Source organism: Pseudoclavibacter sp. RFBA6 (assembly GCF_002931575.1).
Classification (GTDB): Bacteria; Actinomycetota; Actinomycetes; order Actinomycetales; family Microbacteriaceae; genus Pseudoclavibacter; species Pseudoclavibacter terrae.
Window position 1 is genome coordinate 336894 of sequence record NZ_PSUA01000015.1, and the last position, 56093, is coordinate 392986.

Annotated in this window: 54 protein-coding genes, 3 tRNA genes and 1 pseudogene (2 of these 58 cut by a window edge); 33 read left to right on the forward strand and 25 right to left on the reverse strand. The window is 67.8% G+C overall.

Annotation, left to right across the window (positions count from 1 at the left end):
• The 5 genes from gyrB to C5C17_RS16315 all read left to right on the forward strand — a co-directional run.
• Window positions 1-1085 carry the end of a DNA topoisomerase (ATP-hydrolyzing) subunit B gene (gyrB, locus tag C5C17_RS16295; protein WP_104254432.1) on the forward strand. The gene continues 1120 nt to the left of window position 1, outside the view, so only the last 1085 of its 2205 coding nucleotides appear in the window; the start codon falls outside the window, past its left edge; it ends in the stop codon at window positions 1083-1085.
• 17 nt (window positions 1086-1102) lie between these two features.
• On the forward strand, window positions 1103-3769 hold the full coding sequence (gyrA, locus tag C5C17_RS16300) for a DNA gyrase subunit A (RefSeq protein WP_104254433.1): 2667 nt from the start codon (window positions 1103-1105) through the stop codon (window positions 3767-3769).
• Between the two features lie 11 nt (window positions 3770-3780).
• Window positions 3781-4188: a DUF3566 domain-containing protein gene (locus C5C17_RS16305; RefSeq protein ID WP_104254434.1), complete on the forward strand. Its 408-nt coding sequence runs from the start codon at window positions 3781-3783 to the stop codon at window positions 4186-4188.
• A gap of 54 nt (window positions 4189-4242) precedes the next feature.
• Window positions 4243-4316, forward strand: a tRNA-Ile gene (locus C5C17_RS16310).
• Window positions 4317-4357: 41 nt separating this feature from the next.
• A tRNA-Ala gene (locus C5C17_RS16315) sits at window positions 4358-4430 on the forward strand.
• A gap of 191 nt (window positions 4431-4621) precedes the next feature.
• On the opposite strand, the gene C5C17_RS16320 is transcribed toward C5C17_RS16315, so the two are convergent.
• From C5C17_RS16320 to C5C17_RS16335, 4 genes are all read right to left on the reverse strand, one after another.
• Complete coding sequence (locus tag C5C17_RS16320; protein WP_104254435.1) at window positions 4622-4975, reverse strand: UBP-type zinc finger domain-containing protein; 354 nt, start codon at window positions 4973-4975, stop codon at window positions 4622-4624.
• 117 nt (window positions 4976-5092) lie between these two features.
• A complete protein-coding gene (locus C5C17_RS16325; protein WP_258066256.1) occupies window positions 5093-5938 on the reverse strand; it encodes an NAD(P)-dependent oxidoreductase in 846 nt (281 codons plus the stop codon).
• Between the two features lie 174 nt (window positions 5939-6112).
• A complete protein-coding gene (locus C5C17_RS16330) occupies window positions 6113-7744 on the reverse strand; it encodes a cation acetate symporter (protein WP_104254436.1) in 1632 nt (543 codons plus the stop codon).
• Complete coding sequence (locus C5C17_RS16335; RefSeq protein WP_104254437.1) at window positions 7741-8085, reverse strand: DUF485 domain-containing protein; 345 nt, start codon at window positions 8083-8085, stop codon at window positions 7741-7743. The genes C5C17_RS16330 and C5C17_RS16335 overlap by 4 nt, the downstream gene beginning before the upstream one ends.
• A 182-nt stretch (window positions 8086-8267) precedes the next feature.
• Here C5C17_RS16335 and C5C17_RS16340 point away from each other — a divergent pair, with 182 nt between their 5' ends.
• The 5 genes from C5C17_RS16340 (at window position 8268) to C5C17_RS16360 (ending at window position 12683) form a co-directional block, all read left to right on the forward strand.
• Complete coding sequence (locus C5C17_RS16340; RefSeq protein ID WP_146079213.1) at window positions 8268-9161, forward strand: LuxR C-terminal-related transcriptional regulator; 894 nt, start codon at window positions 8268-8270, stop codon at window positions 9159-9161.
• A gap of 176 nt (window positions 9162-9337) precedes the next feature.
• Window positions 9338-10213: a MetQ/NlpA family ABC transporter substrate-binding protein gene (locus C5C17_RS16345; RefSeq protein WP_104254439.1), complete on the forward strand. Its 876-nt coding sequence runs from the start codon at window positions 9338-9340 to the stop codon at window positions 10211-10213.
• A gap of 149 nt (window positions 10214-10362) precedes the next feature.
• A complete protein-coding gene (locus C5C17_RS16350; protein ID WP_104254620.1) occupies window positions 10363-11415 on the forward strand; it encodes a methionine ABC transporter ATP-binding protein in 1053 nt (350 codons plus the stop codon).
• Window positions 11412-12071 (forward strand): methionine ABC transporter permease, encoded by a 660-nt coding sequence (locus tag C5C17_RS16355; RefSeq protein ID WP_104254440.1) that lies wholly within the window; start codon window positions 11412-11414, stop codon window positions 12069-12071. The genes C5C17_RS16350 and C5C17_RS16355 overlap by 4 nt, the downstream gene beginning before the upstream one ends.
• Before the next feature lie 153 nt (window positions 12072-12224).
• Entirely contained in the window at window positions 12225-12683 is a 459-nt protein-coding gene (locus tag C5C17_RS16360) for an NUDIX hydrolase (RefSeq protein WP_104254621.1), read from the forward strand.
• Here C5C17_RS16360 and C5C17_RS16365 read toward each other — a convergent pair.
• Entirely contained in the window at window positions 12677-13597 is a 921-nt protein-coding gene (locus C5C17_RS16365) for a DMT family transporter (RefSeq protein WP_104254441.1), read from the reverse strand. The two genes, C5C17_RS16360 and C5C17_RS16365, sit on opposite strands and share 7 nt — an antisense overlap.
• 68 nt (window positions 13598-13665) lie before the next feature.
• Between C5C17_RS16365 and C5C17_RS16370 the strand changes: the two genes are divergently transcribed.
• Entirely contained in the window at window positions 13666-14535 is an 870-nt protein-coding gene (locus tag C5C17_RS16370; protein ID WP_104254442.1) for a LysR family transcriptional regulator, read from the forward strand.
• A 33-nt stretch (window positions 14536-14568) separates the two neighbouring features.
• Here C5C17_RS16370 and C5C17_RS16375 read toward each other — a convergent pair whose 3' ends face one another.
• The gene (locus C5C17_RS16375; RefSeq protein WP_104254443.1) at window positions 14569-15174 is read right to left on the reverse strand and encodes a hypothetical protein; all 606 of its coding nucleotides are present in this window, start codon (window positions 15172-15174) and stop codon (window positions 14569-14571) included.
• Window positions 15175-15305: 131 nt separating this feature from the next.
• Between C5C17_RS16375 and C5C17_RS16380 the strand changes: the two genes are divergently transcribed.
• Both C5C17_RS16380 and C5C17_RS16385 read left to right on the forward strand, forming a co-directional pair.
• Window positions 15306-15845: a peptidylprolyl isomerase gene (locus C5C17_RS16380; RefSeq protein ID WP_104254622.1), complete on the forward strand. Its 540-nt coding sequence runs from the start codon at window positions 15306-15308 to the stop codon at window positions 15843-15845.
• Window positions 15846-15998: 153 nt separating this feature from the next.
• Window positions 15999-16742 carry a rhomboid family intramembrane serine protease gene (locus C5C17_RS16385; protein ID WP_258066257.1) on the forward strand — a complete coding sequence of 248 codons (744 nt, stop codon included), beginning with the start codon at window positions 15999-16001 and terminating at the stop codon, window positions 16740-16742.
• 164 nt (window positions 16743-16906) lie between these two features.
• On the opposite strand, the pseudogene C5C17_RS16390 reads toward C5C17_RS16385, so the two are convergent.
• A pseudogene (locus tag C5C17_RS16390) lies at window positions 16907-17140 on the reverse strand (cell division protein CrgA); the annotation flags it as partial.
• Window positions 17141-17291: 151 nt separating this feature from the next.
• On the opposite strand from C5C17_RS16390, the gene C5C17_RS16395 reads away from it, so the two are divergent.
• Window positions 17292-18188 carry a class E sortase gene (locus tag C5C17_RS16395; RefSeq protein ID WP_181028647.1) on the forward strand — a complete coding sequence of 299 codons (897 nt, stop codon included), beginning with the start codon at window positions 17292-17294 and terminating at the stop codon, window positions 18186-18188.
• Entirely contained in the window at window positions 18188-18379 is a 192-nt protein-coding gene (locus C5C17_RS16400; protein WP_104254447.1) for a hypothetical protein, read from the forward strand. Before C5C17_RS16395 ends, C5C17_RS16400 begins: the two co-directional genes overlap by 1 nt.
• Window positions 18380-18444: 65 nt before the next feature.
• Here the strand turns inward: C5C17_RS16400 and pknB are convergent, their stop codons facing one another.
• The 7 genes from pknB to C5C17_RS16435 form a co-directional block, all read right to left on the reverse strand.
• Window positions 18445-20217: a Stk1 family PASTA domain-containing Ser/Thr kinase gene (gene pknB / locus C5C17_RS16405; RefSeq protein WP_104254623.1), complete on the reverse strand. Its 1773-nt coding sequence runs from the start codon at window positions 20215-20217 to the stop codon at window positions 18445-18447.
• Window positions 20218-20400: 183 nt separating this feature from the next.
• Window positions 20401-22194, reverse strand: a complete 1794-nt coding sequence (locus C5C17_RS16410; RefSeq protein WP_104254448.1) for a protein kinase — start codon at window positions 22192-22194, stop codon at window positions 20401-20403.
• Window positions 22191-23651 carry a penicillin-binding protein 2 gene (locus tag C5C17_RS16415; RefSeq protein ID WP_104254449.1) on the reverse strand — a complete coding sequence of 487 codons (1461 nt, stop codon included), beginning with the start codon at window positions 23649-23651 and terminating at the stop codon, window positions 22191-22193. The genes C5C17_RS16410 and C5C17_RS16415 overlap by 4 nt, the downstream gene beginning before the upstream one ends.
• A complete protein-coding gene (locus tag C5C17_RS16420) occupies window positions 23648-24961 on the reverse strand; it encodes an FtsW/RodA/SpoVE family cell cycle protein (RefSeq protein ID WP_374953927.1) in 1314 nt (437 codons plus the stop codon). Before C5C17_RS16420 ends, C5C17_RS16415 begins: the two co-directional genes overlap by 4 nt.
• 79 nt (window positions 24962-25040) lie before the next feature.
• Window positions 25041-26291, reverse strand: a complete 1251-nt coding sequence (locus tag C5C17_RS16425; protein WP_179555463.1) for a Stp1/IreP family PP2C-type Ser/Thr phosphatase — start codon at window positions 26289-26291, stop codon at window positions 25041-25043.
• A 2-nt stretch (window positions 26292-26293) separates the two neighbouring features.
• On the reverse strand, window positions 26294-26872 hold the full coding sequence (locus C5C17_RS16430; RefSeq protein WP_104254451.1) for an FHA domain-containing protein: 579 nt from the start codon (window positions 26870-26872) through the stop codon (window positions 26294-26296).
• Window positions 26869-27579 (reverse strand): DUF3662 and FHA domain-containing protein, encoded by a 711-nt coding sequence (locus C5C17_RS16435; protein WP_104254452.1) that lies wholly within the window; start codon window positions 27577-27579, stop codon window positions 26869-26871. The genes C5C17_RS16430 and C5C17_RS16435 overlap by 4 nt, the downstream gene beginning before the upstream one ends.
• Before the next feature lie 234 nt (window positions 27580-27813).
• Between C5C17_RS16435 and C5C17_RS16440 the strand changes: the two genes are divergently transcribed.
• Window positions 27814-27898 (forward strand) — tRNA-Leu (locus C5C17_RS16440).
• Between the two features lie 231 nt (window positions 27899-28129).
• Entirely contained in the window at window positions 28130-29611 is a 1482-nt protein-coding gene (locus C5C17_RS16445) for an MFS transporter (protein WP_258066258.1), read from the forward strand.
• 174 nt (window positions 29612-29785) lie between these two features.
• On the opposite strand, the gene C5C17_RS16450 is transcribed toward C5C17_RS16445, so the two are convergent.
• Window positions 29786-31060 (reverse strand): alpha-amylase family glycosyl hydrolase, encoded by a 1275-nt coding sequence (locus tag C5C17_RS16450; protein ID WP_104254454.1) that lies wholly within the window; start codon window positions 31058-31060, stop codon window positions 29786-29788.
• Between the two features lie 99 nt (window positions 31061-31159).
• On the opposite strand from C5C17_RS16450, the gene C5C17_RS16455 reads away from it, so the two are divergent.
• Window positions 31160-32080: an aldose 1-epimerase family protein gene (locus tag C5C17_RS16455; protein WP_104254455.1), complete on the forward strand. Its 921-nt coding sequence runs from the start codon at window positions 31160-31162 to the stop codon at window positions 32078-32080.
• A 30-nt stretch (window positions 32081-32110) separates the two neighbouring features.
• On the opposite strand, the gene C5C17_RS16460 is transcribed toward C5C17_RS16455, so the two are convergent.
• Entirely contained in the window at window positions 32111-33040 is a 930-nt protein-coding gene (locus C5C17_RS16460; protein WP_104254456.1) for an N-acetylglucosamine kinase, read from the reverse strand.
• Window positions 33041-33134: 94 nt separating this feature from the next.
• Between C5C17_RS16460 and C5C17_RS16465 the strand changes: the two genes are divergently transcribed.
• The 4 genes from C5C17_RS16465 (at window position 33135) to C5C17_RS16480 (ending at window position 36201) form a co-directional block, all read left to right on the forward strand.
• Window positions 33135-33779 (forward strand): hypothetical protein, encoded by a 645-nt coding sequence (locus tag C5C17_RS16465; RefSeq protein WP_104254457.1) that lies wholly within the window; start codon window positions 33135-33137, stop codon window positions 33777-33779.
• Window positions 33780-33849: 70 nt separating this feature from the next.
• Window positions 33850-34788 (forward strand): CoA ester lyase, encoded by a 939-nt coding sequence (locus C5C17_RS16470; RefSeq protein WP_244296191.1) that lies wholly within the window; start codon window positions 33850-33852, stop codon window positions 34786-34788.
• 148 nt (window positions 34789-34936) lie between these two features.
• A complete protein-coding gene (locus tag C5C17_RS16475; RefSeq protein ID WP_181028648.1) occupies window positions 34937-35401 on the forward strand; it encodes a peroxiredoxin in 465 nt (154 codons plus the stop codon).
• A gap of 101 nt (window positions 35402-35502) precedes the next feature.
• Window positions 35503-36201: a GNAT family N-acetyltransferase gene (locus tag C5C17_RS16480; protein WP_104254459.1), complete on the forward strand. Its 699-nt coding sequence runs from the start codon at window positions 35503-35505 to the stop codon at window positions 36199-36201.
• Window positions 36202-36230: 29 nt separating this feature from the next.
• Here the strand turns inward: C5C17_RS16480 and C5C17_RS16485 are convergent, their stop codons facing one another.
• From C5C17_RS16485 to nucS, 4 genes are all read right to left on the reverse strand, one after another.
• The gene (locus C5C17_RS16485; protein WP_208851850.1) at window positions 36231-37427 is read right to left on the reverse strand and encodes an ATP-binding protein; all 1197 of its coding nucleotides are present in this window, start codon (window positions 37425-37427) and stop codon (window positions 36231-36233) included.
• Window positions 37428-37444: 17 nt separating this feature from the next.
• Window positions 37445-37927, reverse strand: a complete 483-nt coding sequence (locus C5C17_RS16490) for a DUF3224 domain-containing protein (protein WP_104254460.1) — start codon at window positions 37925-37927, stop codon at window positions 37445-37447.
• 49 nt (window positions 37928-37976) lie between these two features.
• A complete protein-coding gene (locus C5C17_RS16495; protein ID WP_258066259.1) occupies window positions 37977-38744 on the reverse strand; it encodes an HAD hydrolase-like protein in 768 nt (255 codons plus the stop codon).
• 69 nt (window positions 38745-38813) lie between these two features.
• A complete protein-coding gene (gene nucS, locus C5C17_RS16500) occupies window positions 38814-39509 on the reverse strand; it encodes an endonuclease NucS (protein WP_104254462.1) in 696 nt (231 codons plus the stop codon).
• A gap of 190 nt (window positions 39510-39699) precedes the next feature.
• Here nucS and C5C17_RS16505 point away from each other — a divergent pair, with 190 nt between their 5' ends.
• Complete coding sequence (locus tag C5C17_RS16505; protein WP_146079214.1) at window positions 39700-40758, forward strand: ECF transporter S component; 1059 nt, start codon at window positions 39700-39702, stop codon at window positions 40756-40758.
• Here the strand turns inward: C5C17_RS16505 and C5C17_RS16510 are convergent.
• The 3 genes from C5C17_RS16510 to C5C17_RS16520 all read right to left on the reverse strand — a co-directional run bounded on the left by C5C17_RS16510 (window position 40755) and on the right by C5C17_RS16520 (window position 44148).
• Window positions 40755-41387, reverse strand: a complete 633-nt coding sequence (locus C5C17_RS16510; protein WP_104254464.1) for a LysE family translocator — start codon at window positions 41385-41387, stop codon at window positions 40755-40757. The two genes, C5C17_RS16505 and C5C17_RS16510, sit on opposite strands and share 4 nt — an antisense overlap.
• Window positions 41388-41494: 107 nt before the next feature.
• Window positions 41495-42613 (reverse strand): hypothetical protein, encoded by a 1119-nt coding sequence (locus C5C17_RS16515; protein WP_104254465.1) that lies wholly within the window; start codon window positions 42611-42613, stop codon window positions 41495-41497.
• Window positions 42614-42786: 173 nt separating this feature from the next.
• Window positions 42787-44148, reverse strand: a complete 1362-nt coding sequence (locus C5C17_RS16520) for an MATE family efflux transporter (protein WP_258066260.1) — start codon at window positions 44146-44148, stop codon at window positions 42787-42789.
• 100 nt (window positions 44149-44248) lie between these two features.
• Between C5C17_RS16520 and C5C17_RS16525 the strand changes: the two genes are divergently transcribed.
• Complete coding sequence (locus C5C17_RS16525; protein ID WP_104254467.1) at window positions 44249-46261, forward strand: M13 family metallopeptidase; 2013 nt, start codon at window positions 44249-44251, stop codon at window positions 46259-46261.
• A gap of 182 nt (window positions 46262-46443) precedes the next feature.
• Here C5C17_RS16525 and C5C17_RS16530 read toward each other — a convergent pair whose 3' ends face one another.
• Together C5C17_RS16530 and C5C17_RS16535 are read right to left on the reverse strand one after the other, a co-directional pair.
• Window positions 46444-46944, reverse strand: a complete 501-nt coding sequence (locus tag C5C17_RS16530; RefSeq protein WP_104254468.1) for a hypothetical protein — start codon at window positions 46942-46944, stop codon at window positions 46444-46446.
• Between the two features lie 308 nt (window positions 46945-47252).
• The gene (locus C5C17_RS16535) at window positions 47253-48590 is read right to left on the reverse strand and encodes a glutamyl-tRNA reductase (protein ID WP_104254469.1); all 1338 of its coding nucleotides are present in this window, start codon (window positions 48588-48590) and stop codon (window positions 47253-47255) included.
• 164 nt (window positions 48591-48754) lie between these two features.
• On the opposite strand from C5C17_RS16535, the gene hemE reads away from it, so the two are divergent.
• From hemE to C5C17_RS16580, 9 genes are all read left to right on the forward strand, one after another.
• On the forward strand, window positions 48755-49864 hold the full coding sequence (hemE, locus tag C5C17_RS16540) for a uroporphyrinogen decarboxylase (RefSeq protein ID WP_104254627.1): 1110 nt from the start codon (window positions 48755-48757) through the stop codon (window positions 49862-49864).
• A complete protein-coding gene (locus C5C17_RS16545) occupies window positions 49861-51291 on the forward strand; it encodes an NAD(P)/FAD-dependent oxidoreductase (RefSeq protein ID WP_104254470.1) in 1431 nt (476 codons plus the stop codon). Before hemE ends, C5C17_RS16545 begins: the two co-directional genes overlap by 4 nt.
• A gap of 97 nt (window positions 51292-51388) precedes the next feature.
• Window positions 51389-51712: a hypothetical protein gene (locus C5C17_RS16550; protein ID WP_104254471.1), complete on the forward strand. Its 324-nt coding sequence runs from the start codon at window positions 51389-51391 to the stop codon at window positions 51710-51712.
• 30 nt (window positions 51713-51742) lie between these two features.
• Complete coding sequence (locus tag C5C17_RS16555) at window positions 51743-52204, forward strand: phage holin family protein (protein WP_104254472.1); 462 nt, start codon at window positions 51743-51745, stop codon at window positions 52202-52204.
• On the forward strand, window positions 52197-52493 hold the full coding sequence (locus C5C17_RS16560) for a DUF3618 domain-containing protein (protein ID WP_104254473.1): 297 nt from the start codon (window positions 52197-52199) through the stop codon (window positions 52491-52493). Before C5C17_RS16555 ends, C5C17_RS16560 begins: the two co-directional genes overlap by 8 nt.
• A gap of 62 nt (window positions 52494-52555) precedes the next feature.
• Window positions 52556-53359 carry a hydrogen peroxide-dependent heme synthase gene (gene hemQ, locus C5C17_RS16565; protein ID WP_258066262.1) on the forward strand — a complete coding sequence of 268 codons (804 nt, stop codon included), beginning with the start codon at window positions 52556-52558 and terminating at the stop codon, window positions 53357-53359.
• Entirely contained in the window at window positions 53356-54642 is a 1287-nt protein-coding gene (locus tag C5C17_RS16570) for a ferrochelatase (RefSeq protein ID WP_104254474.1), read from the forward strand. Before hemQ ends, C5C17_RS16570 begins: the two co-directional genes overlap by 4 nt.
• Complete coding sequence (gene hemC / locus C5C17_RS16575; RefSeq protein ID WP_258066263.1) at window positions 54639-55562, forward strand: hydroxymethylbilane synthase; 924 nt, start codon at window positions 54639-54641, stop codon at window positions 55560-55562. The genes C5C17_RS16570 and hemC overlap by 4 nt, the downstream gene beginning before the upstream one ends.
• Window positions 55563-55576: 14 nt before the next feature.
• On the forward strand, window positions 55577-56093 hold the 5' portion of the coding sequence (locus C5C17_RS16580; RefSeq protein WP_104254475.1) for a uroporphyrinogen-III synthase. Its footprint extends 395 nt past the window's final position; only the first 517 of its 912 coding nucleotides appear in the window; the start codon lies at window positions 55577-55579; its stop codon lies beyond the right edge, outside the window.

Here is a 56093-nt window from a genome sequence, read left to right on the forward strand (position 1 = left end):
CGCACCTCGAGGGGTTCCGGGCCGCCCTCACGACTGTTGTCAACCGATACGCGCGCGAGAAGAACCTCATCAAGGAGAAGGACGAGAACTTCTCAGGTGAGGATGTCCGCGAAGGACTTGCCGCCGTCATCTCCATCAAGCTCGGCGAACCGCAGTTCGAGGGTCAGACGAAGACGAAGCTTGGCAACACCGAGGCCAAGTCGTACGTGCAGCGCATCGTCGGCCAGGCGCTCCAGGACTGGTTCGACCGCAACCCCTCGCAGGCCAGGGACATCATCCGCAAGGCCGGCCAGGCATCCGCTGCCCGCCTCGCGGCACGTCGCGCACGCGAGCAGACCCGACGCAAGGGCCTCCTCGAGACCGGCGGCATGCCGGGCAAGCTGAAGGACTGCCAGTCGAAGGACCCGACACGCTCCGAGGTCTTCATCGTCGAGGGCGACTCGGCCGGTGGCTCGGCAGTTCAGGGGCGCGACCCTGAGACGCAGGCGATCCTCCCGCTGCGCGGGAAGATCCTGAACGTCGAGAAGGCACGCCTCGACCGCGCCCTGCAGAACAACGAAGTGCAGTCGATGATCACCGCGTTCGGCGCCGGCCTCGGCGACGACTTCGACCCTGACAAGGTCAGGTACCACAAGATCATCCTCATGGCAGACGCCGACGTCGACGGCCAGCACATCACGACGCTGCTGCTGACACTCCTGTTCCGCTACATGCGTCCCCTCGTCGAGCTGGGCTACGTGTTCCTCGCGCAGCCCCCGCTCTACCGCATCAAGTGGTCCAACGCGGCGCACGACTTCGCCTACTCGGACCGTGAGCGTGACGCGATGCTCGCGGACGGCAAGGCGGCCGGCCGCCGCATCCCGAAGGACAACGCCATCCAGCGCTACAAGGGGCTCGGCGAGATGAGCTACCAGGAGCTCTGGGAGACGACGATGGACCCCGCCGTGCGCACGCTCCTGCAGGTCAAGGTGAGCGACGCAGAAGCGGCTGACGCCGTGTTCAGCACGCTCATGGGCGAGGACGTCGAATCGCGCCGGACCTTCATTCAGCAGAACGCGCACGACGTGCGCTTCCTCGACATCTAAGGCACACAGGCACATCTATGGCTGAAGAACGCGTCACAACCACCAACGCCGACGGCGAAGACCGCATCGGGCAGGTCGACCTGCAGCTCGAGATGCAGCGCTCGTACCTCGACTACGCGATGAGCGTCATCGTCGGTCGAGCGCTCCCTGAGGTCCGGGACGGGCTGAAGCCCGTGCACCGCCGTGTCATCTACGCGATGTACGACGGCGGCTACCGCCCGGACAAGGCGTTCTCGAAGTGCGCCCGCGTCGTCGGAGACGTCATGGGGCAGTTCCACCCGCACGGCGACTCGGCGATCTACGACGCGCTCGTCCGCCTCGTCCAGCCGTGGTCGCTGCGGTACCCGCTGGCCCTCGGCCAGGGGAACTTCGGCTCCGCCGGCAACGACGGTGCCGCAGCGCCCCGATACACCGAGACCAAGATGGCGCCGCTCGCGCTCGAGATGGTCAGGGACATCGACGAGGACACCGTCGACTTCCAGGACAACTACGACGGCCGCACGCGTGAGCCAGCCGTGCTGCCCGCCCGCTTCCCGAACCTCCTGGTCAACGGCTCCGTGGGCATCGCCGTAGGTATGGCCACGAACATCCCGCCGCACAACCTCCGCGAGGTCGCGGCTGGTGCGCTGTGGCATCTCGAGCACCCGGATGCGACCCGCGAGGAGCTCATGGACGCGCTCATGGAGCGCATCCACGGCCCTGACTTCCCCACCGGCGCCCAGATCCTCGGCACCAAGGGAATCCAGGAGGCGTACCGCACCGGTCGCGGCTCCATCACGATGCGCGCTGTCGTCGCGATCGAGGAGATCCACGGCCGCACGTGCCTCGTCATCACGGAGCTGCCCTACCAGGTCAACCCGGACAATCTCGCGCTGAAGGTCGCCGAGCTCGTCAAGGACCAGCGCCTCACCGGCATCGCCGACATCCGCGACGAGTCCTCCGGTCGAACCGGTCAGCGCCTCGTCATCGTGCTCAAGCGCGACGCCGTCGCCAAGGTCGTGCTCAACAACCTCTACAAGCACACGCAGCTGCAGGAGAACTTCGGCGCGAACATGCTCGCGATCGTCGACGGCGTGCCCCGCACGCTCGCGATCGACGGCTTCATCACGGCGTGGGTGCAGCACCAGGTCGAGGTCATCGTGCGCCGCACGAAGTTCCGCCTCAAGAAGGCGGAAGACGAGGTTCACATCCTCCGCGGCTACCTCAAAGCGCTCGACATGCTCGACGAGGTCATCGCGCTCATCCGCCGGTCGCCGACCGTCGAAGAGGCTCGCACGGGACTCATGGAACTGCTCGACGTCGACGAGCTGCAGGCCAGCGCCATCCTGAACCTCCAGCTGCGCCGCCTCGCAGCGCTCGAGCGCCAGAAGATCATGGAAGACGCAGCGCGTCTCGAAGCGATGATCGCCGAGTACAAGGAGATCCTCGCCGACCCGGTGCGCCAGCGCACCATCATCGCGGACGAGCTGCAGGAGGTCGTCGACAAGTTCGGCGACGATCGACGCACCGAGATCCTGCGAGGCTCCGGCGGCGACATGACCGACGAGGACCTCATCCCAGAAGAGGAGATGGTGGTCACCGTCACGCGCGGCGGTTACATCAAGCGCACGCGCAGCGACAACTACCGTTCACAGCACCGGGGCGGCAAGGGCATCAAGGGCGCCCAGCTCCGAGCGGACGACGTGGTCGAGCAGTTCTTCGTCACGACGACCCACCACTGGCTGCTCTTCTTCACGAACCTGGGCCGCGTGTACCGTGCCAAGGCGTACGAGCTCATCGAGGCCGGCCGGGATGCGAAGGGGCAGCACATCGCGAACCTGCTGCCGCTGCAGCCCGACGAGAAGGTCGCGCAGATCCTCGACATCAGCGACTACCGCCAGGCGCAGTACCTCGTGCTGGCCACCCGCGAGGGACTCGTCAAGAAGACGGCGCTCACCGAGTACGACACGAACCGCCAGGCCGGCATCATCGCGGTCAACCTGCGCGAGGGCGACGAGCTCGTCTCGGCGATGCTCGCCGACGAGTCCGACCACGTGTTCTGCGTCTCCCACCTGGGAATGTCGCTTCGCTTCGAGGCGAACGACGAGGCGCTCCGGCCCATGGGCCGCTCCACCTCCGGAGTGAAGGGCATGTCGTTCCGCGACGGCGACTACCTGCTCACCGCAGCGGTCACCTCGAGTGATGACGCCTACGTGTTCATCGTCACGGAGGGTGGATACGCGAAGCGCACGTCGGTGTCGCAGTACCGCATCCAGAAGCGCGGCGGCCTCGGCATCAAGGTCGCGAAGCTGAACGAGGAACGCGGCGGGCTCGCCGGCGCGCTGCTCGTCCACGACGCCGAAGAGGTGCTGGTCATCCTCGCCTCCGGCAAGGTCGTGCGCTCCAACGTCGCCGAGGTCTCCGTGACCGGACGCGACTCCATGGGTGTGACGTTCGCGAGGCTCGACGACAGCGACTACGTGATCGCGATCGCGCAGAACGCCGACCGCGAGCTCGAGAAGGAAGACGAGGCGGGTGAGGACGGCGAATCCGCCGGCGCCACCGCCTCGGACGACACCGAGTCGGTGAGCGAGCCGACCCCTGATGCCTCCAGCGATGGGGACAGCACGACCGCCGAGAGTGACGAGAGTGAGACTGTGGCAGACTCGGTCACGTCGTTCGAGCAGGACGAGACCGAAGACTGAGGTACTGATCTATGACGAGCGTTGCTGACAAGCTGGCCCAGAAGTCCAGCAAGAAGACTGCGAGCAAGCAGGTGCGCCTCCGTTTGGTGCACATCGACTTCTGGTCTGTCGTGAAGTTCTCCTTCCTGCTGTCGATCTGCTTCGGCATCATCACCATCGTTGCCACGTTCCTCATGTGGACGGTCATCGAGAACACGGGTGTGCTGGGGAGCGTCAACAACCTCCTCAACGACGTCTCCGGTTCGGCAGGTGTCGGAGTCGATGACTTCGTCACACTGCCGCAGCTCATGCTCTTCTCGCTCGTCGTGGCGCTCCTCAACCTCGTCGCGGGCACCGCCCTCGGCGCGGTCGCGGCGTTCCTGTACAACCTCGCAGTGAAGGTCACGGGAGGCCTCGTGTTCGGTTTCACGAACAGCTAGCGGCTCGATTTCCCCTGCGGTGCACTTTTCGTGTATGTTGGGGCAGTCGCTTCGGGGGCTATAGCTCAGGCGGTTAGAGCGCTTCGCTGATAACGAAGAGGTCCCAGGTTCAAGTCCTGGTAGCCCCACGGTTCGACACTGAAGGCTGGTGTCGTTTCCACCCCCGAACGGGGCCTTAGCTCAGTTGGTAGAGCGCCTGCTTTGCAAGCAGGATGTCAGGAGTTCGAATCTCCTAGGCTCCACGGTGACACAGAACCCCGGTCAGAGAAATCTGACCGGGGTTCTTCTGCGTGAGTCGGCCCATCCGGGGGCGGGCTTGCGGCCGCTTCAGGCGAGTCTGGACGACCACAACCCCGCCCTCGGCATCCGGCCTACGCGTATGGGGCCTCGTGCAGTGCGAGCGGTTCGTCCGGGAAATCGCCGAGCGGTGTCGTCATGCGCCCAGGAGGCGTTGCCAGTCGGCGGGAACCCGTTCTCGCGGGCCCGGGACCGTCTGCGACAGTGGGTGGCTGTGTGGCGCGTGCAGCGTCGGCCCGTCGAACATCGTCTCCGTCGCGTAGTCCCAGAACCAGACCTCGTCAGGCTCGTAGCTGCAGATGACCTGGTGACCGGTTGCATGAGCGTGCTTCGTCGCGTGCGTGTTCAGGGAGTCGTCGCAGCAGCCGATGTGTCCGCAGAACGTGCAACGACGCAGGTGCAGCCACCAGCTGCCCGACTCCTCGCATTCCACACACCCCGGACCGGACGGTGGGACGTTCGGTTTGATGTGCTGATCGACACCCGTCATTGTCGCGCTCCCTCGTTGGACTGCCGCACGTAGGGTCTGCCGGGGATGTGCCCGAACCGCCCATCTGCGACTCACACTAGGCCGTTGGTCTCGAAACCCCCTCCGATGTCCACGCGGTCAGTCGACGAAGGCATCGGGAAACAGTTCGGCGGCATCCACACCGGGTGAGTAGGCGCCCAGATCGCGCACGCCCGCATCCGCGAGCACGTCTTCGCACAGCAGCGTCTCGCCCTGGTACCGGCCACGCGGCGCCGTGAGGACGACGTGCGCGGCATCCGCGTACAGCTCTGGAGTCCGACTGCGCCGCATGAGCTGCTCGCCGCCGATGATGTTGGCGACCGCGGCGGTCTGGATGGTCGTGCGCGGCCAGAGGGTGTTCGCCTCGACCCCCTTCTCGGCGAACTCGGCACCGATGCCCAACGTCGCGAGCGTCATGCCGTACTTCGCCGTCATATACGCGGGGTAGGCGCCGAGCCACCTCGCCGACAGGTTCAGGGGCGGTGAGAGCGACAGGATGCGAGCATCCGCCGACTCCAGCAGGTGCGGCAGCACGGCCCGCGACAGCATGAACGTGCCCCGCTGGTTGATCTGATGCATCAGGTCGTAGCGCTTCTCGTCGATGTCGAGCGTCGACCGCAGGTCGATTGCGCTCGCGTTGTTGACGACGATGTCGATGCCGCCGAACTCGACGACCGCCGTATCGACCGCCCGCCGCAGGTCGGAGTCGTCACGGACGTCGCCCACGACCGGCAGAGCGCGCCCACCGGCCTCGCGTACCTCCTCAGCGGCCGTGTAGACCGTGCCGGGCAGCTTCGGATGGGGCTCACCGGTCTTCGCCAGGAGTACGACGTTCGCGCCATCACGCGCCGCGCGCTTCGCGATCGCGAGTCCGATGCCGCGGCTTCCGCCTGACATGATGATGGTCTTCCCGGCGAGGGAACCTGTCTGCGCTGACTGGGTCAAATCCGCACCTCCGTGTGCATCGTGGACACGTTCACGCTACCCACGCGCATCCCGAACCTCATGTGCGTTGTGGCACCGAGACAACGAGAACGTCGAAATGGTCGCCCCGACCGGGTCGGAGCGACCATTTCGACGAACTCGAGCAGGCAGTGGCGTGCTCGGACGAGCGAGTCCCTAGTGCTCGACGGCCTCCTCGGCCCCGTACCCGGTGAGCGAGCGGACATCCATCTCGGCGGCGACGCGCGGATCCTCCTTCTTCTGCGGCAGGACGGACCCGAGCCAGCCGAGCAGGAAGCCCACGGGGATCGAGACGATACCGGGGTTGTTGAGCGGGAACCAGGCGAAGTCGATCTCCGCGCCGAGCATCGCCGTCTCGGCACCGGAGACGACCTTCGAGAAGAGGATCAGGACGATGGCCGTCGCGAGACCCCCGTACATGCTCCACAGCGCGCCACGAGTGGTGAACTTGCGCCAGTACAGCGAGTAGAGGATCGTCGGCAGGTTCGCGCTGGCGGCGACCGCGAAGGCGAGCGCAACCAGGAAGGCGATGTTCTGGCCCTGCACGCCGATGCCACCGACGATCGCGACGACGCCGAGAACGACGACCGTGTACTTGCCGACCTTCACCTCCTGCTCGGGGGTCGCCGTGCCTCGCTTCACGACGCTGTTGTATATGTCGTGGGCGAAGGATGCGGCAGCCGTGATGGCGAGGCCAGCGACCACGGCGAGGATGGTCGCGAAGGCCACGGCGGAGATGAAGCCCATGAGGATGGGCCCCCCGAGCTCGAGAGCGAGTAGCGGCGCGGCGGAGTTCACGCCGCCGGGCGCGTCCTTGATGGCGGGCGCACCGACCAGCGCAGCCGCCCCGTAGCCGAGGACCAGCGTGAACACGTAGAAGCCGCCGATGAGCCAGATGGCCCACACCACGGACTTTCGGGCCTCCTTGGCGGTGGGCACCGTGTAGAAGCGCATCAGCACGTGCGGGAGGCCGGCCGTACCCAGGACGAGGGCGAGCCCGAGCGACACGAAGTCGATGGGGTTCTTGCCGTATTGGAGCCCCGGAGCGAGGATCGCGGCTGGGTCTTCAGCACCGTCGAGCGCCGCCTTGTCGACGGCCGCCTGCAGGAGCGCGGAGAGGTCGAAGCCGTTGATGACCAGCACCCAGATCGTCATCGCCCCGGCGCCGCCGATGAGCAGGAAGGCCTTGATGATCTGCACCCAGGTCGTGCCCTTCATCCCGCCGATGAGGACGTAGATGATCATGAGCACGCCGACGACGGCGACGACGATCGCGACGCCGACGTCGTCCGTGATGCCGAGCAGGAGCGCGACGAGACCGCCGGCCCCGGCCATCTGGGCGAGGAGGTAGAAGAAGCAGACCGCGAGCGTCGTGAGGGCCGCCGCGACGCGCACGGGCCGCTGCTTGAGGCGGAACGACAGCACGTCAGCCATCGTGAACTTGCCCGTGTTGCGCATGAGCTCGGCGACCAGCAGCAGCGCAACCAGCCAGGCGACGAGGAACCCGATGGAATAGAGGAAGCCGTCATATCCATTGACGGCGATGGCACCGACGATGCCTAGGAAGGACGCTGCGGAGAGATAGTCGCCGGAGATGGCGAATCCATTCTGCGTCCCCGAGAAGGAGCGACCGCCTGCATAGTAATCGGCCGCGGTCTTGCTGTTGCGGCTCGCCCTGATGACGATGAAGAGCGTCACGGCGACGAAAGCCGCAAAGATGGCGATATTCAGGACTGGGTCGTTGTCTGCGACCGCGCTCGCCCGCGGGGCGATGAGCTGAACGCTCATGCCTGGTCCTCCTTCGTGAGCTGGACGCGCAGATCATTTGCGAGCGGGTCGAGTCTCCGGTTGGCGTAGGAGACGTACCACATGGTGATCGCGAAGGTCGTGACGAACTGGCCGATGCCCAGCAGCAGGCCCACGTTGATGTTCCCGAAGACGGGTGTTGCCATGAAGTCGTGCGCGTACGCGGCGACGACGATGTAGGCGCCGTACCAGACGAGGAAGAAGATGGAGAGTGGGAAGACGAAGGAGCGCTGGCGCTTCTTCAGCTCCTTGAAATCGGCCGATTCCTCGAATTCGACATAGTCGATTCCGCCGGGCGGCGGTGGTGACGTTTCATTCTGCATGGGGCCTCCTTGCCTCAGTGCATTGCTGCGTTCGTCAGAGATGGACGGGTATTCCCTAGCGGCTGACGGCGGCCTTTCTTCGCATCATTGCGAACACGAAAGCCTCATCGCCTGCGTGATAGCATCCACGCTACGCATACGACGAAGTATCGAACTACCCCCGGAAGTTGGTAGTGACGCACATGATGTTTCCAGAGGCAGCAACCGAAGCTGACGTCTTCGCTCAGGCAGTGGCGCGCCTGCGGGACTCCACGGGGTGCCCTCTCTCGTTCGGCGGTCCGACGTACCGCGACACGACGGATGTCCACACGATCTGCGGCAACCAGGGTGTCGGTCTCGTCGGCCTCCGAGTGCAGCTCGGACGCGGTCTGGGTGGTCGGGCGATGCTCGAGCGTCGCGCCAAGGTCACGACGAACTATCGCGGCAGCAGCCGCATCACGCACGACTACGACGTGCAGGTGCTGTCCGAGCACGTGCAGAGCCTCATGGCTGTGCCGGTCATCGTCGACAAGCACGTGCGGGGTGTCCTCTACGGCGGGTTCCGGGCGGCCCCTGACTCGCAGTCGATGTCGCTCGGCCAGGCGGTCGCCCTCGGCAAGAAGGTGGAAGACGAGCTGCGGCTGCGGGATGAGCTCAGCCGTCGGATGCGGGTGGGGTCCGCGAGCGTCTCCGAGCTGGGAGGTGGTGGCCTCACAGCGCGACAGCTCGAGGAGCTGAGGGGCACGTTCTCCGAGCTGCGTGAAGTGGCATCCCTCCTTGGTGACGCTGAGGTGCGGGCCAGGCTGCGCGGCATCGAGGAGCGCCTCGTGAGGTTCGCCGGCGACCACGGAGATCCGCGGAGCAGAGAGGCAGTCGTCACCGCGGAGCTGGCCGAGGCGCCGGTGAAGCTCTCCCCGCGGGAGCTGGACGTGCTCGGCCAGATCGCGCTCGGGCTGACGAACAAGGACATCGCCAGGAAGCTGATCCTGACCGAGAGCACGGTCAAGAGCTACCTCGGCACCGCAATGACGAAGCTGGATGCGGGCTCCCGCTATCAGGCTCTTGCGAAGGCTCGGCACTTGGGCCTTCTTCCCTGATCTGGGGAGCGATCCCAACGCAACATCATTGCGTCTGTGACCCTGTCGGTCGACTGTTACGCAACGTGTCAGGATGTATCGGCGCGGCGACGCGCTGTTCTCTTATTCTTGCGAGGCCCTCTAGACCCTTAGAGGATTGCCGGCGTTCGCGCGCCGCATCGAAAGGACCCTCCTCCATGTCACGTTTCACCAAGATCGCCGCAGCAGTCGGCGCGATCGCCCTCGTTGGAGGCCTCTCCGCGTGCTCCACCGGCGCCTCCGATGAAGCCACGATCCGGCTCGGTGTTGTCGGCGAGGAGCCCTACTGGGACACGCTCGCCGAAGAGGCTGCGGCCGAAGGCCTGAACGTCGAGATCGTCAGCTTCACTGACTACAACCAGCCGAACCCCGCAGTCAGCGAGGGTGAGATCGACATCAACGGCTTCCAGCACATCATCTACCTGTCGCAGTACATCGCCGACTCTGGTGACACACTCGTTCCGATTGGTGCGACCGCGACGTACCCGCTCGGCCTCTACTCACAGAAGCACGAAACGCTTGAGTCGATCCCAGAGGGCGGAAGTGTTGCCGTACCGAACGACGCGACGAACCGCGCGCGCGGTCTGCTTGTCCTTCAGGACGCCGGCCTCATCACGCTCAAGGACGGCGGCTCGACCCTCTCGACGCTTGAGGACATCATTCCCGGTGAGTCCAAGGTCCAGGTGACGGAACTCGCCGCCGACATCACGGCATCATCGCTTCCCGACCTCGACGCCGCGATCATCAACAACGACTTCGTCTCCGACGCCGGACTCACCGCGGAGGACGCGCTCTACGCGGACGACCCGGCGAGCGAGGACCGTCGCCCGTACGTGAACATCCTCGTGGCGACGGCAGAGAACGCCGAGAACCCGGACTACGTCAAGCTTGTAGAGATCTTCCAGAACTCCGAGGCGGTGCAGGAAGGGCTCCTCGAAGCCTCCGGCGGCACGGCAGTGTTCCCGAACACCCCCGCGGCAGAGCTGCAGACAACGCTCGACGAGCTTGTCGCGCAGATCAAGGAAAACAGCTAGACCTCACCCCTAGCGCGCTCGCCGCCCGAGACCCGATGATGATCATCAGGCCTCGGGCGGCGATCTCGCTTGCACCGACGAACGGCGTCTCGGCGCCGCTCACCAGCATCACCACACGGTTCGACCGTGCAGAAGGCGAGAGCGAACACATGGCCCTCATCACACTCACCGACGTCGTCAAGGAGTACCCGTCGCCGAAGCGGCGCGCCCCGGCCATCAGAGCGGTCGACGGCGTCTCCCTCAGCATTGAAAAGGGCGACATCTACGGGGTCATCGGCTACTCGGGTGCGGGCAAGTCGACCATGGTGCGACTCATCAACGCGCTCGAGCCGACCACGTCAGGCAGCATCCACGTGGATGGGGTCGACATCACGAAGCTGCCCGAGACGAAGCTGCGCTCCGTGCGCGCCGGAATCGGCATGATCTTCCAGCAGTTCAACCTCTTCAACTCACGCAACGTCGCCGGAAACGTGGCCTATCCGCTGCGCGTCGCCAAGACGCCGAAAGCGGAGCGCGAGAAGCGCATCGCCGAGCTGCTCGAGTTCGTCGGACTCTCCGAGAAGGCCCGGGCCTTCCCCGACCAGCTCTCCGGCGGCCAGAAACAGCGCGTCGGCATCGCGCGCGCGCTCGCCACGAACCCCAGCATCCTCCTCGCCGACGAGTCGACGAGCGCGCTCGACCCGCAGACGACGGCAGACGTGCTGCAGCTGCTGAAGAAAGCCAACGAAGAGCTCGGGGTCACGATCATCGTCATCACGCACGAGATGGACGTCGTGAAGGAGATCGCGAGCCACGTCGCCGTCATGGAGCACGGCAAGGTCGTCGAGCAGGGCGAGGTCTTCGACATCTTCGCCAACCCCAAGGCTCCGGCCACGCAGCGCTTCGTCTCGACGGTCGTGCAGGGCATCCCGGACGCCGAGCTGCGCGCTGACCTGACTGCCCGCCACCCTGGCACGCTCGTGACACTGAGCTTCCGCGATGGGCGGACCAACCAGGGCCAGGCGCTGCGCATCTTGCACGAGGCAGGCATCACCGTCGAGCTCGTGTACGGCGGAATGAACGAGATCCGCGGAAAGTCGTTCGGAGACCTGACCTTCGCGCTCCAGGGCGACGCGGATGCACGACGCCGGGCCCTCGATGAGATCGGCGGCCTCGCGGTCGTCACGGAATTCGACACGATCACGCCTGGAGGTGCCGCATGAACGAGGTCATCGAGCTCCTCCCGAAGCTGATCGAGGCGACGGGCGACACGCTCTACATGGTGTCGCTCAGCCTCATCATCGGCGGTATCGGCGGACTCCTCGTCGGCCTCGTGCTCTACCTGACCCGCAAGGGCAACCTGTACGAGCAGCCGGTTGTGAGCGCTGTGGTCAACGTCATCGTCAACTTCTTCCGGCCCATCCCGTTCATCATCTTCATCGCGGCCGTACAGCCCTTCTCCCGCTTCGTCGTGGGCGTGGGCATCGGGCCAGAAGCCGCGATCGTCGCACTGTCGCTCGCAGCGACCTTCGGCATCTCGCGCCTCGTGGAGCAGAACCTGCTGACCGTATCGCCCGGAGTCGTCGAGGCGGCCCGCTCGGCGGGAGCCGGTCGATTCCAGATCGTCTGGTCGGTCATCGTCCCGGAGGCGCTGGGACCGCTCATCCTCGGCTACACGTTCGCAGTGGTGTCGCTCGTCGACATGTCGGCGGTCGCCGGCGCCATCGGAGCGGGTGGTCTCGGTGACTTCGCGATCCAGTACGGCTACCGGCAGTTCAACCCCGCGGTCACCTGGGCTGCGGTCATCGTGATCGTCGTCATCGTGCAGGGGCTCCAGTTCCTCGGCAACTGGGCTGCGCGCAAGACGCTGCGTCGCTGATCCCGTTCGCTACGCACCATCCGGCGCGCGCCGGCGCCTCCCTGTGCGGGGGCCCGGCGCGCATCGGCGTACGATAGCGTGCGCCCGTGGTTCGGGTCGGCCAGGCACCGGGCCGCTGACCTCGAGACCCCGGCAGAGATCTTTGGGGGTTCCGTGCATCGACGACTCGCTTCCTACGGTGTCATCGTGCGCGACGGGCAGATCCTCCTCGCGCACTGGCATGACCGTGGTCGCTCAGGCTGGACCCTCCCCGGGGGTGGAACGGATCCAGGCGAGGACCCCATCGACGGTGTCGTCCGTGAGATCTGGGAAGAGACCGGCTATCACGCCTCCATCGACCATCTCCTCGGCATCGACTCGCACATCATCGCGGGCCGTGACCGGCTCGAGCCGGGCAAGACGCCGATGCAGTCGGTCCGGATCGTCTACGAGGCGAGCATCGTGAGCGGCGAGCTGCGAAACGAGCGTGGCGGCTCAACGGATGAGGCTCGCTGGTTCGACCTCGCGGAGGTGGGCGCGCTGCGCACCGTGTCGCTCGTGGATGTGGGGCTCAGGCTCCACGCGGAACGCCCCGCGAACGGGCACCTGCGTTCTCTCCGCGCCGCTCACTGAGTTTCGGTGTCTCTGCGCGTCTCCTCGGCGCTGCGGCGACCGCGGAGTCCCCGTGACACGGCGACAGCGTTGACGCCGACGATCATGGCCATGCCGACCCATTCGTGTGCGACGGGAACCTGACCGAGCACGACAACTCCGGCGAGCGCCGCGAACATCGGGTTGATGCTCATGAACACCCCGAAGAACCTCGTGGTCACCCAGCGGAGCGCGATGATGTCGATCGAGTAGGGGATGACGGAGCACAGGAGGCCCGAGAGCGCCGCGAGCAGGAGGGGCCAGCCCAGGAACTTCCCGTCGGCGATCAGCTGCACGGTGATGGGCAGCGTCAGGAGACTCGAGACCAGTGTGGCCGTGGCCGGCGCCTGGAGGCCCGTCAGGCGGCCTCCGAGCATTCGGTTGAGCAGGATGTAGCTCGCCCAGCAGCAGGCAGCGAGCAGGCCGAACGCGTAGCCGAGGAGATCGCTGGACCCGTCGGGCAGCAGGAGCACGTACACGCCGACAGCGGCACCCGCGGCGAGCAGCAGATCAGCCCGCGTGCGCGACGAGGACAGCGCGACGGCAAGCGGGCCGAGGAACTCGAGGGTGACTGCTAGCCCCAGCCCGATGCGATCGACGGCCGCGTAGAGGGACAGGTTCATGGTCGCCAGGACGAGTCCGAGCAGCAACGCGGGCCACCACTGCGCCCAGGTGAAGCTCCGCAGCCGTGGCCGGGCGACCGGGAGCAGGATGGCGGCCGACACGAGTTGGCGGACGGCGACGACTCCCGCGGTGCCGAGGGAATCGAAGGCGAGCGCTCCGAGTGCGGCACCGAGCTGATTGGAGAGCCCGCTGCCGGTGAGCATCGCAGACCCGGCGAGGACGCCGCGCGGCGCGGCAGCGTTCGGCATCGTCGTGTCCGCGGTCCCAGTCATGGGCCAATCGTGTCCCTGGTGGGTCGCGCACAGAAATGCATGACACGCGGGAGTTATACGCTGGGCGCATGAGTCTTGAGCTCCGCCACCTCCGCGCCCTCGCCGCGGTCGTCGACGCGGGCACCTTCACCGATGCGGCCATCGAGCTGCACTGCTCGCAGGCGGCCGTGTCGCGTGCCATCCTCGCGCTCGAGACCCAGCTCGGTGCGCAGCTCCTCTCCCGCTCCACACGCCACGTGGCACTCACCCCCCTCGGTGAGCGGATCCTCGCCCGCGCACGCCGCGTCCTGCTCGAAGTGACCCTCATCGGCGACGAAGCGAATGCGGCGACCCGGGAACTCCGCGTCGGCTACGCCTGGTCGACGCTCGGCGCGCACACCAGCACCGTGCAACGCCGCTGGCGAGCCGAGCATCCTGAATCACATCTCGTCTTCCGGCAGAGCAACACGGCGACGGCCGGACTCCTGGATGGCGAAGCCGAGCTCGCCGTCCTCCGCACGGCACCCCGCGATCCCCGCATCGAGACCGTTCTCGTCGGCGAAGAGCGACGGGTCGCCGTCCTGTCGAAAGAAGACCCGCTCGCGCGCAGGCGAACCCTGGTCCTCGACGACTTCGCCGGCAAGACCCTCGCGGTGGATGCGCGGACCGGCACCACGGTCGGCTCCCTCTGGCGGGCAGACCGATCGCCCAACTTCATCCCGACCACCTCCCTCGACGAGTGGCTGACCCTGATCGCGGACGGCGACGTCTTCGGCGTGACCAGCGAAGCCACGGCAGCCCAGCACCCCCGACCAGGGGTCGTCTACCGGCCCCTGCGCGACGCTCCGGCCATCGACGTGCGGCTCGCCTGGTGGCGGGGCGCGAAACCAGTGATGGCGGACGCGCTGGCACAGCTCATCACCGGCACCTACGACGAAGCCCCGCAGCTCACGAGGTGAGCGCGGGGCCAGTCAGACGCAGGAGCGCGCGAACTACTTCGCGGCCGACGCGGGCGAGACCGTGGTGACGGGAGCGTCGAGCTCCTCGTCAGCGATCCACAGGTCGTCGTCTGCGCGGAAGGTCTGCCAGAGGGCGTAGCCGACAGCAGCGACAGCCGCGACGCCAGCACCGATGAGCAGCCAGCCGCCGACGCCCACGCCGGAGCTGTTGTACTTCTTGTCGTACGCCTTCGATGCCTTCTTGGCGCGCGAGTTCAGCTCTTTCGAGACCTTCTTCGCGGAGCCGGCGACATCCTTGAGGTCGTGGTTCTTCGAAGCGAGGTTGCTGACCGTGCCAGCCACCGAGCCCGAGAGGCCCGCGACGACGGGGAGGACCTTGCCATTGAAGCGAACGCTCGCGTCTTCGTACTTCTCACGGGCCACGCTGTAGCCGCGGTCGAAGCTCGGGCGAACATTGTTGTCGTAGCTCTTCTGCAGAGCGGGGACGAGCTCGGACTCAGCCAAGCCCTTCGCGCTCACTCCAGCGGACTGCAGGATGCCGCGAGCGTGCTCGATGACAGACTGCTGCTCGCTCCACAGATTTGTTGCGTCCTTGCGGAGACGCTTGAGTTCACGCGACTGCTTCCGTGAAAGGGCCATTGGTACCTCCGGACGTTGACAAGTAGGTAGTGCATATCTTGGCACGCTTCTGCCACACGCAACCTGAATCACCGCACGCTGTCGGCGGACAGGCAGGAGAGAAGTCGGACGGCTATGGAAAGATGACGAACATGTCAATCGCCACTGCACTTGCAACGATCAACACGAACCACGGCCCCATCAAGGTGGAGCTGTTCGGCAACCACGCGCCGAACACGGTCAAGACCATCGTCGGTCTCGCCACGGGCGAGCTCGAATGGACCGACCCCCGTGACGGCCAGACCAAGAACACGCCACTCTACGACGGCGTGATCTTCCACCGCATCATCCCCAACTTCATGATCCAGGGCGGCGACCCCACGGGCACCGGAACCGGCGGCCCCGGCTTCGCGTTCGACGACGAGATCCACCCCGAGCTCAACTTCAACGAGCCCTACATCTTCGCCATGGCCAACGCCGGCAAGCAGCTGGGCCGCGGAACGAACGGATCGCAGTTCTTCATCACGACGGACCCGACGCCGTGGCTGCAGGGCAAGCACACCATCTTCGGCCGCGTTGCCGACGACGAGTCGCGCATGGTCGTCGACGCGATCGCCAAGGTTCCCACCGATGGCCGCGACAAGCCGCTCAAGGACGTCGTCATCGAGAGCGTCACCGTCGAGCAGCTCTAGGCTCCAGGTCCCTCTTCACGAATGACATCACCCGAGCTGTCGCAGCAGCGTGAGAACTTCTGCTATCGACACCCAGACCGACAGAGCTTCGTGCTCTGTCAGCGGTGCGGCCGCACCGTCTGCCCCGAGTGCCAGACGCTCGCGCCTGTCGGCGTGATCTGTCCTGAGTGCATTCGGGAGTCGAATGCTAGGGCCAAGGCCGCTCAGCGGCCTTCGGCGCGAACGCGGCTGCGACGGCTCGGGCAAGACCAGCGACCGCTCGTCACCTACGCCATCATCGGCGTCTCGGCGATTCTCTGGCTCCTCCAGCAGGTGACGGGCGATCTGGTCACCGGCCTCCTCGTCTATCACGGCATCTACTCCCACATCGGGAGTGGTGCGTTCGAGCCGTGGCGCATGCTGACATCCGCATTCGCCCACTCGACCGTCTTCCACCTCGCGTTCAACATGCTGACGCTGTGGATCTTCGGACGGGTCCTCGAGCAGGTGTACGGCCACCTGAGGTTCGCGGCGCTGTACGTCGTCAGCGCGCTCGGGGGCTCGCTCGCGATCGCCCTCGTCGCACCGAACACGACCGTCCTCGGCGCATCCGGTGCCGTCTTCGGCCTCTTCGGCGCCTACTTCGTCGTCATGCGGCAAGCCCGCATGAACACGATGTCGCTCATCGTGCTCGTGGGCATCAACGTCGTCATGGGGTTCGTCATCCCGGGCATCGCCTGGCAGGCCCACCTCGGTGGCCTTGTCACCGGCGCGCTCTGCTCGTGGCTGTTCCTGTGGGAATCGAAGTCGGCGAAGCCGTCGCGGAAGGGGCTCTGGATAGTGGCTGCGCTCGGTGTGCTCATCGTCGTCGGCGCCACCGCGAGCGTCTCGCAGCTGCCGCTGGGTATCGCCGGGTAGTCACTCGGAACGCCAAGAAGCCGCGCATCCGTTGGGATGCGCGGCTTCTTGCTGTCCAGCCGTGCTGGCACGGCGAGCTGTGCACAAAAGTTATCCACAGGGTTATGCACACCTGGGGATGAATTACACAGCTGTAATTCGAGCTCCTGTGGAGGAGGAGGCGGCTAGCGCCAGTTCGTCGTCATGATGAAGCCGATGAACGCGATGCCGAACCCGACGAGGATGTTCCACGACCCGAGCTCGGCGATGGGAAGCGCGCCGCTCGTCAGGTAGAAGACGATGATCCAGAGGAACCCGACGATCAGGAAGCCGAACATGAGCGGCTTGAACCAGACCGGGTTCGGGTTGCGCTCATCGCTGTCGGCGACGCCGGCCGCGCGCTTCTGCCTGCGCTGCTTCTCGGTCGCCGCGAGAGCGGCCGCTGCTGCGGACGCTTCCGACGAACGGTGCTTCTTCGTACCGGCCGGAGTCTTCTTCTCCGGCTCGTCGGACTTGGAGCCGCTGGACTTCTCACGAGACATGCGGGCCATCCTATCTATGATTGCTCCTATGCCATCTGCTGAACGGCCTGGACGAGACGACGGGACCACCTCGATCGAGTCGCTCCTCGCCGACGAAGATGGCTACCAGACTCGGGCCCAGCGGCGAGCCCAGGAGAACGAGAACCGTCAGCGACAGAGTTCGAGACGAGGTCAGCGCTCCGCGTCCGGCTCCAGGCCGCGCCGCAAGCTGAGCGTCGTCGGCGTCTCCGGCGAGGTGCTCATGACCCTCGGCGTCGTCATGCTCCTCTTCGTGGGCTGGAAGTACTGGCTCAACGACCTCATCGTCGGCGAGGAGCAGAACCAAGCCGGGCAGGAGCTCAGCCAGGTGCTCGCCGAGGGCGGCGAGGAAGCAACGACCGTGACCACGAAAGACCCAGCGATCGGCATCCCCATCTCATCGGCGCCGACCGTCACCAACGAGCGGTTCGCGATCCTCTACGTGCCCACCTGGGGTGCCGACTACGCGCGTCCCATCGCGCAGGGTATCGAGCAGCATGAGGTGCTCGACCACAACATCGGCCACTACCCGGATTCGCAGATGCCCGGCGAGGTCGGCAACTTCGCGATCGCGGGCCACCGCCTCGCCTACGGGGCGTCCATGCAGAACATCCACGAACTGCAGCTCGGTGACGAGCTCGTCGTGGAGACCGCAGACGGCTGGTACACGTACTCGTACCGCTCCGGTGAATACGTCGCACCGACCCAGGTCGACGTGCTGGGTTCAGTGCCCAGGTACCCCGAGCAGACGGGCACCGACCGGCTCATGATGATCATGAGCTGCAACCCGTTCTGGTCGACCGCCGAGCGCATCATCGGCTACGCGGTCTTCGACACCTTCACTCCGAGAGCTGACGGTCCGCCAGCGTCCATAGCGGCCTCGGTCGCGAGCCAGGGAGGTCTCTGATGTACGGCGCTCTCTGGCGTGTGCTCCCCGGCCCCTGGCCCGTGAAGCTGCTCATAGCCCTGGTCCTCATCGCCGCCGCGCTCTACGGCCTGATCTTCTTCGCGTTCCCCTGGGTGGATGCGCTGCTCACGCCCCAGAACGACGTCACCGTCGGTCTCGGCGCGCTGCCCCAGGCACCGGCTCAGAACTGAGCGAGGGCGCCTCCCGCGAACGGAAGGGGCCCTCGACTCCGTTCAAGGTGCGTGCGGGGCGCGGATCAATCCTCCGGAGGCGTCGACGGCTCACCGCTCGGCGTGGCGTCGGGAGCTGGCGTCGTCGGTGTCGGCGCGGGCTCCGACGTGCAGTAGGTGACCTCGACCTGCGAGTGCTGGGCGACGGGGCCAGGAGGGACCGACATGTTCACGATCGGGTTTCCCTCGACCGCGAGGCACCCAGGGTCCTGCTTCACGACGGCCAGGAGTCCCAGCTCTCGCAGGGTCGCCGTCGCCGACTCGAGCGGCTGTCCGAGGAGGTCAGGCAGCGCGACGTTGCCCGTAGAGGTCACGAGGTTGACGCTGGACGCCGCCGCGACGCTCGAACCGCCCGCAGGGTCGCTGCGCACGATCGTGCCCGCTGCGACGGTCGGGGAGTCCTCTGAGGTGATCTGGCCGACGCTCAGTCCGGCACCCTGCAGGGCAACCGTCGCCTGCTCGACGGTCATGCCGTTGATGTCAGGCATGGTCACCGCCGACGGTCCCGTCGAGACCACGACCGTGATCTCCTGACCGAGCGAGACGCTGAGTCCGGATCCCGGAGTCGTGCTGATGACCTCGTTCTCGGGAACATCGTCACTGGTCTGGGCTTCGCGCACCGGAGTCAGACCGACCTCCTCGAGCGTCGTGCGCGCCGCGTCCCACTGCTCGCCGACGACATCCGGCACATCGACACTCGTGTCGGGGAGCTGACCTGCCTGCGGCAGCTGGGAGACCCAGATGCTGACCGCGACGATGACCACCACGAGGAGCGCCGCTGCGCCCCAGATCCACATCGCCGGAGGCCGACGCTGCACCTGGGGTGCTCGGTCATCGGTCTCGGACAGCGAGTTGAACGCAGACTCCGTCGCACTCACACCGGAGGGCGCCGGGCCGAACAGCTGCGTGCGGTCGTCGTCCTCCACCTTCGTCGCGAAGGCCGGCATGATGCCCTGAGCGGCGAGGTCGAGGTCACGGCGGAACTCGGAGGCCGACTGGTAGCGGTCCTCGCGGCTCTTCGCGAGCGACCGCTTCACGACGGCGTTCATGGCCTTCGAGACCTTCGGGTTGATCTCGTTCGCGTCGATCGGGCGCTCGGTGACGTGCTGGTAGGCGACCGCGACGGCCGAGTCACCCTGGAAGGGGACCTTGCCCGTGAGCATCTCGTAGAGCACGATGCCCGCGGAGTAGAGGTCGCTTCGCCCGTCGACGTTCTCGCCCTTGGCCTGCTCTGGCGAGAAGTACGAGGCGGTGCCGAGGATGGCGGTGGTCTGCGCGATCGTGCCCGCGGTGTCGGAGATGGCTCGGGCGATGCCGAAGTCCATGACCTTGACCGTGTCCTCCGGCGTGATCATGATGTTCCCCGGCTTGATGTCGCGGTGCACGACTCCAGCACGGTGCGAGTACTCGAGCGCCGTGAGGATGCCCGTCATGTACTCGTGGATCTGCGTGTCGGCGAGGGGAGCGCCAGCCATGACATCGCGGAGCTGCTGCCCCTCGATGTACTCCATGACGATGTAGGGGACGACGAGCTCGTGTCCGTCGGCGCGCACGAACGTGTCCTCGCCCGCATCGAAGACGCGCACGATCGTCGGATGCGTCATTCGCGCGGCGGCCTGCGCCTCCTGGCGGAAGCGCGAGCGGAAGTCGGGCTCACCCGAGAGCTGCGTGTTGAGGAGCTTGACGGCGACGCGTCGGCCGAGCCGCTCATCGGTCCCGAGGTAGACCTCAGCCATACCTCCACGACCAATTCGCCGGCCGATGTCGTATCGGCCTGCGAGCGTGCGTTCGCCCTGCATCACGGAAGCAAGCTCCTCTCCCCTTGGCGGTGTCCACCAAGCTCAAGCCTCGTTAGTCTGCCGATCTTATCTCGCCCGGAATGGGTGAACGGTGCCATCGCTGCTGTGAACCGCACGTTTCATGTGCATGCATGGAGTTGAGCGAATTCGTTGCCTCGCGCCACCGAGCTCCGGGTCGCTGGGTCAGCCGCCGAGGGTAGGAGTGGGCTCCGTTGTGGCCGGCGGCGAAGGCTGCGGCACCGTCGCGGAACCAGTGGGTGAATCGGCGCTGGTGTTCCCCGAGCCGCAGGTCGCGCTGTACGAGGCCTCGACGATCGACGATCCCTCGCTCACCGTGGCCGTAGCCGTGGTCGCGGTTCCGGGGTCAGACTGCAGCTCGGCACCCGACACGTTGACGTTGTAGCTTGAGAGGCTCTGACCAGGAGGGCACTGGAACGAGGGCCAGCTGATGCTGGCCTGCGTTCCGGCCGCGTTGACGGTGACCGTGGGCGCGGTCGTCGGCGTGTTCGGCGTCGCCATGCTGTCGTAGACCGTGAGCGTCACGGTCGAACCGAGGTCGACGGTGCCGGTCGGGCTGACCGCGGTCACCGTGTTGACGTCGTCCGGGTTCGTCGCGACGGGTCCGACGGCACGGGCCGGGGTCAGTCCCAACTCGGAGATGCGAGTGGCGGCCGTGTCGTAGTCGAGGCCGATGAAGTCACCCTGCGCGATGGAGACCGTGGTCGGGGTGCTGACCGACGGGGTCGGCTCCTCCGGTGGGGTCTCCACAGCAGTCGTCTCTGCAACGGTCGGCGGCGGCGTCGTCTCGGCAGGAGCATTGCTGTTCAGCAGCGCGACGGCGAACCAGGCGAGCGCAGCCGCGAAGAGCACGATCGCGCCGATCAGCACCCAGACCCACGCCGCGGGCTTCTTCCGCTCGTCGGTGGCAGGGGAGACGAGTGCATCCGACTGCTCCTCACCCTCGACGGGAGTGCCGCCGATGAGCGTGTCGAAGTCGTCCTTCATGACCTCGGTGGTGCCCGCGGCGGTGCCGAGCACCGTGGTGCGCGCACCCTCATCCATGACCGCCGTGCGGTCGAGCGGGGCGGTCGCGTCGCCGACCTCGTCAGCGGCGGTGAGCCCGAGGACGGCCGGCACGGCCTGAGCCGCGCGGGTCACGTTGCCGTCGCGGAGCGCACGAGCAGCCCTGGCGAAGACCTCGGCCGACGCCGGGCGGTCGTCCGGCTTCTTGGCGATCGCGGCGAGTACCAGGTTGCGCACGGGCTCTGGCACCGTGACCGGCAGCGCAGGAGGCTCGTCGTTGATGTGGGCCATGGCAATCGCGACCTGCGACTCGCCAGTGAATGGACGCCGCCCCGCGAGTGCCTCGTAGGCGACGATGCCGAGCGAGTAAATGTCGGTTGCGGGGTTCGCCGCGTGACCCGACGCCTGCTCCGGCGAGAGGTACTGCACGGTGCCCATGACCTGACCAGTCGCCGTCAGAGGAACCTGGTCGGCGATGCGCGCGATGCCGAAGTCGGTGATCTTCACCCGGCGGTCTGGGGTGATCAGCAGGTTTCCGGGCTTGATGTCACGGTGCACGAGACCGGCCTTGTGGGCGGCGTGCAGGGCGAGAGCCGTCTGCGAGACGATGTCCATGACCTGGTCCGGAGGGAGCACGCGCTCGCGCTCCAGCACGGTCGACAGTGCCTCGCCGGGCACGAGCTCCATGACGAGGTAGGCGGAGCCGTTCTCCTCGCCGTAGTCGTACACGTTGGCGATGCCCTCGTGGTTCACCAGGGCGGCGTGCCTCGCCTCGGCACGGAAGCGCTCGAGGAAGCCCGGGTCGCCCATGTACTCGTCTTTGAGGATCTTGATCGCCACGGTGCGACCGATCACCTGATCGGTCGCTTCCCAGACCTCGCCCATACCGCCGATGGCGATGCGCGAGCTCAGCTTGTACCGGTCTCCGAACGAAACACCTGCAGCTGGTCTCATCTGCTCAGCACCGCCTTCATCACTTGCTGCCCAATCGTCGCCGCCAGGCCGTTGCCCGTCCCAGACTGTCCCATTCCGCCACCGTCTTCGAGCACTACCGCGACCGCGATCTGCGTATCGCCTGATTCGGCGAATCCTGTGAACCACAGCGAGTACGGTTCGCCTTCGCCGTTCTCCGCGGTCCCTGTCTTCCCAGCCACGTTGATCCCGTCAATTCTTGCATTACTGGCGACGCCCGAGTTCACGCTTCCCTCCATCATCGACTGGAGTGATGCCGCAGTCTCCTCGCTGATGGCACGCCCGAAGCTCGAGATCTCGGGCCCCTGGATCTCCTGGAACGTCGGCGTCTGGATGCTCTCTACAAGCGAGGGGTTCATGACCTCGCCGCCGTTGGCGATTGCCGCAGAGATCATTGCGAACTGGAGTGGAGTCGCCCGCACGTCGAACTGGCCGAATCCCGTGAGCGCGAGCTGCGCGTCGTCTTCCAGTGCGGTCGGATACGTGCTGGCGCTCGCCGTCATCGGCACCTCGAACTCGTGGTTGAAGCCGAAGGCCTCAGCCATCTCGCGCACGCGCTCCGCCCCGAGGTCCATGGCAAGCTGCGCGAACGGGACATTGCAGGACTGCTCGAGGGCGATGCGGAGATTCGTCGTGTCGCCGCTGCCGCACTTCGCACCAGCTGAGGGGTTGTTCACGGAGACGTTGGTGCCGGGGAGCGTGAGGGTCGCGGGGTTGGGCAGCGGCGACTCGGCGGTCGCGAGGCCGTCCTCAAGCGCGGCAGCGGCGACCACGAGCTTGAACACGGAGCCTGGCGGGTTCATGTTGCCGCCGATGGCCCGGTTGCTGAGCGGATCGTTGGGGTCGGCCAGCAGCGCGTTGTACGCCTCGAGCACGCTCGTCTGGTTGTGGCTCGCCATCGACGCCGGGTCGTAGGTCGGTGTCGAGTACATCGCGAGGATCGCGCCCGTCGCAGGGTTGGTCGCCACGACCGCGCCCTTGAGCTCGCCAAGTGCATCCGCGGCCGTCTGCTGCGCGACTGGGTCGATCGTCGTCTCGACGGCAGCGCCTGCCGGGTCCTGACCGGTGAAGAGGCGCTCGAGGCCCTGGAAGAACTGCGTGTCGCTGTTGCCGGAGAGCTCGGGGTTGAGTGCACCTTCGAGTCCCGTCGATGCCCCGTCGACCGAGTAGTACCCGGTCACGGCTGCGTACAGCGGGCCGTTCTCGTACAGCCTCTGGTACTTGTACTCCGAGTCGACGGGGGTCGAGGACGCGATCGGGGTGCCGTTGACGAGGATCGGACCACGCTGGATCTCGAAGCTCTCCTCGCGGGTGCGGCTGTTGCGCGGGTCGTCCCGCAGCGTCTCGGCCTGGAAGACCTGGATGCTGGTCGACGCCACGAACAGCGACATGAACATGATCATGACGAGGACGCCGACCAGGCGGATGTTCTTGCTCATTCGTCGATCGCCTCCGTCGGCACGTTACGCACGGTGTCGCTCAGTCTCAGCAGGATGGCGACGATGATCCAGTTGGCGAGCAGGCTCGAGCCGCCGGCCGCCATGAACGGCATCGTGAGGCCCGTCAGCGGGATGACCCGCATCACGCCGCCCGCGACGACGAACACCTGCAGGGCGATCGTGAACGCGAGCCCGGTCGCGAGGAGGCGGCCGAAGTCGTCGACGCCCTGCTGGCCGATGCGGAACCCGCGGGCCACAAAGATCACGAAGAGCAGCAGTACGACGAAGATGCCGGCCATGCCGAGCTCCTCGCCGATGGCCGCGATGATGAAGTCGCTCGACGCGAGGGGGGTCGTGCCCGGGCTGCCGGAGCCGAGCCCCTTGCCGATGAGGCCGCCGGCTCCGAGGCCGAAGAGGCCCGTCACGAGCTGGAAGCTGCCGCCGTCGGCGTCGTACATCTCCTGGTCGAACGGGTCGAGCCAGGCGTGCACTCGGAACTCGACGTAGCCGAGCGTGTTGGCCGCGATGAGCGCACCGCCGATGAACAGGCCGAGGCCGATGAGCACCCACGACAGGCGACCGGTCGAGACGAAGACCATGACGAGGAACAGGCCGAAGTAGAGCAGCGAGGTGCCGAGGTCGCGCTGGAAGACGAGCACGCCCATGCAGACGGCCCAGACGACCAGGATCGGGCCCAGGTCCCTGATGCGCGGGAAGCGCATCCACAGGAACTTCTTGCCGACGACGGAGAGCGAGTCCCGCGCCGTCACGAGATAGCCGGCGAAGAAGATCGCCAGGGCGATCTTCGCGATCTCGCCGGGCTGGAACGAGAAGCCGGCGATGCTGATCCACACGCGCGCAGCCACGTCGGTTCGCCCGAGGCCGGGTATGAGCGGCAGCAGGAGCAGGACGATGGCCACGGCCATGAAGACGTACGTGTAGCGCTGCAGGACCCGGTGGTTCTTCAGGGCGATGAGCACGGCGATGGCGACGCCGACGGCAAGCATCGTCAGCACGATCTGCTGCGTCGACGGAGTCCAGAAGACGCCTTCGAGGTCAGGGTTGCCGAGGTCGATCCGGTAGATCATCGCGATGCCCAGGCCGTTGAGCACCGCCGCGATAGGCAGGATGAAGGGGTCGGCGCCAGGAGCACGGAAGCGCAGGACGATGTTCACACCGAGGGTGAGGGCCCCGATGATGGCCGAGAGGGTCACGACGTTGAAGTCGAAGGTGCCGCGCACGCCGAGCTGCACGAGCAGCAGCGCCGAGAAGTTGATGATGAAGGCGAAGACCAGCAGGCCGAGCTCCATGTTGCGGAGCCCTTGGCCTGTCTTGCGGGGTGCGCCAGGCACGACGGGCGCCTGCTCGCGGGCCCCGCTCCGGAACGGGCTACTCAGGGACGGCATCTCGAAGCCGTTCCACGATCTCGTTGGCCGCCTCGCGGTCACCGGCGCTGATCGTTCTGTCGACCTGCGACTGCTGGTACTCGGGCAGTGAGGAGATCTTGATGTCGGTCGTCTCGGTCAGCTCGTGCAGCGTGATCGGTCCGATGCCCTGCTGAACGCCCTGGTAGATGGCGACGTAGCCGACGTTCTCGCCGACGTAGTACTGCTGCTGCGTCCAGTTGTAGGCGAAGAGGCCCGCACCGGCGACTGCCGCGATGAAGACGATGGAGGCGGCAAGCCACGAGAACTGCCGGACGCGCTTGCGACGCTTGTCCTCGGCGATCAGCTCCTGGAGTGCCTCGTCGCTGAAGGGCACGAACTCCTCGTCCTGCGGGCGAGGCGCGGGACGGCGCAGCGGATGCAGGATCGACGGGATGATCTGGTTGCTGCGCTTCTGCAGGTTCGCGGAGTAGCGCAGCGGGTTCGCAGCCGAGCCGACGACACGCGTCTTCATCGGCTCGAGCGGTGCCGTTCCGATCTCCAGCAGCACGACCGTCACGTTGTCCGGCGCCCCGTTGTCGAGCGCCAGCTGCACGAGGTCATCGCTGATCTCACGGCTCGACTCGTCCATGCGAGCCAGCGTCCGCTCGATCTGCGACTCGTCGACGTAGCTGGAGAGGCCGTCGGAGCAGAGCAGCCAGCGGTCGCCCTCCTGGATGTCGAACACCTCGGTGTCGACGTCGGGTCGCGTCTCGACGTCGCCGAGCACACGCATGAGCACCGAGCGTCTCGGATGCGTGAGCGCTTCTTCCGGCGTGATGCGGCCAGCATCCACGAGTCGCTGCACGAACGTGTGGTCGACCGTCATCTGCACGAGGGAGCCGTCGCGGAAGCGGTACACCCGCGAGTCGCCGATGTGGGCGAGCACCAGGGACTCGCCGACGAGGCTCAGGGCGCTCACCGTCGTGCCCATGCCGCGAAGCTCGCTGTGCTCTTCGACCGCCCCCGCGATGAGCGAGTTCGCATCGAGCAGCATCTCCGTCATGGCGTGCTGGGCGTCGTCGGTGCCCGCGTACTGCTCGTCGTTCTCGGCGAAGTGCTTGACGGCGATCGCGCTCGCGACGTCGCCGCCCGCGTGTCCGCCCATGCCGTCGGCCACGACGAACAGGTGGGTTCCGACGAACCCGGAGTCCTGGTTGTTGCTCCTGACCTTGCCGACGTGTGACACGGCGCCGGCGCGCGCGATGACCAGCATGCCTATCGCAGCTCGAACGTCGTCGTCCCGATGCGGACAGGGGTGCCGATGGGAACGTGGGTCGGCTGCGAGACTCGCTTGCCGTTCACGTACGTGCCGTTCGTTGAGTCGAGGTCCTGGACCATCCACGCGTCGTTCCAGAGCAGGAGGCGCGCGTGGTGCGTCGAGCTGTAGTCGTCCTGGATGACGAGGTCGGAGTCACCGGAGCGGCCGATCGAGAGCGGCTCGCTGCGGAGGGTGAGCTCGGTGCCTCGCTTCGGGCCGGAGGTGATGACGAGCTTGCTCGGCCGTTCGGAGCGTGCGGATGCGCTTGGCACAGGGGTGGATGGACGCTGGACCGCCTCGGTCGGGTCGCTGGGCGCCTGCGCTCGGACGGGAGCCGGTGCCGCCGGGGCTGGCGCACTGTCGTCGTCTGCCGAGGCGAAGACCTGCTGGCGGGACTTCTCCATCGCCTGCTTGTACGCGGAGGAGCGCGTACCGAAGAGGTCGCTGCGGAGCGAGTAGATGACGGAGAAGACGAAGATCCAGAGCGCCGCGAGGAAGGCGAGGCGAAGGACGAGGAGGGTCAGTTCACTGGTCATGTTCTGCCTCCCTGTCGAGGGAGGTACCCGGTGTCGTCACTCGGGTCGGCCTGGGGGATCACCCGGAACACAATACGGTGACGACCGATCTGGATCGTCGAATCGGGCTCGAGACCCGCCTGCGAGATGGATCGGCCGTTGACCTTCGTGCCGTTCGTCGAGCCGAGATCGCGGATGCCCGCACGCTTCCCGTCCCACACGACTTCCGCGTGCTTGCGGGAGGCACCCGTGTCCGCGATCGTGATGTCAGCCTCCGAGCCTCGACCGATGACGGTGGAGCCGATCCCCACATGGATGCGCTCCCCGTCGACGTCGAGGATCGGCGCCCAGGCGACCTGCCCCTGAACGCTGCGCGAATCGACCTCGATGCGCCCCTCGGAGAGCGAGTCGTTCTCCAGGAACTTGATGCTGAGCCCGCCGGAGAACTGGTAGCCCTGCTTCGCCGCATGCTGTTCGACGACGCGCATGAGCTCATCCTGGATGCCGGCGATCTGCGAGATGCGCGTGTAGTCGACCTGCGACATCTGCACGTTGAAGCGATTCGGGACGAGCACGCGGTCGCGCGTGACGACCGACGCCCTGGTGTCCATCTCGCGTTTCAGCGCAGCGCTGATCTCGACGGGCTGGAGCCCAGAGCGGAAGGTCTTCGCGAACGCACCGTTGAAGACACGCTCGAGCCCACGCTCAAATCTGTCGAGGATTCCCACATGACTCCTGGTTCTCAAGGGCACGCCGCAGCCCGCACCGGGTGGCGCGAATCTGTTTCATGCTAACGGCACTGGGCTGGATGTCCGACTTCGAGCGCCTTCCTGTGGGCGGCCAATGGGGTTTCCGTGGTCCAATCGGTCGGCTCAGACGGCGATGTTGGCGGGGTTCCCCGGCGCGCATCCACGCGTCGGTTTCGCAGACGGGGGAAGTGTCTGGTAATCTCTCGGAGGTTGGCGCGAGTGGCGGAATTGGCAGACGCGCACGGTTCAGGTCCGTGTGCCTTCGGGTGTGGGGGTTCAAGTCCCCCCTCGCGCACCAGCATCCAGAGCAGGTCGCCTGCATCGGGAGCACAGAACCCCCGGAACTTCGGTTCCGGGGGTTCTGTCGTTCAGCAGCGGCTTGACGCGCCAGCACTTATGTGGACTCGCAAGTCTTGCTACAGTTGCCGATCTGTCGAGCGTCGCCGCTCGGGTAGGTCGAGGCGGCGACGTCCTCGGTCCGAGGCTTGAAACCTCCAGCACTCGCTTTTTGAGAACCTGGAGGGTTTTCTTGTCTCTTGACGCGTCTTCCGTCACCCGCGCATCCGCGCCACGCACAGTTTCCAAGTGGTGGGCACTCGCCGTGCTCGCGCTCACCCAGCTCGTCGTCGTCCTCGACGGCACGATCGTCACGATCGCCCTGCCGCAGGCCCAGGTCGACCTCGGCCTGACCGATGTGCAGCGCCAGTGGGTCGTCACGGCCTACGCACTCGTCTTCGGCGCGCTCCTTCTTCTCGGCGGCCGCATCGCCGACTACTGGGGCCGCAAGCGCGCCTTCCTCGTCGGCATGATCGGCTTCGGCGCCGCCTCCGTCTACGGCGGCTTCGCGCAGAACGCCTTCGACCTCATCCTGGCTCGCGGCCTGCAGGGACTGTTCGCTGCACTCCTCGCCCCGGCCGCGCTCGCCCTGCTCACGGTCAGCTTCCCGTCGGGCAAGGACCGAACCACCGCCTTCGCCGTGTTCGGCGCCATCGGCGGAAGCGGCGCAGCGGTCGGGCTCGTCCTCGGCGGGGCGCTCACCGAATTCGCCAGCTGGAGGTGGTGCCTGCTCGTCAACGTCTTCTTCGTCATCGCCGGTGTCATCGGCGCGCTCATCGTGCTCAAGGAGAGCAAGGCAGGGGGCGACAACACCTACGACCTGTGGGGAACGCTCACCGTGTCGCTCGGCCTCGGCTCGCTCGTCTACGGCTTCAGCCTCGCCGAAGATGGCTGGGGTTCGCTCGGCACCATCGGCTTCCTCGCGCTCGGGGTCGTGCTGCTCGCCGCCTTCGTGTGGATCGAGACGCGCGTCGCCCAGCCGCTGCTCCCGCTCCGAGTCGTCCTCGACCGGGTTCGCGGCGGAGCATTCCTCATCCAGGCCGTCATCGGCAGCGTGCTCATCGGCGCGACCATGTACCTCGCGCTGCACCTGCAGATCGTCATGGGCATGGAGCCACTCGTCGCCGGGCTCGCGAACGTCGCGATGACGGTGGTCATCCTCGCCTGCGTGCCCGTCTGCGCGCGCCTGCTCCCGAAGTTCGGACCCCGACCCTTCATGATCGTCGGCCCGATCATCGTGGCCGGCGGGCTGCTGCTGCTCTCAGGCGTCACCGTCGACGGCAGCTACCTCACGCACATCCTGCCGGGGCTCGTGCTGCTCGGCATGGGCCTCGCCATGATCTTCGTGCCCCTGCAGAACCTCGCGCTCACGGGAGTCGAACCGCACGACGCCGGTGCGGCGGCGGCAACCGTCAACTCCTCCATGCAGATCGGCGGCTCGATCGGCCTCTCGGTCTTCACCGTCTTCTACGCGAACGCGGCCGCCGCAGGTCTCGAAGCCGGCGAACCTCAGCTGCAGGCCTTCACGAACGGGTACTCAGCAGTGTTCCTCGCGGCGGCTGGCGCCATGCTCATCGCAGCGCTCATCGCCGGGTTCATGATCAGGGGCACCAAGGAGCGCCCGCTCGTGCAGCAGGACTCTGAAGGGCAGGACACGCTCGTCTCCATGCACTGAGTCCGTTCGGGCTCCAGCAGGGCGAGGCACGGGGCGTTGCCTTCGAGTCTGACCAACATCAGTGCGATATCGGGCGTTCTGGCGCGAAATGCGCGCCCGAGGCTCGCAATTGCACTGATGTTGGTCAGCGATTCAGCTGAACGCAGGCCTGAGCTCCGTGGCCGGCCGCGGCAGCTAGCCGGCGTCACTCCAGCGCTCGAGGCCGTGGCCACCGACCCCCCGGCCGCCGAGCTGCACAGCGTCATCGCCGAGGTTGACCGCGAGCTTCGCGAGTTCGCCGTCAGCACCCTCGGCGATGAAGAGCGCCGCCGTGTTCGAGAGATCCTCCGAGCGGATGCTCGCCGTCGCGAGCCACGGGTGCTGGCGCCGGAACGCGACCGCGTCACGGTGGGCATGCGAGTAGGGGTTCTCAGGCCACTCGCCAGGGTCGGCCGGGAACTCCGGGCGGATGGCGTCGTCTCCACCCTCGCGCTCCTCCTTGACCGCTTCGAGCCCGCGCTCGTCACCCGCGTACACGCTGGGGGCTCCGGGGAAGAAGAACAGCATGGCGATGGCCGCGGCGTGGTTGCGTTCGTCGTCGATGGCGCTCGCGATGCGCGTCACGTCGTGGTTGCCGAGGAACGTCATCGGCAGGAAGTGCGCCACGAAGTCGTTGTGGCGCTGCAGCGACCAGTCGAGCTCGAAGAGATTCTGCTCCTGCACGGACGAGCGCAGCGCCTTCCACAGCTCGTACTGCGTGACCGAGTCGAGCCCCGAGTCGGCGACGTATCCCTCGTAGTCCCCGTGGATGACCTCGCCCAGGAACCACGCGTCGGGGAAGCGCTCGCGCAGCGGGTCGATCGCCGATCGCCAGAAGAGCGGACTCACGGCGTAGGCGGCATCGAGGCGCCACCCGTCGGCGCCTCGCTCCAGCCAGTGCGCCATGACGCCGGAGACGTACTCGATGACCTCGGGATGCTGATGATTCAGCACGACGAGCGCCTCGTGGCCCTCGAACACATCCACGGTGAGCCCGTCGACCTCGCGTGCATCCGAGCCCCTGGCGAACCTGGCGGCCGCGGCGGAATCCGGCCCGGCCTCGACCGCCTCGCGCCACCAGGGATGGTCACGGCCGACGTGATTGAAGACGCCGTCGAGGAGCACGCGGATGCCTCGCTCGCGGCACGCGGCGACGAGGGCGTCGAAGTCGGCGTCGTCGCCGAGCCGAGGGTCGACGCGCAGGTGGTCGACCGTGTCGTAGCCGTGGGTCTGCGATGCGAAGACGGGACCGAGGAGCAGGCCGTTGAGCCCGAGGCCGACAAGCTCGTCGAGCCAGGCGGTGATGCGGTCGAGGCGATGCTCAACGGGTCCGTGCGGGTCGCCGCCGGTCGTGTCCGCGCCCACGAACCCGAGCGGGTACACGTGCCACCAGAGCGCGGTCTGCGGCCAGGATTGAGGAGCTGAGGTCATCGCCTCAGGCTAGTGAGGCGGGCTGTGAGCGCCCCATCCGAGTCGGCGTGAAAGACTGCCAGTCGTCCTTCCCCTGACAGCACCGAGGAGTCCCCACCGATGTCGATCACCCCGCGCTCAGGCTCCTCCTACTTCCTCTCGCACGGCGGATACGAGGCGTCGATCTCCAGCATCGGGGCGACACTGCGCGAGCTCACACACCAGGGCAGGCACCTCGTGCACAGCTTCGACATGGATGAAGTGCGGCCGGCGTACAAGGGTGCGACGCTCGCGCCGTGGCCGAACCGCATCATCGACGGCCGCTACCGCATCGACGGCCAGGAGCTGCAGCTTCCGCTCTCCGAGCCGAAGCGCGGGCACGCCCTCCACGGACTTGCCCTCTGGCTCGACTTCCAGCCGGAGGACGTCGGCACCGACTTCGTTCTTCTCGCCGCCACGATCGAGCCGCAGACCGGCTACCCGTTCCGTGTCGAGGTCCGCACGAGGTTCGAGCTCGGCGAGGGCGGCCTCACGACGACCATCGAGCTGCGCAACGTGGGCGCCGGAACCGCCCCGGCTGGCGCATCCACCCACTCCTACCTCGTCGCCGGCGAAGGGCAGATCGACGACTGGACCCTGCAGTCGCCGGCGCAGAAGCTCATGCACGCGCACGGCGCGCGCCTGCTCCCCGGCTCCGTCGTCTCCGTCGAGGAGGTCGCCGGTGCGTTCGACTACCGCGAGGCGCGACGCATCGGCGAGATGGAGATCGACCACGCCTTCACCGACGTCTTCGGCGACAGCACCACCGCCACGGTGACCCTCACGACCGCTGACGGCACGGGGGTCGGCATGACCTGGGGCACGGACGCGCCCTGGGTGCAGATCTTCACGAGCGACCAGCCCGGCATCGACTGGGACCGCCAGGCAGTTGCCGTCGAGCCCATGACCTGCGCACCCGACGCCTTCAACTCGGGCCTCGACCTCGCCTGGCTCGAACCGGGCGAGAAGCTCGAGACCTCGCAGCGGATCTTCGCGATCTAGCCAGACCCAGGGCCGGCGAGCGTCAGGACGCTAGAGCGTCACGACCCCGATCGAGGCGATGAGGGCGTGATCCTGCTCGAGATGGGGGAGCATCGCCGCGCCATCGAGCGGGTGGCTCTCGCCCACCGCCACGCGAGCCTGAGGGACGCGCTCGAGCAGCGAGCTGCGGAACGCCGCTGCCACGTGCGGCGACGAGAACACGTTGCCGATCGCGCGCACCTGCACCTCGTCACGCGACCCCGGCAGGCCCACGCGGGCGAGCCCGGCTGCAACCGAGGCCGCGAGCTGCGAGCCGGCAGCCGCAAGGATCTCGGCGGCGACCGCATCCGTCTCCGCCAGGTCGCCCACCGACCTCGCGAACGAGGCGATGTGCCGCACCTTCCCCTCGTTGGTCTGCAGGGACACGTACATGCTCGGGAGATCCGGGTGGTGAGCCAGCACGACCTCGGTCAGCGCCGTCTCGGGGCCGCGACCATCGAAGGCGCGCATGACCGCGTCCAGTGCCGCACGGCCGATCCAATAGCCGGAACCGGCATCGCCGACGAGGTACCCCCAGCCATCCACCTGCGCGAGCCGCTCTTCCCCGACGGCCAGCGTGACCACACCGGTGCCGGCCGCCACGACCGCGCCCAGCTCGGAACCGAGCGCACCCAGGAACGCGGAGATCGAGTCGTGCGCGATGAACACTCGCGCGACACCGAACGGCTCCACGAGCAGGGCGAGCTCATCCGCGACGGTCTGCGCATGCGTCACACCGGATACGCCTCCGGACACGGTGACGCCCGTCAGGCCGGAATCCCGCAGCGACTGCTCGACGACGCTCGCGAGCTGCGGCGCCAGCGGCAGGTCGGTGCGGATCGCGGCGAATGAACGCACCTCGCCCGAGTCGATCTGCGAGCGGATGCCGCTCTGGCCGGCATCGATGGCAAGAACGGGCGCTGGGGAGAACGTCGTCGTCATGCACCGAATCGTATTGCAGTCAGGCGACAGCACCGTCCCGCACCGGGCAGAGGTGCCCGAACCGGAAGCATGCCAAGAGCCTTAGGGTGATGGCATGACGACACCGAGCCAGTGGAACGGGCAGCAGCGGCCCGACGGCCAGCCGAACTCGCAGCAGAACTTCGCGGCGAACGCCGGGCAGGGCGCCCCCGGCTACGGAACGCCGCCGAGCGGCCCACCTTCCGCCTACAACGGGTACGGGCAGGCAGCTCAGGGGCAGCAGCAGGCGTACGGGCAGCAGCCGCAACAGCCCGCCGGCTACCAGCAGCAAGCAGGCGGCGAGTACCAGCAGCCGGGGTCCTACCAGCAGCCCGGGGCGTACTCGCAGCCCGGCAACACCCCACCGCGTCCCGTGCTCACCTTCTCGTCGCTCCGCGAAGAGCTCTCGTTCGCGGCCAATCGCTTCGGCATGATCTCGCTCGCGAGCGCGCTCGGCGGGTGGCTCCTCACGACACTGCTCTCATTCGTCATGAGCATCGTCGCGCGCACCGGGAGCTTCGAGATCTACTCGGTCCTGAACCCGGTGCAGACCATCCTGCAGATCATGAGCGCCGCGGCAGCCATCGTCTTCGGAGTGCTCGCGCTGCGCGCCAGCGGATGGCGCAACATGCCAGCCTCAGTGGGCTCCGTCCTGGGTGTCGTCATGATCGTCCCTGCGCTCTTCTCCCTCCTGTTCGGGCTGATTCCCTACTCCTACTGATCAGCATCCGGGCAGGTTCTTGTAGGGGTCCGCAGAAGGACGGGGCGTTTCGTCGTACTAAGCTCACACCTTGGCTGCGGAAAACGCGGCCGTGCGTGGTCGAGCCGGCCCGTGCATCCAGTCGATGAATGAGGCGAGAGTTCTGAACGTTCCAGCGAGCCCCCACCCCAAGTCAACAGCCGGTCACGTCGTGCCGCCGGCGGATGCCAGGTCCTGGCTGCTCGTCCCGGCGTCCAGGCCGGAAGCGTTCGACGCCGCAGCGGAATCCCGCGCCGACGTCGTCATCCTCGACATCGAAGATGCCGTCGACCCGAAGCACAAGGCCGCCGCGCGCGCCGACGTGATCTCCTGGCTCAAGGCCGGCAACTCCGCCTGGGTTCGCATCAACGACACCCTCTCCGACTTCTGGGCCGACGACGTCGACGAGCTCGCGGGCGTCCCCGGACTCCTCGGCGTCGTGCTCGCCAAGACCGAGCAGGCCGAGCAGGTCGTCAACACCTACCAGCGCCTGGGCGCGCGCATCCCTGTCGTGCCGCTCATCGAATCGGCACTCGGACTCGAGGAAGCCACGAACATCGCCCGCGCCGACGGTGCGTTCCGTCTCGCCTTCGGCAGCGGTGACTTCCGTCGCGACACCGGCATGTGGGCGACCCGCGAGGCCATGGCATACGCCCGCTCGCGCCTCACCGTCTCCTCCAAGGCGGCCGGCCTGCCCGGCCCCGTCGACGGACCGACCACCGACGAGAGCCTCCGCGTCCTGCGCAACGAATCCGAATGGACGCTCGAGCACGGCATGACCGGCAAGCTCTGCCTCCGCCTCGAGCAGACCGCCGTCGTCAACGAGGTCATCTGCCCGCAGACGAGCGACATCCTCTGGGCCCGCGAGTTCCTCGCAGACTTCGACGCTGCTGGCGGCGTCGTCCGCGACGGCAGCGACCTGCCCCGTCTCGGCCGTGCGCGCAAGATCCTGCGCCTCGCCGAGGCCTTCGGCATCACCGTCGAGGTCTAGCCCTGCCCGACCGAAAGCTCGACTGAAGGCCCGCGGGCCGCCCGCCCCTGGTTCACCGGTGGCGAGGCGGCCCGTTCGCTGTTCCCAGGAGAGCGTGGATGCGCGCTCGCTAGAGTCTGCACGTCAGATCCCCGAGCGAGGAGCAATCTTGGTCACCACTCTCAGCGTCGGCGACAGCGCCCCCGACTTTGCGCTCACCGACCAGCACGGCGAGATCATCCGGCTCAGTGACCTCACCGGGTCGCCCGTCGTCGTCTACTTCTACCCGAAGGCGGGCACGACCAAGTGCACGCAGCAGGCGTGCGACTTCCGCGACAACTTCGACGCCCTGAGCGGCGCGGGTGTCACCGTGCTCGGCATCTCGCTGGACCAGCCGCGAGAACTCGCGATCTTCGGTGAGGAGCAGCAGGTCCCGTACTCGCTGCTCAGCGACTCCGGGGCGACCGCGATGGAGTGGGGTGCGTGGGGCGAGCGTCCCGTCGCCGGAATCGCGGGCACCGGCGTGATCCGCTCGAGCTTCATCGTCGACGCGGCGGGCAAGCTGTCGTACGTCGCGTACGACGTCGACCCCGACGGTCACGTGCAGGAGCTTCGCTCGCAGCTCGGCGTGTGACGAGGCAGCGAGGCAACCGGCCGTAACGGTCGGTCACGCCACGCGGGAGTGGCGCCGACGTGCGTGACAATCGGAGACACATCCACCGTCTCGAGGACCACATGACCGACACCGCCATCGCCTCCACCTCTGTGCTCGACAACCCCGCCTGGCACTCGCTGACCGGCGCGCACGCGCACCTCGCGATCGGCGGGGACCTCGTCAAGCGATACCCGGCGGACGTGTCGCCGTTTCTCGGTGTGCGCTCCTGGGACGAGCCGGGCGTTTGGGACGCGATCGCCGAGCTCCTGGGCTCGGGGGCCGAGCTCGCGATCTCGCACGCAGACCCCGAGGTTCCGGCCGGATGGGCGCAGACCTGGCGCGGTGAAGGCGTGCAGCTCGTGCAGACGCCGCGCCTGCAGACCAGGCCGGACGACGAGGTCGTGGAACTCGGCGCCGACGACGCCGACGACATGCTTGCGCTCGTCGAGCGGAATCAGCCAGGGCCGTTCCTGCCACGCACCTCTGTGATGGGCCGCTACATCGGCATCCGCCGCGACGGGAAGCTCGTCGCCATGGCGGGAGAGCGGCTCCACCCCGCGGGGTGGACGGAGATCAGCGCCGTCGCGACCGACGCCGACTACCGGCGCCAGGGCCTCGCCTCCCGCCTCGTGCTCGACGTGGCCTTTCACATCCAGGAACGCGGCGACCAGGCCCTCATGCACGCCGCAGCCAGCAACACGGGCGCCATCGCCGCGTACGAGAAGCTCGGCTTCGAGCTGCGCCGCGCCACCCCGTTCACGGGCGTGCGCGTCCCCTGAGCCGCTCTGGGCTGAGCTGTTCGGCCTCGCTATTCGTCGTCGCCAGGCGGGGGAGGGAATGCGCGGCCGTGGGGGAGCGCGATCGCCTCGCTCACCACGTGCTCACGCAAGTACTCGCGCAGGTAGGGCGTCGTGAACTGCACACGGCCGTACCCCGCCGGTTCGATGATGCCGGCGTTGATGAGCCGCTGCCGGTAGACGCCCACGTAGCCAGCCTTCGCGCGCATCCGCTGGCGGATCTCGCTCGAGAGCGAGGGCCCGTCGTCGCTGGCCATCGCGGCGAGGTAGGTGCGGTCGCCGACGGATAGCGCCGCGAGCGTCGGCTCGTAGATGTACTGGCCCATCGCCTGCCTCGCGAGGCGGACAGCGCGCCGCGTGTGCTGAAGGTCGATGCGCTCGGCACCGCCGGCTTCCTGCCAGGACTTCGAGCCGATGAACTGCACGAGGAACGGGTACCCCTGCGTGCCCCGCACGGCGTAGTCGAGCGCCTCGTCGTCGATGCTTCGACCCCCGCCGAAGATCGGTTCCGAGAGGGCTCGTGCTGAGGCCTCGTAGCTGAGCTGCCCGAGCTCCTGAACGTGCGCGCGGCGGAGGAACGTGAGCATCCGGTCGCTGCGCAGCTCGTTGATGTTCGGCTTGAGGCCAGCCCCGACGAAGGCCACGTCGAGGCCCTCACGGAAGGCATGCTGCACCACCGTCGTGATCTCGCGAAGGTCGTCGATGGCGCCGCGGTGGATCTCGTCGACCGTGATGAGCACGCCGGTGCCGTTCGGCGCGAGGAGGCCCGTGAGCGCGGTCAACTGTGATCGCAGGTTGGCGACTGGCCTGTGCCGGTCTTCGACGGTCGAGATGAACCCGCCGGAGCTCATCGGCAGCGTGACTCCCGTGATGCGCCGCTTGCTGGCCCGCGGGTCGTGCTCGGCGAGCAGTTTCGGGAGGGCCTCGGTGGTGATGCGCTCCGCGAGCCCCTTGGTGGCCGTCTCGGAGATGACGAGCCAGCCGCGCGACACCGCGATGTCTTCGAGCGCGTTGAGCATGACCGTCTTGCCGACCCCGCGCAGACCGGTGACGAGGGTCGCCCGACCCACCTCTCCGGGAGTGCCGTCGATGGCCGCTTCGAAGGAGGCCAGCATCGCCGACCGCCCGACGAGCAGCGGTGGCGTGACCCCGAAGGACGGCGTGAACGGGTTGGGGGGCGCGGATGCTCCTCCTGCTTGCTTCGGCACCGGACCGCGCTTTCCGATCAGGCCGAGGGCTCGGACGTACCCGCCTCGACTTCGCCCGCGAACACCTCGCCGTCGATCTCGACCTCGTCGGTGCCGTCGAACTGGATCTCGAGCACGAGCGTGTGGTCGTCGCCGCGGGCGATGATCTCGCCCGTGCCGCTCACGCCCGCCAGCTCGCCTGTTCCCGAGTCGGGCACGACGTGCAGCAGCCCGCCGCCGGCCGCCGGCCGGCCCCTCGCGACCGTGTTCGCGTGCCAGAACGCGAGCGTGCCCGACTTGCCGGCGATCGTGCCCTCGAAGGCGTCGATCGCGACGTAGGTGCCGGACCCGTGCTTCTCGTTGAAGGCACCCGCGAAGAGCACTTCGCTGCGCCCCTCGATGTCACCCCCCGAGATGGCACGGACGATGAACGCACCCCCGAGTGGGGCTGCGGTCTCGATGCCGACGGCACGGCCGTTCGCATCCCAGGCTTCGATCGTGAAAGAGCTCTCTACGCGCATGCCACGAGGATACGACGGTGCACCGACAAAGGGGCGGGAGCCGCGGGGATCAGTCGAGAGCGAGGAAGGCGCGGAGCCGCTCGGCGGAATCCGCGACCGCCACCGAGCCTGCTTCCTCGCCCAGGCGTCCGTAGCCCCACGACACGTAGACGGCCGGTACGCCGTGCGCCGCTGAACCCTGGACGTCGTAGAAGCGGTCGCCGATCATGAGCACGTTGCTGAGGTCGACACCGGCGACGTCGAGGCGCCTGAGCGCTTCTTCTATGACGTCGGCCTTCGCCGAGCGCACCTCGTCGTCGGAGGCTCCTGTGATCGTCAGGAACTGGTCGGCGACGCCGTAGCTCTCCAGGATGACCGCCGCGGAGCTCTCGGGCTTGCTCGTCGCCGTCGACTGCGGGATGCCGGCCGCGTGCACATCGCGGATGACCTGCAGGACACCCGGGTACGGGTCGCCGATGAACGAATCCGACTCGCGGTAGATGGTGCGGTAGCGCTCGGTGGCCTCGATCGGGTCGAGCCCGTAGGCGGCGAAGGTCTCGTGGATGGGAGGGCCGACGTGCTTCAGCAGCTCGGCGTCTCCTGGAATCGGGAGGCCGTAGCTGGAGAGCACGGCGCGCAGGCTGTTCAGGATGCCGGGCGCCGAGTCGCTGATGGTGCCGTCGAGGTCCCAGAGGACAGCCGTGTACGGGGCGATGCCGGTTCCGCGCTCGAGGTCGACTCGTCGCGTTGTCGGCGTCGCTGCCGGCTGGACGACCTCGATCGGCTGGGGTTCGGTGGGGACCGGACCGGTCATTTCAGTGGAGCTTGTGTGCGTCATGTCCGAGCCAGTGTAGTGAGGAGCAACCGAGCGGAGGGCGACAGGCAGCTGAACGCTCGGGGCGGGCCGTCAGAACAGGCGCATGTGGCGTGGGTCGACGCCCCGCATCTCGTCGTAGTCGAGGATGACGCAGCGGATGCCACGGTCCTCAGCCAGCGTGCGGGCCTGCGGGGCGATCTCCTGCGCCGCGAAGACGCCGGAGACGGGGGCGAGCAGCGGGTCGCGATTCATGAGCTCGAGGTAGCGCGTGAGCTGCTCGACGCCGTCGATGCCGCCGCGTCGCTTGATCTCCACGGCGACGGATGCGCCGGTCGCGTCACGCGCGAGGATGTCGACGGGACCGATGGCCGTCATGTACTCGCGGCGCACGAGCGCGTGGCCCTCACCGAGCAGGTCGATCTGGTCGGCGAGCAGCTTCTGCAGGTGCGCCTCGACCCCGTCCTTCTCGAGGCCCGGGTCCTTGCCGAGATCGTGCGAGTGGTCGCTGAAGACCTCGCCGATCGTCACGAGCAGCTGGTCGCCTGTCTTCGTCTGCGTGACCCGCCAGAGCGCCGTGACGCCGGCGTCCGCCTGGGTCGCATCCGGTGCCTCCTCGACGATCGAACAGGGGGCGCTCATCCAGTTAAGCGGCTTGTAGCTGCCCCCGTCGGAGTGCACGAGGAGGCTGCCGTCGGCTTTGCGCATGAGCACGCGAGGGGCCATGGGCAGGTGGGCGGTGAGGCGGCCGATGTAATCGACGCTGCAGTTCGCAATGACAAGACGCACCCGTCGAGGGTAATCGGTCGAGACGCGACGGACCGTCGCGCGCGCCGGTGTCCGGCGTGGACCCCAGCGACCGGCTTCCAGTGCTGGTGGAGCGAGAAGTCGGTCGGCGCCTGGCCGCGATATCCGGCTTTCCGGCGCTGATACGGTGATGATCGGCAGGCAGCCCTCAGCCTGGGCGGGGAGGTTCATCGTGGCGGATGCAGATCGGGAGACCTGCGATGTCGTCGTCGCGGACCTCCGCCGACTGCGAGCCGAGTCGGGCGGCATGCCCTTCGCGGAGATCGCCTCGCGCATCCAAGCCAACCGTCGCAGCGCTGGCTCCGATGCGTCGGGTCCCGCCCGGACCACGGTGTTCGAGGCCTTTCGACCCGGCAGATCTCGGCTCGACGCGCGACTCATCGGCGAGATCGTGGAAGTTCTGGGTGCCCCGCCAGCGACGATCCCAGAGTGGGTCGCAAGAGCTGGCAACGCCATCCCATCGGCACACGTCGAAGCGGCGACGAAGGGCACCAGAACGGAGGGGCCGGATGCCGTCCCGGCCGAGGCCGCGCAGTCCCAGCCGGCGAGCGAGCAGCTGAGCGGACGGCTCCTGGCCGTGGGCACCGCACCTGTCACGCAGACCTCCAGCGAAGCGCGCACGCGCCGACAGCTCGGGCCGCGGCAGATCATCCTCATCATCTCGGCGAGCATCCTGTTGAACCTCGCCGGCCATCTCATCGTCAACTTCCTGCGCCTGCCACTGTTCTTCGACATGATCGGGACAGCGGTCACGGCCATCGTCGTCGGCCCGTGGGCTGGCGTCGCCGTCGCGATCGTCACCAACACCGGCGGTGTGTGGCTCAGCGGACCCCACTCGATCTGGTTCTCGCTCGTCAACCTCGTTGGCGCTCTCGTCTGGGGTTACGGGGCGCGCCACTTCGGCATGGCGTCGACGCTCCCTCGCTACTTCATCCTGACGATCCTCGTCGCGCTGTCGTGCTCTGCGGTCGCGGTTCCGATCCTGCTCAGCCTCTTCCACGGCGGAGTGGGCCATGCCGGGGAGAGCATCGTCTGGACGCTGCAGATGCTGGGGCAGCCCCAGGGCCTCGCCGTGCTGGGGTCGAACCTCGTCAACTCGCTGGCCGACAAACTCATCACGGGATTCGTCGCACTCGTCGCCGTCTCGTCGATCGCTGCACGGTGGGTGATCCCCGGGATCGGCGACCAATTGCGCCGACCGCTCGCAGACGCGCCGGAGGGCTCGGCCTAGCTCTTCGCTCCCGACAGGGCGAGCACCCCGCCGAGCCCGATCATCATGGCCCCGCCCGTGGCGGACATGCCCGAGATGCGCTTCGGCGACTTCGCGAACCACTCGCGGGCCGTTCCGGCGGTGAGCGCCCACGTGCCGTCGAAGATGAGGGCGAGCAGCAGGAAGCAGAGGCCGAGCTCGAGGAGCTGCGTCCAGGCCGGACCGGCGCCCGGCGACACGAACTGCGGCAGCACCGCCACGAAGAACGCGATCGTCTTGGGGTTCGTGCTGCCGACGATGAAGCCCTGCCGGAGGAGCCTGACGGCGCTCGCGGGTCGGGGAGTCTCCGCGGTCAGATGCGCGTTGCGGTTCCGGATCGCCTGCACACCGAGCCACACGAGGTAGACGGCGCCGACGATCTTGATGATCGTGAACGCGAGCACCGACGACGCGACAAGCGCGCCCACGCCGAGGGCCACGGCAAGGACCGCCGGGATCATGCCGATCGCGTTGCCGACCACGCTCAGCACGCCCGCACGGCGACCGAGCGCGATCGACCTCCCGATGACGAAGAGCACGCTCGGTCCCGGAATCAGGATGAGCAGCACCGACGCGACGGCGAAGGCGAGCAGGCTTTCGAACGGGACCATGACGCGAACCTAGCGCCCGTTGCGGCGGCGCGCGAGCACTTCTCGCGCTGCGGGCGGGTCCTACCAGCGGCAGGAGGTCACGGGCCGCACCTGCGCGCGTGCCGCGGTTACGCCGGGACGACCCCGTACACGTACGCGAACTCGGTGGTGCGCTGGTCGCGGTCGTTGTTGTCGGCGGGGGAGAAGCCGGCGTGCCCGGCCGTCGACTCGACGTCGTAGCCCGCGACCGCAGGAGCGTCGTAGATCACGTCGAACTCGAGGACGTCGCCGGCATCCAGCGGAGCACCGAGCTCCGCTGTCAGCTCCTGCAGGGTCACCCACGGCTGGCGCTCTGGCGCGGTGACGCTCTGCAGGAAGGCGTCCGTCTGGGCCCCGTTCAGGCGCACGTTCGCGATCGAGAAGGTCGTCGTCGAGCGGGAGTCGAACCTGACGATCGCCGATCCCGTCGCGGGGAGCGGCCTGGGGCCGATCGACGTGATCTTCACCGAGGTCGGACGGCTCGTCCTCGCGGGCCCCGTGCCGAGCGGTGCCGTCTCGAAGGTGGCCTCGGTCTGCGCCGCGTACGGCGATGCCGGTTCCAGGTCCGTCGTGGCCACACCCTGCAGCACGTTGTTGCCGGTCTTCGCCTCGGCCGCGACGGATGTCGCGCTCACGCGAGCGCCGACCAGCTTCTCGGGGTCGTAGGCGTCGTTCGGGTAGCGCAGGAGCACCGTCGACTCGACGACGAGCGCGACTGCCCCCGTTGGGAACAGCGGGTCCTCGGACTCGTTGACGGGGACCGAGACGGGCACGAGCCAGCGGTACTCGGTGCGCGTGCCGGTGACGATCGTCTCGACCTCGTCGACGTAGGTCGGCTCCGTCGAACCGGCGACGCGATATCCGACGCGGTCGAGCACGGCGAGCTCGTTGTCGACCGTGTAGCTGGCACGGAACCCCGCTGCGGGGGATGGCTCGTCGCCGTAGTTCGCGACGGCGAAGTTGCTCAGTGGCGTGAACGAGGAGTAGCGCTGCGTGTAGTCGGGTGTGAAGAGCGGGAGGGTCTCGCCGAACTGGAGGCCGACGATCGCGAGATCGAATCCGGCGGTTGTCGTGCTCGCCGACGCCATCGGCGCCCCGACCGCAAGGGAGACGAGGGGGATGCTCCAGGCACCGGCCGTGACGATGGAGCGGCGTGACGGCAGACGGCTCTCGTTCGAACCGGTGTCGATGGGAAGGGATGCGCGCATGGTGGAACTCCAGGGGGGGATCTGTTGGCGCCGGCGTCAGGGGTGCACAGCGCCATCGAGCCTGAGACGGCCCGCATCTCACCTACGATGACAGGAAAATCCCCGGGGAGCGATGGGGAGAACTCCCCTGTTTCCGGCGGGTGATCCCGGAAATCCCCCGTGGCGTGTGCGTGCTATCTGGCCGCTCCCGGCACCAGCCACTTCGTTCCGCGCTCGCGGGCACCCAGCACGAGGGCGCGTGCGCCCATCGTCCCGACGGCGTAGGAAGCCCAGAGCAGCCCGAGTCCCGCGGCGCCCTGCATCCCGAGCGGCAGGACGATCGCGACCCCCGCGACGAGCACCAGCAGGGGCGGGATGCCCGCGAGGGCGAGGTAGCGCACGTCGCCGGCCCCGATGAGGATGCCATCGAGCACGTAGACGAACCCGGCGATCGGCGTGCCGGCGGCGAGGATGAGGAGCCCGACGGGCAGGAGCGCCAAGACGGCCGGGTCGCTCGTGAAGACGTACCCGAGCACCCACGCGAGGGCCGCGAACACGACCGCGAGGATCAGGCCGAACCAGAAGCCCCACTGCTTGAGGCGGCGAGAGATGGCCGTCACCCTCTTGGTCTCGCCCGCGCCCAGCGCGTGACCGACCATGGCCTGACCGGCGATCGCCAGCGCGTCGAGAGTGAACGCGATGAGGCTGTTGATCGAGAGCAGGATCTGCAGTGCCGCGAGCTCCGCCACCCCCTGCTGCCCCGCGGCCCACACCAGCACCACGAGGGAGGCGCGCAGCGTGAGCGTGCGCAGCACCATGAACGCATTCGCCGAGAACACGATGCGGGGGTCTCCGATACCCGGCCGCAGGGAGACTCCGAGTTCGCGGCCAGCGCGGATCGCGATGACGATGTAGACGACGGCCATGCCCCATTGCGCGATGACCGTGCCGATCGCCGAGCCTGCGATGCCCCAGCCGAACCCGTAGATGAAGACCGCGTTCAGCCCCGCGTTGACGGCGAAGCCCGCGATGGCGACGACAAGCGGCACCTTCGTGTTCTGCAGACCGCGCAGGAGGCCCATGGCAGCGATCACGAGCAGCATCGCCGGGAGGCCCCAGAGACTGAGCGACAGGTAGGTGTTCGCCGCCTCGATGGCACCGGGGTCGCTCGTGAAGACGCCGACGAGCGGCGCGCTCAGCGGCAGGCCCATCAGCAGCAGCACGAGGCCGCAGAAGGCTGCAAGCCACATCCCCTCGATGCCTGCGCGGACCGCCCCCGGCCGGTCGCCCGAGCCGAGGAGGCGAGCCACGACGGGAGTCGTCGTATACGCGAGGAAGACCATGATGCCGACGACCGTGTGCAGGATCGTCGCGGCGACACCGAGGCCGGCGAGCGCAGTGTCACCCAGGTGGCCGACGAGGGCCGTATCGGTGAGGAGGAACAGCGGCTCCGCGACGAGCGCTCCGAACGCGGGCACCGCGAGCGTCAGGATGCTGCGGTCGAGGGTGCGGGCGTCGGTGCGGTCACGCGGGGAGGGGCCGTCGGATGCGCGCACCAGGTCATTGTCGCAGAGCGTCGGCAAGCCGGCCGCGCTCCTTGTTCGCCCTGAGATGATCCCAGCGTCAGTGTCGGTGGTGTGTCCTAGCCTGAGAGGCATGTCACAGACGGACGACCTCGCCTCCACCGCTCCCGCAACCGAGCAGCTCCCCTCGGGCATCGACCTGGAGGCGCTCGACGCCTCGGTCCGCCCCGCCGACGACCTGTTCCGGCACACCAACGGCAAGTGGATCGCCGCCACGGAAGTGCCCGCGTACCTGCCGGCCTACGGCAGCTTCATCCAGCTGCGCGAAGACGCCGAGAAGGCGGTCCTCGACATCCTCGAGAGCGGCAAGGACGCCGAACCCGGCTCAGAGCTCCGCAAGGCTGCCGACGCCTACGCGGCGTTCATGGATGAGGAGAAGCTCGAGGCCCTCGGCTTCGACCCCGTCCGCCCCGACATCGACCGCGCCCTCGCCGCCTCTTCGATCAACGAGTTCCTCGCCGTGCTCGGCGACCTCGAGCGCACGGGCCTCGGCTCCTTCGTGTCTGCGTACGTCTACCCCGACCTGAAGTCGCCAGCCGAGTACGCCCTCTACTTCGAGCAGTCCGGCCTCGGCCTGCCAGATGAGAGCTACTACCGCGAGGAGCAGTACGCGGAGATCCGTGAGCAGTACCAGGCGCACATCGCCCGCATGCTCGGCCTCGCAGGCCTCCCCGATGCGGAGGAGCGCGCCGCGCGGGTCTTCGCTCTCGAGACCGAGATCGCGGGGCTCCACTGGGACGTCGTGAAGTCGCGTGAAGCTGAGCTCGCCTACAACCCGCGCACCTTCGACGAGCTCAGCGCCGCCTACTCCAACGTCGACTTCGCCGACTGGACGAGCCGCTGGGGTGCACCCGTCGGGGCCCTCGACCGCGTCATCGTGCGCCAGCCCGACTTCTTCGAGGGCGTCGCCGGCCTCCTCACCGAAGATCGCCTCGACGCCTGGCGCGACTGGCTCGTCTGGGGCATCGCATCCCAGTACTCAGGCATCCTCGCCCCCTCGACCTCCGCAGCCAACTTCGAGTTCTACGGCAAGACCCTCCAGGGCACACCCGAGCAGCGGGAGCGCTGGAAGCGCGGCACGGGCCACGCCGAAGGCAAGCTGCCTGAAGCCATCGGCAAGGCATACGTCGAGCGGCACTTCTCGCCGACCGCCAAGGCCAAGATGCTCGAACTCGTCGGCTACCTCACCGGCGCGTACCGCGCATCCATCACCGAACTCGAATGGATGAGCCCAGAGACCCGTGAGCGCGCCCTCGACAAGCTCGAGAAGTTCGTCACCAAGATCGGCTACCCCGACCGGTGGCGCGACTACTCAGACCTCGAGATCAGAGACGACGACGTCGTCGGCAACTCGCGCCGAGCATCCGTCTACGAGGCCGCCTACGAGTTCGCGAAGCTCGGCACCCCCGTGCGGCGCGACGAATGGATGATGCCACCGCAGACCGTCAACGCCTACTACTCGCCGGGCGAGAACGAGATCGTCTTCCCAGCCGCCATCCTGCAGCTGCCGTTCTTCGACGAGCACCGCGACCCCGCCGCGAACTTCGGCGCGATCGGTGCCGTCATCGGCCACGAGATCGGGCACGGCTTCGACGACCAGGGCTCCAAGTATGACGGCGACGGCCGCCTCGAGGACTGGTGGACCGCCGACGACCGCGTCGCATTCGAGCAGCGCACGCGCGCCCTCATCGACCAGTACAACGAGCTCTCCCCGGAGGGCACCGACGGCCAGAGGGTCAACGGCGAGCTCACGATCGGCGAGAACATCGGCGACCTCGGCGGACTCGGCATCGCCTGGAAGGCGTACCGCGCCTACCGCGCCCACGCCGGCTTCAGCCCAGACGACGAAGACACCATCGACGGCCTCACCGCCGCGCAGCGCTTCTTCCTCAGCTGGGCGCAGGCCTGGCAGCAGAAGGCTCGCCCCGAATACGCCAAACTGCTGCTCGCTGTCGACCCGCACTCGCCAGCCGAGTTCCGCTGCAACCAGATCGTGCGCAACGTGGACGCCTTCTACGACGCGTTCGACGTCACCGAGAACGACGCCCTCTGGCTCGCCCCAGAGGCACGCGTCACCATCTGGTAGCAGGCCCAGGCGGCCCATGCCTCAACAAGGACACCCCTCGCGACGGAATCAACTCTCACGAGGGGTGTCCTCGTACCCACAGTGCGCACCTCGCCATCGGCGAACGGCTCCACGCATGAGAAAGCCTGCAGCGATGCCGTCCGAAGCGTGGTCGTCCGCTCAGGACGTGGCCGCGTCGGCGACTACTCGACGCCGTTCGGCGTCCAGATGTCACCGACCTTCGACAGCATGACCAGCGCCCCGGAGCCCAGGTAGGTGGAGGCGACAGCATCACCCGCGCACAGGTCCACGGAGTCCGCCGCGTACACCGCCGACGAGGAGATGCGGTCCTCCGCATCACCGAAGAGCAGCGCGAACGAGCCGTCGGCGACGGGAAGCGTGCCATCGGCCAGCTCGAAATTGCCGGCGTCGATGCCGGTGCTCTCCGCGAGCGTGTCGACCGTGTCAGCAGGGCAGGCGATGACGGCACCAGTCGCACCGCTCGGCAGGAGCGCCCCGAAGTCGAGCGTGCCACCCATCTCGTTCTCCGTCAGCGCGTCCGCGATCGGCGTCCCCGGCGCCTGCATGCCCTCATCTGGCGAAGCGTCGTCGGACTGACCGTCGCCCGCGCATCCGCTCAATGCGAGGAGTGCGCTCCCGGCGGCGATGCCGGCAAGCAGCTTGAAGCGGTGTTCGCGGAGCATTCGCAGAGTTTCCCATCGACGGATCGTGCACCCCGGCGGTCATTCGGGATGCCCGCCGACGTTCAAGCGAGACGCTGTCCTCGAGATTGCCGGCGCGCAACGATTGTGCCCCGTCGACGTCCGGTTACGCGTGAGCCGTACCGCACTGCGCCGCATTCGCCGTCGATCCACCGTCTCCGGCCCACGCCACCGTCTCCGGCCCACGCCTCGGGCTGGCGAAGTCGCTTCGTTCGGGGAAGATTCCCGCAAGAGGGGGAAGTTCCCATCCCGAGACGGGCGGGGTCGCGGGTCCGGTATTCGCGGAGCAGCTAGGACGTGTGGACGGGGCACTCGAGGGCCCCATCGTCTTCCGCGTCGGCGACGCGGGGAAGCGGCGTCGGGAGGGCGGGTGCTGCGGGCGTCTTCGGGGCTGCGCGCTCGACGGTGATGCCGAACAGCAGCTCGATGGCGTCGAGGTACTCGTCGCCGCGGCCGGCGCGGGCGAGCTCCTTGGCTCGCACTGACGGGCTGTGCAGGAGCGTGTTCGCGAGGCGACGGAGCGCGGCTTCGGCGACACCCGAGTCGTCCTTGTTGGCGACGCGCTCGGTCTCCGCGCGTGCGATGTCGGTGATGTGCGAGCGGAGCGCGGCGATACCCTCGGCGACGCTCGTCTCGGCCTGCTGCTCGACGAACTCGCTGGCGGCGCGCGAGACGATGCAGCGGGCTTCGTCTGCCGCTCCGAGCTCCTCGAGGGGAGCGTGGATGCGGATGGTCTCGAGGTCGAGCACCGAGACGCCGTCGAGGCGCCCGACGGCCGGGTCGACGTTTCGGGGCATGCCGAGGTCGATGATGAGCGTCGACTCGGCGCAACCGGGTGCGAGGCGGGCTCCGAGCATGAGGTCGTAGTCGATGACAACCGTATCGGCGGTTGAGCAGGTGACGACGAGGTCGGCGTTCGACAGGTACTCGGGGAGGTTCTCGCGTTCGATGACGAAGACCCCGTCGCGCTCCGCGAACTTGTGCGCGCGGTTCGAGGGGGAGTAGACGCCGACGCGTGTGACGCCGCGGTCCTGGAGTGCTTTCAAGGAGGCGGCGGCGTACGAGCCGGTGCCGACGAGCACAACCTGCGCGGTGCTCCAGTCAGCGATCTGGGACGCAGCGAGCTCGAGGGACAGGCGAACCAGCGAGCGGCCGGCGCTCTGCAGCTTCGTGCCCGACTTGATGCCGCGTGACGTTGTGGACGCCGACTGGAAGAGGCGCTCGAGCTGGGAGGTCGACATTCCGGCGGCGCGCGACTCCTCGAGAGCTCGGCGAACCTGGCCGGAGATCTCGCCTTCGCCGACGACGACCGATTCGAGGCCGCTCGAGACGGCGAAGAGGTACTCGGGCACCTGGGTGTCGTGGATGACGGCCATGTTCGCGCGGAGCGTCTCGACCGAGACGTCGAGGGCCGAGGCGATGGTCGGCATGAGCTCCGGGGCGACAGGCTGGGCCGTGTCGATATCGAGGTAGATCTCGAAGCGGTTGCAGGTGGCCAGCACGATGGCTCCGTCGACGCTTGGGGCGCCGCGGAGCGCAGACTCTAGTTCGCCGTCCTCGCGGGCCGCGAGCTTTTCGAGGACTGGGAAGCTCGCGGTGCGGTGATTGGCACTCAGACACAGCAACACGATTACTTATTGTAGAAGTTCTTGGCGCATCCGCTTCTGAGCCATACCTTCCCTTAATCTCCTTGCGTCCGGGAATGAGTCGAGGTGCGCGCGGTGGCGGGCTGTGTGCCCCGCACGAGTGCCGGGTAGAGAATGGTGTGGTGACCGAGACAGCTCCCGCACCCCTGCCACTCAGCGATTCGCACCCCCTCTCTTCCGGACTCACGGCCGATGCTCCGCTCATCCGGGCTGCACGCGGTGAGCGCCCCGAGACGCTGCCGGTGTGGTTCATGCGCCAGGCGGGGCGTTCGCTGCCGGAGTACCGCGAGCTGCGCAAGGGGATCGAGATGCTCGATTCCTGCCTCCGCCCGGAGCTCGCCGCGGAGATCACACTGCAGCCCGTGCGCCGGCACGGTGTCGACGCGGCCGTGTTCTTCAGCGACATCGTGGTGCCGCTCAAGCTGATCGGCGAGGCCGTCGACATCGTGCCGGGCACGGGCCCGGTCTTCGAGAATCCGGTGCGGACCTCGCAGGAGGCGCACGAATTCGCGGCCCGCGTTCGGGAGCGCATCAGTCCCGAGCTGTTCGCACCCATCTCGGAGGCGGTGTCGCTGACGGTCGCGGAACTCGGGGCGACCCCGCTCATCGGCTTCGCGGGCGCTCCCTTCACGGTCGCCGCGTACGTCGTCGAGGGCGGCCCGTCGAAGGACCATCTCCGCACGCGCACCCTCATGCAGGCTGACCCCGAGGCGTGGGCTGATCTCTCCGGCGCAATCGCCGAGCTCTCCGCGGCCTTCCTGGAGGCGCAGGTACGGGCTGGCGCGAGCATCGTGCAGCTGTTCGACTCCTGGGCGGGGTCGCTGAGCCGCGACCGGTACCAGAAGTCGATCGCCGCCTCGAGCGGGCTGGCGCTTGAGCGAGTGAGAGCCCTGCGCACCCCCGCCGGTGAGCGGGTCCGCACCATCCACTTCGGCGTCGGCACGGCCGAGCTCCTGCCGGACATGCACGCGATCGGCGCCGATGTCATGGGTGTCGACGACCGCATCACCCTGGATGAGGCCTCGCGTCGCCTCGGCGGCAACGTGCCGCTGCAGGGAAATGTCGACCCAGCCGTGCTCGGCGCCGGTGACGCGGTGCTCCAGGCGCACGTGCGGGATGTGGTCCGACGGGGCAACTCCGCGCCAGCCCACATCCTCAACCTCGGCCACGGGGTTCCGCCTTCGGCAGACCCCGCCGTCCTGACCGGGCTCGTGGAGTTCGCGCACTCGCTGCCGAATGGCGGTCGGGTCGAGTGAACCAGCCGCACCCGGAGCAGCCCGAATTCCTCGTCATCGGCGGGGGCATCGCGGGGATGCTCGCTGCGAGGCGTGCCGCGAGCCGTGGCGTCCGGGTGCTTCTGGTCGAGGCCGGAGACCAGCTCGGCGGCATGATCCGTCGTGCCCAGCTCGGCGACCTGCCGATCGATATCGGCGCTGAGGCGTTTGCGACGAAGGGCGGTGCCTTCGCAGCGCTCCTCCAGGAGCTCGGGATGCTCGACGACGTCGCCGAGCCGCGTGCGCTCGGATCCTGGGTGGTGACGGACGGCACGGCCGCGCCCATGCCGGCGGGGGGACTTCTGGGGATCCCCGGTGACGCGTCACTGCTCGACGCCGAGGCTCGGTCGGCCGTGCACGCGGCGGTCGGCGACGCAGGCATCGCCGAGCTCGAGCGCGATCGGCTGCTCTCCCCGGAGATCGGTGCCGACGCGCGCGACCTCGAGGCGCTGGTCCTCGCCCGCATGGGGCCGATCGTGCTCGGAAGGCTCGTGGCGCCGGTCACCCGCGGCGTCTACTCGCTCGACCCTTCTGACCTCGACCACCGAGTGCTGGTCCCTGGCCTGGCCGATCGACTCCTCGAGCACGGCTCGCTCGCGGGCGCCGTCGCAGCGCTGCGCAAGAGCGCGCCCCCGGGTGCTGCCGTCCGCACCGTCGCGGGCGGAATGCACCGGGTCGTGGCGTTGCTCGAGCGCGAGCTCGCCGAGCTCGGCGTCGAGGTGCGCCTCGGCACGCGCGTCGTGGCCGTGCGGGAGCACGCGGGGCTGTCTTCCGGCGACGAGTCCTGGAGCGTGGAGCTCGAAGACCGGGCGAGCATGCTGGTGCAGCGCATTCTGTCGACGGTCGCCGTCCCGATATCGGAGCCGGCGTCACCGGGAGAACGCCCAGTGCCGGCCGAGGTCGTCGCCCTGCTCGTCCGCGCCCCTCAGCTCGATGCCCGACCGCGTGGAACCGGAGTGCTCGTCGGCGACCCGAGCGCGAGCATCCGCGCGAAGGCGCTCACCCACGTGACCGCGAAGTGGGCCTGGCAGGAAGCGGCGGCAGGCGCAGGGATGCACGTGCTCCGCCTCTCCTACGGCCCCGAGGTGAGCGGGGGAGCCGAGCCGCTCACCGACGGACTCGATGACGACGAGCTTCTCGACCTCGCCTGCGCCGACGCCGCTCGCCTGCTCGGAACCGCGATCACCGCCGACGATGTCGTGGCCATGGCGAGGCAGGTCTGGCGTCTTCCAGCGCCCGCGGCGCGGCTCGGCCGCGCTGAGACGCTGCGCGGCGCACGCTCGGCGGCGGAGGCGTCGGCCGGTCTCGCGCTCGCGGGCACCTGGATCGACGGGACGGGGCTTGCGAGCGTCGTGCCTGGTGTGCTCCGTGCGGTCGACGGACTGTTCCCCGCGGACGCACAGGCTTAGCGCGAGTTGAGATGCCGAGCGGGGCTAGGCTTGATTCGTGGCTTCACAGCGCCCGATCGACCGGTCGCGGGCGCACCGGCGAACGATAGGAGTTTTCATGAAGAAGTTCGTGTTTGTGCTTGGCCTCGGTGCCGGGTACGTCCTCGGGGCTCGCGCGGGACGCAAGCGCTATGAGCAGATCTCCTCAGTCGCGCACACGGTCTGGGACACCAAGCTCGTCCGCGCCAAGCGCGCTGAGGTCGACGAGATCTCCCGCAAGCTCGCCCCGAAGGTCGCAGACGCGGCCGTCAGCGGCGCGAAGCTCGTGACCGCACAGGTCACGAAGGCGGTCAAGGACAACGGCAAGAAGGGCTCCTCCTCGAAGTCGACCCCGCCGGCCCCCACCGGCACGGTCGGCAACCCGAGCAGCGACGCATCCTAGCCAGCACTCCCAGGAGAGAGCGACACACTCATGTCTGAGTCGTCAGAAAAGACGCCGATCCGCGGGCCCTTCCCCGGCATCGGCCGCACGAGGGCCAACCCGAAGTCGAGGGCGAGCCTCGGCACGCTCGTGACCGATGTCCCGAAGCTCCTCAAGAAGCTCGTGCGCGACGAGGTCGAGCAGGGCAAGCGGGAGCTGATCTCGACGGGCACGAAGTACGGCATCGCGGTCGGCCTGTTCGCCGCCGCAGCGTTCTTCGCGCTCACGCTGTGGGCCGTGCTCGTGACCGCTGCCGTCCTCGGGCTCAACACGGTCTTCGCACCGTGGCTCTCCGCGCTCATCGTGGCAGGCGCGTTCCTGCTGCTCGTCATCGTGCTCGGCCTCGCCGGCTACGTCGCGCTCAAGCGCGCGGGCAAGCTCGCGCCGGAGCGGACGATCGCCAGCGTCAAGCAGGATGTCAACGCAGTGAAGGGGCTCGGACAGTATGAGTGAGCAGAACGGCGAGGCGACCCTCGCGAAGAAGGAAGACAAGCGCAATGACGGCCAGCTGAAGGCCGACATCGAGAAGACCCGGCGAGAGCTGGCGGCGACGCTCGACGCGATCGAGGTGAAGGTCGACCCGCGCATCCGCGGTCGCGAGCTCCTCAACTCCACGCGACACAGCATCCAGCGCCTGAAGGAAGACAATCCGCTGCTGCTCGCGGGTCTCGCGACCGGCGCAGCGGTTGTCGTGGCCGGAGGCATCACGGCCGCCGTCACGCTGTACCGCCGCTCGCGCTGAGCCCTCCGGCGCTCGTCTCTCGCACCCCCCGATCATTCCTCGACATTTCGTAGAATAGGACCATGACCCACTCGAACGAGGTCCCGGCTTACGCGGCCGAGCCCAACGCAACGTCAGCAGCCCCCGCAGAGCAGGCAGAGCAGGCCGCTCCAGAAGCTCATGCGGGCAACGAAGAGCAGGGTGGGGGCACGATGCTCACGGAGTACACGATGATCTCCGTGTTCCGTCGCGAGACCCTCAACGAGCTCGTGCTCTCAGGGCGAGACGCCATCAAGGCAGTCGATGAGCTCGACGGCATCGTGGCCGAGCTCGCCGAGAACGGCGTCAAGGTTCGTGGCTTCTACGATGTCTCCGGGTTCCGCCACGATGGCGAGCTCATGGTGTGGCTGCACGGTGAAGTGCCGGAGAGCCTGCAATGGGGCCTGCGACAGATCCGCCGCAGCGAGCTCATCGCACCGCTCACCCCGTCGTGGCAGATCGTGGGCGTGCACCGCGCGGCTGAGTTCAGCGCGCGCCACATGCCCGCGTACATGCTCGGCAAGGAGCCACGCCAGTGGGTCACCGTGTACCCCTTCGTGCGCTCCTACGAGTGGTACCTGCTCCCAGAGGATGAGCGTCGCCAGATGCTCGCCGAGCACGGACGCGCGGGCTCGTCCTACACGTCGACGCTCACCAACACGGTCGCCTCGTTCGGCATCAGCGACTACGAGTGGCTGCTCGCGCTCGAAGACGACAACCTGCTCAACCTCGTCGACATGATGCGCGATCTGCGCCAGACGGATGCCCGGCGCCACGTGCGCGAGGAGGTGCCGTTCTACACGGGTCGCTTCGTGCAGACCTCCGAGATCGTCGAGGTGCTGCAGTGACCGACGTCGCCCCGCAGCACACCGGCGATCGCCCGGCCGGACGCAAGCCAAACCCGGCGACGTTCACGCGCGTCGAGGTCAACTCGGCCGTCAGCGCAGCATCCGACGCCGCCAGGTTCGGGCCGGAGCACACCACCGAGCCCGTCGCGTACGACGGCATCCTGCTCGCCTCCTTCGGCGGGCCGGAGGGGCAGGACGAGGTCATCCCGTTCCTGCGCAACGTCACGGCAGGCCGCGGCATCCCAGACGAGCGGCTCGAGGAGGTGGCCCACCACTACCGGCACTACGGCGGCGTGAGCCCCATCAACGAGCAGAACCGCCAGCTGAAGGCGTCCATCGAGCGAGAGCTCGAGCGACGCGGCATCGACCTGCCCGTCTTCTGGGGCAACCGCAACTCCGAGCCGTACTTCAACGACGTGCTGCTCGACGCTCGAGAGGCGGGCTGCTCGACGCTCATCGCGATCGCCACGAGCGCCTACTCCTCGTTCTCGAGCTGCCGCCAGTACCGCGAGGACTTCGCGGATGCACTCGAGGACTCCGGCCTCGGCGGTCAGCTGACCATCGACAAGGTGCGCGCCTTCTTCGACCACCCCGGCTTCGTAGCGCCGTTCATCGAGGGTGTGCGCGACGCGGTGCTCAGCCTCGCGCATGAGGACGCCCAGCTCGACCTCGCCACCGAGGTCGAGGTGCTCTTCACGACGCACTCGGTGCCGATGGCGGACGCCGAGAACTCAGGCCCTCCTGGTGCCGGTTTCGGCGAGAGCGGCGCCTACGCTGCTCAGCACCTCGCTGTTGCCGAGGTCGTCGCTCTCGCGGCGCAGCAGGAGCTCATCGAGGACACGACCCTCGCCGGCCGGGTGCCGCAGCAGCTCTCCTGGCAGCTCGTCTACCAGTCGCGCTCCGGACCGCCCTCGCAGCCCTGGCTCGAACCCGACATCAACGACGTCATCGAGGAGCTCCCCTCGAAAGGCGTCAAGGCGGTCGTCGTCGTGCCGATCGGCTTCGTCTCCGACCACATGGAGGTGCTCTGGGACCTCGACAACGAGGCGAAGGACTCCGCGGCTGATGCGGGCCTCGCGTTCCGCAGGACCCCCACGCCCGGCATCCACGCCAAGTACGTCGAGGGCCTCGTCGACCTCGTCCTCGAGCGCCGCGACGCGATCCCCGTCGGGGAGCGTCCGGCGATGACCACCATCGGCCCTTGGTTCGACGTGTGCCGGCCCGGCTGCTGCGCGAACAAGCGCCTCGGCTTCAAGCCGGCGGTGTCCGGACTCCTGCCGTGACACTCCGGATCGGCACGAGGGGCAGCGCCCTAGCGGTCGCGCAGACGTCGACCATGGCGCGGGAGCTCGAGCGCATCACGGGCGAGTCGACCGAGCTCGTGCGCGTGACGACACACGGCGACGTGACCCGCGCGGCGCTCTCGTCACTCGGCGGCACGGGCGTGTTCGCGAGTGAACTCCGCGACGCACTCCTCGCAGGCGAATGCGACCTCGTCGTCCACTCCCTGAAAGACCTCCCGACGGCCAAGGCCCCGGGCCTCACCGTCGCCGCCTACCCGGTACGCGAGGATCAGCGCGACGCGCTCTGCTCGCTCGGCGGCGCATCCGGTCTGACCCTCGAGCAGCTGCCGCACGGCGCGAAGGTCGGCACCGGCTCGCCGCGCCGCGTGGCGCAGCTGCTCACGCTGCGACCCGACCTCGAGATCCGCGACATCAGAGGCAACGTCGAGCGACGACTCCGCTTCGTGACCGACGGTGAGCTCGACGCCGTGGTGCTCGCCGCGGCAGGCCTGGAGCGCCTCGGGTTCGCCGAGGCGATCACCGAGCGCTTCGACCTCGAGACGTTCCCCAACGCCCCCGGCCAGGGATGCCTCGCCATCGAGGTTCGCGACGGCGAGACCCCTGCTGGCGTCTCCCGACTGGACGACCCGGCGGCGCGCGCTGCGGTGCTCGTCGAACGCGGCATTCTCGCGACACTCGAAGCCGGGTGCGCCGCACCAGTCGGCGCCTCCGCACGATACGCCGACGGAAAACTCGAGGCGTGGGCTACCGTGTATGCAGTAGACGGATCTTCGCGGGTCTCCAGCAGGCGTGCCGTGGAGGTCTCCGACCCCCGCGCACTCGATGCCGCCCAGGCAGAACTGGTCACGCTCATCTCGACGGACCTCTTCGATCAGGGTGCGCTCGCGCTGATGGCCTGAACGGAGGAGCCACGATGGATGCACCGCTGAAGGGGTGGAAGATCCTCGTGCCCCGTGGAGGCGTCTGGGGTGGCGACGTGGCCGAAGCTGTTCGGGCTCGTTCCGCCTTCCCGATCACGGCCCCTCTCATCAACTTCGCGAGCCCCAACGAGAGCGATTCGAGGGTGCTGGCCGAGAAGATCCGACTGCTCGAGAGCGGTCACTACAACTGGGTGGCCGTCACGAGCGCCACCGCGGCGGACGTCATGCACTCGCTCGGCGTGAAGGTGCCGGACCACACGCTCATCGCGGCGGTGGGGGAGACGACGGCCGCCTCGCTCACGACGGCTGGCTACCGAGTCGACTTCGTCCCCACGCACGACAACTCTGCGAAGGGCCTGCTTCTCGAGTGGGCCGAGGCGGCGCGCAACCAGCCCCCCATCTCCGTGCTCTGGCTGCGTTCCGAGGTCGCACGTCCCACGCTGGCCGACGGGCTCGCGAGGCGCGGGCACCTCGTCGACTCGGTCGTCGCGTACCGCACGGTGGGCGTGC

Excerpts from the sequence above, each read along its gene's own strand:
- gyrA (WP_104254433.1), top strand. The coding sequence starts at position 1,103 with ATGGCTGAAGAACGCGTCACAACCACCAACGCCGACGGCGAAGACCGC.
- C5C17_RS16305 (WP_104254434.1), top strand. The coding sequence starts at position 3,781 with ATGACGAGCGTTGCTGACAAGCTGGCCCAGAAGTCCAGCAAGAAGACT.
- C5C17_RS16320 (WP_104254435.1), bottom strand. The coding sequence starts at position 4,975 with ATGACGGGTGTCGATCAGCACATCAAACCGAACGTCCCACCGTCCGGT.
- C5C17_RS16330 (WP_104254436.1), bottom strand. The coding sequence starts at position 7,744 with ATGAGCGTTCAGCTCATCGCCCCGCGGGCGAGCGCGGTCGCAGACAAC.
- C5C17_RS16335 (WP_104254437.1), bottom strand. The coding sequence starts at position 8,085 with ATGCAGAATGAAACGTCACCACCGCCGCCCGGCGGAATCGACTATGTC.
- C5C17_RS16340 (WP_146079213.1), top strand. The coding sequence starts at position 8,268 with ATGATGTTTCCAGAGGCAGCAACCGAAGCTGACGTCTTCGCTCAGGCA.
- C5C17_RS16345 (WP_104254439.1), top strand. The coding sequence starts at position 9,338 with ATGTCACGTTTCACCAAGATCGCCGCAGCAGTCGGCGCGATCGCCCTC.
- C5C17_RS16350 (WP_104254620.1), top strand. The coding sequence starts at position 10,363 with ATGGCCCTCATCACACTCACCGACGTCGTCAAGGAGTACCCGTCGCCG.
- C5C17_RS16355 (WP_104254440.1), top strand. The coding sequence starts at position 11,412 with ATGAACGAGGTCATCGAGCTCCTCCCGAAGCTGATCGAGGCGACGGGC.
- C5C17_RS16365 (WP_104254441.1), bottom strand. The coding sequence starts at position 13,597 with ATGACTGGGACCGCGGACACGACGATGCCGAACGCTGCCGCGCCGCGC.
- C5C17_RS16370 (WP_104254442.1), top strand. The coding sequence starts at position 13,666 with ATGAGTCTTGAGCTCCGCCACCTCCGCGCCCTCGCCGCGGTCGTCGAC.
- C5C17_RS16375 (WP_104254443.1), bottom strand. The coding sequence starts at position 15,174 with ATGGCCCTTTCACGGAAGCAGTCGCGTGAACTCAAGCGTCTCCGCAAG.
- C5C17_RS16380 (WP_104254622.1), top strand. The coding sequence starts at position 15,306 with ATGTCAATCGCCACTGCACTTGCAACGATCAACACGAACCACGGCCCC.
- C5C17_RS16395 (WP_181028647.1), top strand. The coding sequence starts at position 17,292 with ATGCCATCTGCTGAACGGCCTGGACGAGACGACGGGACCACCTCGATC.
- C5C17_RS16400 (WP_104254447.1), top strand. The coding sequence starts at position 18,188 with ATGTACGGCGCTCTCTGGCGTGTGCTCCCCGGCCCCTGGCCCGTGAAG.
- pknB (WP_104254623.1), bottom strand. The coding sequence starts at position 20,217 with ATGCAGGGCGAACGCACGCTCGCAGGCCGATACGACATCGGCCGGCGA.
- C5C17_RS16410 (WP_104254448.1), bottom strand. The coding sequence starts at position 22,194 with ATGAGACCAGCTGCAGGTGTTTCGTTCGGAGACCGGTACAAGCTGAGC.
- C5C17_RS16415 (WP_104254449.1), bottom strand. The coding sequence starts at position 23,651 with ATGAGCAAGAACATCCGCCTGGTCGGCGTCCTCGTCATGATCATGTTC.
- C5C17_RS16420 (WP_374953927.1), bottom strand. The coding sequence starts at position 24,961 with ATGGAGCTCGGCCTGCTGGTCTTCGCCTTCATCATCAACTTCTCGGCG.
- C5C17_RS16425 (WP_179555463.1), bottom strand. The coding sequence starts at position 26,291 with ATGCTGGTCATCGCGCGCGCCGGCGCCGTGTCACACGTCGGCAAGGTC.
- C5C17_RS16430 (WP_104254451.1), bottom strand. The coding sequence starts at position 26,872 with ATGACCAGTGAACTGACCCTCCTCGTCCTTCGCCTCGCCTTCCTCGCG.
- C5C17_RS16450 (WP_104254454.1), bottom strand. The coding sequence starts at position 31,060 with ATGACCTCAGCTCCTCAATCCTGGCCGCAGACCGCGCTCTGGTGGCAC.
- C5C17_RS16455 (WP_104254455.1), top strand. The coding sequence starts at position 31,160 with ATGTCGATCACCCCGCGCTCAGGCTCCTCCTACTTCCTCTCGCACGGC.
- C5C17_RS16460 (WP_104254456.1), bottom strand. The coding sequence starts at position 33,040 with ATGACGACGACGTTCTCCCCAGCGCCCGTTCTTGCCATCGATGCCGGC.
- C5C17_RS16465 (WP_104254457.1), top strand. The coding sequence starts at position 33,135 with ATGACGACACCGAGCCAGTGGAACGGGCAGCAGCGGCCCGACGGCCAG.
- C5C17_RS16480 (WP_104254459.1), top strand. The coding sequence starts at position 35,503 with ATGACCGACACCGCCATCGCCTCCACCTCTGTGCTCGACAACCCCGCC.
- C5C17_RS16490 (WP_104254460.1), bottom strand. The coding sequence starts at position 37,927 with ATGCGCGTAGAGAGCTCTTTCACGATCGAAGCCTGGGATGCGAACGGC.
- C5C17_RS16495 (WP_258066259.1), bottom strand. The coding sequence starts at position 38,744 with ATGACGCACACAAGCTCCACTGAAATGACCGGTCCGGTCCCCACCGAA.
- C5C17_RS16510 (WP_104254464.1), bottom strand. The coding sequence starts at position 41,387 with ATGGTCCCGTTCGAAAGCCTGCTCGCCTTCGCCGTCGCGTCGGTGCTG.
- C5C17_RS16515 (WP_104254465.1), bottom strand. The coding sequence starts at position 42,613 with ATGCGCGCATCCCTTCCCATCGACACCGGTTCGAACGAGAGCCGTCTG.
- C5C17_RS16525 (WP_104254467.1), top strand. The coding sequence starts at position 44,249 with ATGTCACAGACGGACGACCTCGCCTCCACCGCTCCCGCAACCGAGCAG.
- C5C17_RS16530 (WP_104254468.1), bottom strand. The coding sequence starts at position 46,944 with ATGCTCCGCGAACACCGCTTCAAGCTGCTTGCCGGCATCGCCGCCGGG.
- C5C17_RS16550 (WP_104254471.1), top strand. The coding sequence starts at position 51,389 with ATGAAGAAGTTCGTGTTTGTGCTTGGCCTCGGTGCCGGGTACGTCCTC.
- C5C17_RS16555 (WP_104254472.1), top strand. The coding sequence starts at position 51,743 with ATGTCTGAGTCGTCAGAAAAGACGCCGATCCGCGGGCCCTTCCCCGGC.
- C5C17_RS16560 (WP_104254473.1), top strand. The coding sequence starts at position 52,197 with ATGAGTGAGCAGAACGGCGAGGCGACCCTCGCGAAGAAGGAAGACAAG.
- hemQ (WP_258066262.1), top strand. The coding sequence starts at position 52,556 with ATGACCCACTCGAACGAGGTCCCGGCTTACGCGGCCGAGCCCAACGCA.